A 57,671-nucleotide genomic window follows, 5' to 3' on the forward strand; every position below is an offset into this window, starting at 1 on the left:
AAACCAGGCTTCTGTAGACAGTCAAACTAATATCCTGCTGAAAATAAGCAAATATTATTGGTATGAAGGTACATCTCCGGGGCTTGACAGCTGTTATATATATGCAATTAAAACCCGCGACCTAAGTGTCGCACAAAATAATGTCGAAGGGAAAAACGAAGCGAATTTTATGCTTGATAAAGTATTACTGAGCAAAAATAAGGTTTCCGAGGCTGTTAGGTTGTCAAATTTTGTATACGGTGAGGAGAGGATTCGGCTGTTAATGCTTTTGGGAGAACATTTTCTCTTTATGCCCGACATGAAAAAGGAGAACACCGAAAGAGCATTTACTTTTATTTCAAGCGCCAACAAGCTTTGTGATTCGATTCATTCCAAGGCGTGGAAGTATCCCTGTTTGCTATTAACGGGGAAATATTTTTTTGCAATCGGCAATCGAAATGCCGGTAAGCAATCCATTATGCGGATCATTAACGACTGCGCGCGAACAAAGGACGTTGCGTTGGAAGCTCATTACTGGTCTGAACTTGGAATATACATGCCTTCTTCGGATAGCACCTATCTTGAAATAATACACTGTCACGAAATGGCTGTAGCATTGTTTTCTCAGATTGGTAATAAAGAGGAGGCAGCCTATTCCCTTAGAGACGTAGCTGAAATGAATGTTTTTCATAATCGTATCGATAAAGCTGAACAGCAGATGCTTCAGGTGATTTCTATCCTTAATTCAATAAAATCAAAGATTTCGTTCGCCACCTACAACCAAATGTACATTGTTTACAGTTATAAAGGCGACTATGGAAAAGCGCTTCACTATTTATTACTGGGCAGTGCCTTGTTAAAGCCAGGGCAATGGCGTGAAAAAAGACTTTGTTATAAAAACCTGGCCTGGTTTTATCAATATTTAAAGATGCCTCAGAAAAGCCTATATTTTTTCAACAAAGCTTTAGCCATTGATGAGGTAGAATTAGATAGGAAATGGTCATATTCTATTGCTTGCGATATGATACATGAACAGATAGCAATTGGCCAGCAAAAAAAAGCCTATGCTTGGCTAAAAAATTTTATAAAAAAATACCCGCCACTAAGCTACAGCGATAGGGTGTATGAATCAACCTCATTTGGTGAATTGTATAACACTTTAAAAATGTATCCACAAGCAGAAAAAGCTTACCTGCAAATGATATATTATAGCCGCTTTGTTGAAATGAATGGAACAACAACACCAATGTGGGACCATAAACAGCCAGGGAAAATGCCCTACTATAATATTGGAAAGTTTTATGTGGAGAGACTCCAATATTCAAAAGCTAAAAGCTATCTACTGCATGCTTTAACTATGAATAATGATAATGATCCTGCTGTAATTATGGATACTGAATTTCAGTTATATAAAGCAAATGTTGGCCTAAAGGATTTTGAATCCGCACTTCACAATTTTGAAGCGTATACCAAACTTAATGATTCAACCGCTAATGTGACCAAGACAAAGCAGCTTCAAGAATTGCAGATCAAATATCAAACTACACAAAATGAACAATCTATAAAGCTGTTACAAAGTAAAAGTAAATATCAGCAAGCAGAATTAGCAAGTTCAAAATTTCAAAAAAAAGTATTCATCGCGGGTGCAGGCACAGCTTTACTAATAGCAGGAATCGCTTTTTGGGGTTACCAGGGTAAAAAAAGGAATAACTTAAAACTGGAAGCAAAGCAGATCGAAATCAATCTCCAAAATGGTGTTCTGCAAAAGCTGCTAACAGATAAGGACCAACTGATTGGGGATAAAGACTCCTTGTTATCGGAAAAAGAATTATTGCTGCGCGAGATCCATCACCGGGTAAAAAACAACCTCCAGACGACCATGAGCCTGCTGAACATGCAGTCCAATTATATCGACAATGAAGCCGCGCTTGACGCAATTCGCAGCAGCCAACACAGGATGCAGGCAATGTCACTTATCCATCAGCAATTGTATCAGTCCGACACGGTCGCGTATATAAACATGGATATATATATCAGGGAACTGATCAATTATCTAAAGCAGAGTTTTAATGGTGCCGGAAACATCTCCTTCAATTTACGGGTAGAAGAGCTGACCTTAGATGCAGTTGAAGCCGTTCCATTAGGTTTAATTGTGAACGAAGCAGTAACCAATGCGATTAAATATGCTTTTCCCGGTGGCCGGACAGGAAATGTCGATGTTATACTGACGGCAATGATTGATTATACATATATTCTTAAAGTCAACGATGACGGGATCGGGATACCGGAATCTTCAGGGCAGAAAGCTACAAGTACGTTGGGGATGAATTTAATGAAGGGTTTGTGCGAACAACTGGAAGGGGAATTTACGATAGACAGAAGAAATGGGACGAGCCTGATCTTTAATTTTAGAGTTAAAAGAAATATTCAGGAGGAAATTGTAGCCTGATGTGGATTTTTTATTTTTATCCTTCAAAATTTGTTCTACAGCCTATAGAAACTCCGATAAGTGTTCCAAGAATTTTCCTTCTGGCTACCTTAAAAGAAGCGTAGTTGGAATCACAAACTCACATATTCGTCATGTTGATAAGCTAATAAACCCAATTAAGAAATCGCAGATAAATAACATGGTGGTTTAAATAATTGAAAAATTCGCTCCTAAATTTCAATTCGTCGTAATTTTTCAATGAATTGGTTCGAAAAACAGCCTGTCTGGGGAGTTAAAACTTCGATACTACCAAAGAGTACTGAAGAAAATTTAAAAATATTTTTAAAGCCTGTTGATTGTTCAACAGGCTTTAATTTTGGAGGGTAGCCTGTTAAGAGAATTTTGTTATCTTCGACTTAAACAGCTTTCAGATGAATTTTGTTTCGAACCTATTCCGACGTAGGGTACCAATAGAACCCATTGAACAAGAAGAGCCATTTGCACAGAAATCATCAGACATGACTGCCAAAGAAAAGCGGTCGACGTTTATTGGCCTGGGTTTGTATCTTTCAAAAAAGATAATAGAAATGCACAAAGGAAAAGTGTGGGTGAATAGTGCGTTAGGCAAAGGTTCAACTTTCGGATTTAGTTTGCCCCTATAGCTAATAAACGGGAAAGAGCAGATATGTTTTTTACCCAAAATTGAACATTTCTACTCTTTTTTGATGCCGAAAGTACAGCATAGTAACAATTAAAATACCGTTCAAGTTAATCAAATTCGTTTTTAGGTGGATATTGGGGGACCGTTGATTAGCTCACTCCGAAAAATCCAATCAATTGTTCTGAAACACTTTGACCATGTTTTTGATCATCAGCTAAGTCGCAATATGTTTATATATTGTATAATATGATGAAAATATGCATCATTTGAAATGGTTAGTTACAGTTACATCCAATTCTTGCACACATTAAACCATAGTTATTGTTTTTTGCCATTAAACAAACTAATTCTCAAACAAATGCAAGAACCGGAAACTGTATTCTCTGATTCTTGCGAACATCTCTGAAAAGTCACAGTTGAATTTAATAATGACTTTATAAGACCTGTTGCTTCTTTGTCTTCAATTTCTGGCTCGTCATCTTTTTTTTAGATAATTCACCAATGACTCTTTCTTGCACCTCATCTACTATCTTCCAATCCTTCGAAATATAAATATCGGTAGTTCGATGTCCTTCATCAATGTGATTCAAGGCTAATGCTACATCATCCTTACTCATCCTGCATACATTGCGTGCTGTGTTAGCAAAAGTATGCCTGGCCCAATAAAGCGTAATGCTATCAATATCTGTTATTTTCCGTAGTTCCACCATCCCTTTACTTAAAGCTGTATTTAAACCATTATAATTGGAAAATCTATTTGGCAGTTGCTCAAGATATTTATACAATAAATCCTCAACTTCCTTAATGATTTTTATGCTGATGAATGCTTTATCTTTTCTTCGGCCTTTTGTTTTTGATCTATTATATTCTATGCGACCTTTATAAATATTCTTTGATGTCAGGTTATATATATCCACTGCATTCATCCCGCACAAATAAAATGACAGCATAAATATATCTCTCGCTAATTCCACCCGGCTTCCTGCCTTTATTTTACAATTTTGAATAGTCTCGACCTCTGCAATTGTGATGTTGCGTTTTCTCGTTAAAGGGGCTGACCCAATTTTATATTTTTTAAATGGATAATGTTTTATTTTTAAAACTCCTAAATCTTCGTCGTTGTAGAGTTTACATGCAGCATTAAACAATGTTCTCAAATCGCGCATGTGATTATGAAGTCCAGAATCAGATAAACCCTTTTCGGTAGTTGTAATAGTTTTGCCTAAATGATTTATTCGCTTTAATGTACGTTCTCCCCGCAAGAACTTTTCATATTGATAAAGCATACCGGATGTTATCTCATTAATAGAAACTGAATCACGTTTAAAATAATCAATCAGACTATTTCTAATTACTCGATGGGTATTAGCAGTACCATTTCGATTTTCCCTTCTTAACTGCGCAATATGGCTTTCACAAAAGTCTATAAAATCAATTTCCTTGTCTTTATCTCGTAAATGATCTCTTAACGCCTCACAAGTGAAGAAATCTAGTTTAGCGCCTAGCTGACTAATTGTTTCACGATAATTATCGAGAGTGTTGTCGATAATCCGTAGTAGAAATTTGTCCTTGATCTTAAGCTCAGCAGTTAACTGTTTACTAACTACAAAATGATTAGTGTCAATAAATTTTCTTTCATTTTTGTGATAGACAATGATTTTAACATTGATAGTTCCATCAGCTTTTTTGTGGTGTTCATACACCTTAGCACTTACAGTTGCCATAATTGATTTTTTAGCACGCAAATTCGCCTGTTACAGTTTAGTTACAGTTTTGCGTAGAGTTCAACAATAAATTATGTAAATCCTGACAGAAGCGCCAGTGCCGCAGATTGACCTAAATCCACTTGTGTAAGACAAAAAAACCCGCTCTACGTACGTAAAAGCGGGTTTTTAACTCTGAAAAGAAGGTATTTTATACTTCTCTTTTCTTGTGCGCCCACCTGGGCTCGAACCAGGGACCAAAAGATTATGAGTCTTCTACTCTAACCAACTGAGCTATAGGCGCGGTTATTTATATTTATTTAACGGGTGCAATTTTACATATTTGCAGTCAAATTACAAAGTCATTTTATGCAAAATATTAAAAATATCATCTTCGACTACGGTAACGTCATCTTCAACATCGATTTCCTGAAGGCTCAACAGGCGTGGAACCAGTTGGGTATCAATAATGCAGCTGATTTTTTTGGTCATAAACAGCAAGACCAAATTTTTGATAAATTTGATAGAGGAGAGGTCTCTGCGGAGGAGTTTAGAGACTATATTCGGCTAAAATCGGGTAATCCAAAGCTTACAGATGAGCAAATAAATGCGGCGTGGAACAGTATGTTACTCGGAATTGAGCCAGGAAACCATGAATTGTTGCTGAATTTAAAAGGCAGGTACCGTACTTTCCTCCTTAGTAATATTAATGCCATCCATTACGATCATATTATGAACTACCTGAAAACTGATTTTGATTTTGATGGTAATGATCACCTATTCGAGAAAACTTATTACTCTCACCTAACAGGTAAGCGTAAGCCCGAGTCAAGGATATTTGAATTGGTGCTTAATGAAAACAACCTTGAACCTGCTGAAACTTTGTTTATAGATGATAGCCCTCAGCATTTAGCTGGTGCCGAAAAATTGGGGATACAAACCTTTTTGATGACCAAACCTGATACTATACAACAGTTTTTTAAAAGAGCGCAGTTATAAATTAAATTGGAGTCCATCTAAAATATTTTATCTTGTTTTTTTCCTGGGCCCTATTCAAATGGAATTATTATTTAATTAATAATTCCATTTGAATATTACTCCGTTCGTATGGCGAATTACGGCTTGCAACTTTATTAAAACCCAGTTTGTGGTACAGGCTAATTGCTGGTTTTAGTATAGTATTGCTTTCAAGGTAGATTTTTTTTGCACCCAATAATCTGGCTTTTTCAATGATACCTTTACCCAATAAGAAACCAATATTTTTCCCCTGTGCTAAAGGCGATACCGCCATTTTTCCCATTTCGTATTCATAGTCCGGATCATTCATTTTAATTAAGGCGCATACGCCTACAGGTACATCATTGTACAAAGCAACCAATATACAGCCACCTTTATCTAATATATAGCCTTGTGGGTCATCTAATGCCCTGTAGTCGGCTTCCTCCATCTTGAACCACCTGGAGATCCATTCTTCATTTAAATCCTTAAATACCTGCTTATATTGCGGATCATAAGCGATGATCTTTACATTTAGACTTTCCCGTTCTTTCTTTTGCTCACGAACCCTGGTAAGCAACGATTGCTGATCTAACAAAAACTCCCACTCTTCTATTGCCTTCCAAAGATCGTTACGGGTTTGTGTTGTGAGTTGTTCAATTGCCCGGTTGATATCGATATATTGATCTTTAATTTTTTCACTAATGGTATTCCCTTTGGCAGACAGGCTAACCATATTCAATCTTCCATCTTTTTTATCCTTTTGTTCGGTAACCAACCCCTGCTTAACCATTTCTCTGATGATTTTGCTTACAGAAGGATGCGAATGCCCAATCTCCTTTGAAATTTTTGTAATGGTTTTTGCTTCTCCCGCCGATAAAACATAAAAAACAGGAAACCACTTAGGTTGCATATCGATATCATACATTTTATAAATACTTGCGGCATCCTCGGTAATTTTCTCGGTAAGCATTCTTAAACGGCTTCCAATGGCCATCTTGCCGGTTTTGTTAAAAAATTCCATATATAAATTCAATTACGTAACTGATTACGCAAATATATCAGAAATTAGATTTATCCAAAGGCAATCGGTATAAAATGACAAAAAAACAATGATTTTAAGAGGGCGCAAGTTGCATATAAACATCTTTTATAGAACAATTAAGGGGTTAGAGAACCATATACATTGATGATCAACATATAGTATAATGTCAAAAATCGCCCACGCAATATCAGCATTGATTTACAATATATTAACTTATTTTAAAGAGATATTAAAAATCCTATGCCCAGGCTTTCCTCAAAAACCTCAACCAGTTACCATGCATCATGTTCTCGATATCCAGATCGGTATAACCTCGCTTTTTTAACAGATCAGGTACCTTTTGCAGATCGGCGATGGTTTCCAGGTCGTACGGACACTGTTCGCGACCGAAAGCGCCGTCAAGATCGGTGCCCATGCCTACGTGCAGGGCGTTACCGGCTATCTGGCATATATGGTCGATATGATCAATCATAACCTCAAGGTTACAGTTCATTCCTTTTGGTGTAGATACTCCCCTCACCCATCCCGGCACCATCATCCAGGCATCAAGGGCCGCACCTATTACCGCTCCGCGATCAATCAGGGCCTTTATCATTTCATCGCTGTACTGGCGGTTATGGTTTACCAATGCACGACAATTGTTATGACTCGCCCATACGTGGCCATTAAAATGATCCAAGGCCTCCCAAAAACTATCATCGCATAAATGAGTAGCATCCAAAATAATATTCAAGCGCTCCATCTCTTTTAAAAGCTCGTACCCTTTCGGCCCCATATAGCCAGTAGCATCAGTGCCTTGCGCATACCTGCCGGGGCCATAATGAGCCGGCCCAACAGCACGCAAACCATAATTATAGGCGCGCTCCAGGTGTTGAACAGTAATAATAGAATCTGCCCCCTCTAAGCTCAGGATATAACCGATAGCTTTATTTTCTGTGGATTGGCCATCATTCCAATACGATAAATGTTTTTCTAACGATGCAAGATCATTCACCTGCACCATTTCGCCGGCATCTTCCATGGCTTTATACCACGCCACCTGTCCCTGTGTTTGTGCCCAGGCTTGCTCTGGCGAGTGCCAACCCGGCAGTGGATTACCAGGTGCAACGTAACGCCCTATTTGTGTGGCTACTACCAAACCAATATTCCCCTTACGCAACTCGGGCAAGGTAATCACGGCTTTGGCTCTATCGGGTTTATCGGTCAGTCCTTCTTCACGCCGGTTAAGTTCGGCAAGTGGCCGGGTAAGGTCGCGGTTCCACTCCAGCGCATTCATGCTGAGATCTAAATGAGCATCAACTACAAACATATTTTTTTATCAGATGGTAATCTTACGGTCGCGGGCTGAGTTTAGCCACTCACCCGTAAGTATTTTATTTTCAATTGTATAAACACGTTCATATAAAGCCACTGTTGGGCAAACATGATGCGGAATACCATAAAGCACATCCCCTATTTTATAGTGATGATCTTTACCGGCTTCAACTACCAAATGCTCTTCACTTTGGCCGGTTGGTATCAATTCCGGGGCGTTTAAAAAGTATATGCGTTTTCTTAATTCGTTCTCGGCAGATACGGATTTATGCCCTACATCCAAACAAAGCTTAGTTTCATCCGGCAGGGAAACTACTCTTGTAGCAATTAGCACTGCTGGCAAAAATGGCTGTTCGGGTATCCCTATTTCGTATCCCCTATCCCAATATACAAAAGTTCCGGGGCTGCATTCTACAAAATCCCTTTTGGAATGAATGGTAAATGTAGGCGAACCACCGACAACAATAATAGGTTCCGGATAGCCCTTGGTTTTAATATCCCGCTGTAGTTTTAAAACCGGTTCAAACGCCGCATCGCAACGTTTTTTTCTTTCATTGATATCAACATCATGAATATGACCGTCATAAGCATGCAAACCAACCGGATTTACTCCTGGTAAAACACTGCAATCTATATATAATTGCAAGGCTTCTAACCCAGCGGCAATCCCTGTACGGTTCATCCCAACATTCAAATCCAGGTAAACATTGATAGTGAGGTTATATTGTTTAGCCACCTCAGAAATTTCGTTGGCAGCTATAACACTATCAACCAGGCAGGAAAATTGAGTTTGCGGATAAGTGTTGATCAATTTAATGAACCTATAAAGTTTAGGTCCCACCGGCTGGTAAGCAAGCAATACATCCGGTGCACCGCATATTGCTAATAATTCGGCCTCAGCAATGGTGGCACATTTAAACTTTTTGATTCCGGCCTTTAGCAATAATTGGATAACCTCTTTGTTTTTAAAGGTTTTTACATGCGGGCGCAAACGCTTAACATCGTCTATCATTGTTTTAAGCAGATCGATATTGGCCTGTACCCGGGCCGGATATACTACAAGGGCCGGTGTATCCAGCTTGTCTATATCTTCTATTTTGAACCAATCTTGTTGATCAGCCATGGCTACACTAATTCAAACAGGGCCTCTATTTCAACCGGAATATTATCAGGTAACGACCCCATACCTACAGCGCTGCGTACACCAATTCCGTTTTCTTCGCCCCAAATTTTGGCAAAAAGTTCACTTGCTCCATTGATGATGAAGGGGTGTTTTTCAAAATCGGATGTACAGTTAACCATACCTAATACTTTTATCACCCTTTTAACCTTATCAAAACTTCCGATATTAGCTTTTATAGTAGCCAGCATAGCCAAGCCAACCTGGCGCGCAGCCAACTTACCATCTTCCATATTAATGGTATCACCAATTCTGCCAATAATAAGAGTGCCGTCATCCTGTACCGTTCCGTGACCAGATAGGTAAAGGTATTTACCATCAACTAAACAAGGTTTGTAAACACCAAGTGGTTTTGGCGCCGGCGGCAGGTTTAAACCCAATGCCGCAAAGTTTTCTTCGGGAGTGTTCATAGCGTAAAACTATTGTTTTTTTAATAAATACGGTATCATAAAAAGCAAAAAAGCCGGGGATCTCACTCCCGGCCTCTCCTTAAATCATAAAACCAATCTCTATTTAAATCTGTATGTAACTCCAATATTGATGGCGTAATCGGCAAATGCCGCATCGCCCTGTGTATATGTTCCTGTTAGTTGTGTTGAAATTTTATCCGGAACACTTTGAGTACGATCACGTTTTAAAGCAACCGGTACAAAAGCATAAATTGAAAGCGATTTTAAGCGATAAGTAACACCTGGCTCTGCAGATATAATGTAACCTGGCCTTCTGAAGCCATTGCTACCACCTACAAGATCCTTTACTGGCAAACATTCGTAACGTACACCGGCAGAAAAATCAAATTTACCTACACCATAGCTCGCACCACCTCTCAACATTACCTGGTCTGGTACGCTCATGATATCACTGCCATTGGCAACAGCTTTAGCACTTGGAGTACCGCCACGTGCCGATGAAACACCATTTTGTTCTCTCGGGCTAATAAGGTAATAGAAACCACCATATACTCCAAACTTATGGGTGAAGTTATAATAGGCATTAATTTCGGTAGTTATACCAGTACCACCATCTCCCAATTGTATAGACTGATCAACCGGACCAAGCGTTTTGGTATCGTTTGCACCAGTGTGGTAAAAATAATCCTGGTAGTTATAATTACCGGTTGGCAGTTTTAAGCCCAGGCCTACCTGTATGTTTCCCTTGCGGGCCTTTGCAGGATTCAATAACCAGGCATAAGCTGTTAAACGGATATCGCCTAAGCCAAAAGAATGTGTGCTTAAACGCTCTTTATTACCATGCTCATATAAAGATGACCGGCTGTTATCAACAATAGGTACATCAACCGCAAATGACCAACGGTTGTCAAAAATGCGGGTAAGCGTTAAATCCTGAGTATAGGAATGGTTAATCACATTTGTACCTAAAGCAATACGTTGCTTTTGTTCCTGGGTACCAACAAAGTGTTTGTATGATTTGAAATACCTGCTGTTGCTATTGAACAACCAGCTTCCATTGCCTGTATTAGAACTATCCGGGTGTTCATCCATGGTACATAAGCCACCTGTGCTTCTGATTGCCACACAACCTTGGGCCTGTACATTGATGTAATTAAAAAGGATAAGAAAAGCGATACCACAGATAGATTTTAGAATAAATTTCATAGTTTTTTTTAGGTGTTTATAAATGATAGAATGATAAAACCGGTCTTTTTGACCCAGTTTCGACCTGACTTGATACAGGATTTTATGTTAATTAATGATGTTTAAATTAGATGTATTTTTAAAAGGCCATGCAATGAAGCCCGAAGGTGCTTTTTTAACTGCCAACCATAAGGATAATAATACACCGTAGCTGCCGCCACGTTCTATCCATTCAAATATTTCATATTTAGGATAAAAAAGTTCGCTCGCTATTTTCCAGGCAATTAATACCAAAAGTATATTAGCAAAAGGACGAATGAGTACCGAGAAGGCAGCCACAATTTCAAATAGGCCTACTATATATGCTGTTTTACCGGGATCATTAAACCCTAAAGAATGATATTGATTGATAAGCCCGGCTTTTTGGATAAGATTTAGCCACCCATGACCAAGCAGTAGCAGGAAAGCGAATACCCTTAAGCAATTAATTACTGCTTTTAAGGTAGATGCATCCAAATTTACATGATCATCCATACGGGTAAACCATTTCTTCAAAGGCATTTTAAAGCCTCCCTGTAATAGCAGCAACACAAACGGAGCACCAAAATTACCTGCACGTTCAATTAATTCGGCAAATGGCTCGCCCGATAAAGGGCGCATTGATGCTGTTATAAATCCCCATATTACCAGCCACCCCGCTACAACACGCAAGGGATAAACCAAAAGAGATAAGCCTAACAGTATATCAATTACCCCTACATATGGCATCAGCGTATATGACATGTCATGACCAATGCCTACTACCGCAAAGTAATTACACCATATTTGTTTGGTTATGATACCAAATGCACCATGCCCAATAAAACACATGGCACAGGCAAAGCGTAGTGTATAATATATTTTTTGATCGGTGGTTAAACGTTGCATTTTTTAGCTTACTTGATAGTACTTATTAAAGTCCGGCTCCGTCTGCTTTGCCCCTGTTAACTGCATATTGCCCTACCTTGTTACCGGTTACCAAGCCAACTTCACAATCACTGCGGAAGTGGATACCACCGTACAACCTTGACATAGCAGCATCATTCGCCAGATCAGTAAACTTACTTCCCCTGTCAGGTAATAAATAAGTAAGCACGGTTGCAGCTGCACCGCTAAAGTTTGAGTGGCCTGACGTATAAGCTGGAAAATTGGGTACGCCTGTCAGGGTTTTTACCAAAGGATCAACTTGTGATGGGCGTTGATTAAAGTAAAAATATTTGGTATCCCAGCAAACAATTGCAGCATCCATTTCGGCCATATTTAATAATGCAAAATTACGGGCCCAGCGTACTTCGCTATAATTTTGTTTTACAAACTCATCTGCCGCTATAGCATCCCAATGGCCCGCCGGCGTGTAAGTTCCAATACCATCGGCCCAAAAAGCAACCTGCTCTTCATGTTGGCGGCTATGGTTTTTGCTCATTGATAATACCTCATCAACTTCTTTCTTATACTCAACTGAATTGGATAAATAAGGCGCAGCGGGGCGAAGAGCAACCACTGTTAAAGTATCAAACAAAAACGGAAGAACTTTTGAAAACAAAGGTAACATTGGCGGCCGTTTAGGCGTTTCTAAACTTTCCCAGAATTTCCCTTTTTCAAATGCTGTTGTTTGAAGTTTTGCCCATACTGTAGCATCACCGATAGCCTTACCGGCGCGATCACCACGGGCACGGGCTGCAAATAAGGCAGCAACTTGCTTACCCAATGATTCTCCTGCTGTAATTTCGCCACGGGTGTTGGCGCCCGCCATTATACGATATAATTTTTCTTCCTGAGCTTTCTCGTTAATGAAGGCTAACTCTGTTGGGAATAAAAGCTTCATCATCTCAACTGTAGTACCCGCAACAACAGCATCTTCACTTGGATACGATGGCAAATCAGAAACAGGCACCAGGGCACGTACAGTTGCATCGTTTTTGTATGGTGCAGTACGTTTATAAGTGTTTTTAAAATGCCAGGCCGCTACTAAGGCATCATATTGAGCAGCACTCACATAGGCATAAGCACGTGCGGCATATGGAGGATTCGAGAATGGAAACTCCGGATAATTAAACGGATTGGCCGAGCTTGGTGCTGGGTAAGTACCATCAATATTTTGATACGGCGCAACGTTATGCTTAGCCACCAGTTGGCGCATAATCTCATTCCACCTTAATACAGCACCCGCACTCCAATATTTTATAGAGGCTTTCTGATCATCTGTTAAATTCCTTTGCATCGCCTTAATCTCGTTGATATCGGCAAGGTAAGCGGGTGATGTCACTGCATCAGGCGCAGATATGGTAAGAACGCTAAAGTCCTTAACTAATACCGGTTTCCAGGTATCTGCATCAAGGTCGAGCTTTGCAGGTGTTAATGCAGGGTACAATGCTGTACGGTCAACTATATCTTTTTTACACGATGAGCTAAAAATGGCTACACCTAAAAAAACTGTTGGAATTATATGAAGTAAAGATCTTTTCATCAGATTATTATTAAGTATTATGAAATTATTTAGCTTTCCTGGTGTTGAATACGTAATAAACACCACCAAACATGGTTCTTGCCTGGCCCACATTTCTGCCTTTTAATACGTAGTTGCCACCAGCAGTCAACTCCAATCCGGCTATCTTCTGAAAACTATATTTAAATATAACACCGGCAAGTGTGGAGTTCATCTTATTACTTGGAAAAGGCATGTCATTTTTCCTGATGTCAAAACCACCTAACGTTGTAACCTTTGTAAGTACAGCCTCCGCGTTAAATTGCAAGCTCCTAAAACCAGCGCTTACTAAAAAATTAGAAACATCAGGCATTTTCACTTCATTGGTATAATGCATCTCGGTAGTATAATAAGAGTTCCTATCGATATTGATATTGCCCCTGCGAATGTATTGTGCCGCGCCGGCTACAAAGAACTGATTAACCTGGTAATTGAGTAAACCGCGTAAAGCAATATTCTTGCTATGCAAACCAATAGATAAAGGCAAAAAATCGGCCTCATAATTAGTTGCCGGTATTGATCCGGATAATATAGCGTGAAAACTAAGTAATCCTTTGCCTATCTCCTGTTTAACAGCCAGCCATTTTACATAGGCGCTTACATCCTGTAAATTGCGCTCACCTCGCAGTGTGCCGGCACTTGCATTTGTGGTTACATAAGGAAGTGCAATTGATACGTTGATTTTGTTTGTAAGACCATAAACAAAGCCCAGCATATATGAATTTGAACTTACGGCACCCAGGTTTGGGGCATCACGTTTAAAAGTACCTTCCCAATAGTGGTCCCACTGACTGTGCGTATAAACGCCAGCGGCACAAACATAGTTTTTAGGTATCATTAGGGCATCAGCATCTGTCTGCGCCTGCGCATAATCTGAAAAAGTAAGGCAACATGCCACAACAATACAGCATCTGTAAAAATACAGCAATGAATGTTTCATTCGATTTAAGTAAGTAAGGAAAAAAAGTAAATTAATAAACAGGCCGAAAGAAAATTATTAATAGCATTCAATAAGGCTATCAAATATTTGCTCAGCATTAAAATTGAGAAGCATATAGTAATAATTAAGTAATGGGTCAACACCTCTTATTGCAAATGATGGCGCAACAATCAGTATTGGTCAATAATTAAATCAAACTGCGCTTTTGATAAAGAACAATTCAACATCATAAACTATAGGCTATAATTAGCAGGTAAAGTTAGGCGGTTTGCCGGGAGACTCGATGTAGGGAGAATTAAGGTGGTAGATTATAGGGCTGCTATTAGTCTTCAGCAGTATGGAAAATGATGAAAACTGGTAATTAATTACCGTAAAACTATAGTCGTTACCTAAATTTACTTTTTTCAGGGAAGAATCATGCCCTTTTTTACTCAATGGCACGTCATTTATTTCTTTGGCTATGACCAGGTTGGCAGATACGAGCCTGGTTTTAACGCTATTAGCAATACAGATGAATGACATTGTATCGGGCGCCATTTTATACCTTAAATAGTTATAATAAACACCTTTTAATTGCAGCTGCCCATTTATGCGAATGTAGTCTTTCCATTTGTGTATCCCTGGCAAATGTACCGGGATCTTGATCTCGACAAGCTTGGTAGCGTCTATCTTATTTTCGTAGATCTCTTTTACTATCTGCACTTCAGACTGATGAATGAAATATTGAAATACTAAATTGTACCCGCCCAAATTGAACAGATGTACATTTAATAATAGTATCGCAATAATCCTTTTCACCTCTCAGAATGTGTTATTATGTTTTATAATTAATGGTAAATATATTGTTACAACGCTATTAAAGCAAATAAAAAGTAAAATTATAGAAACTCACGTTATACACATGGGTTGAAAAGTATATTTGCACATACAATAAATATATATGCTACAGCAGTCATTTAAATAATATGAGTCTATTAACACAACCATGGCCCTGGTATATCGCTGGCCCCCTTATAGGCCTTGTGGTTCCAGCCCTTTTGCTTATGGGTAATAAAGCATTCGGCATATCATCTTCGCTCAGGCATATTTGCGCAGCCTGCCTCCCATCCAACATCTCCTTTTTTAAATACGATTGGAAAAAAGAAAGTTGGAACTTGTTTTTTGCAGCAGGTATTATTTTAGGTGGATTAATTGCCGCTCAATACTTATCCGGCAACCAGGTGGTTGATATTAACCCAAAAACTATAGCACTTCTTAAACAACAAGGTGTGCAGGATTTTAGCGGTTTATTACCCGGGGATATTTTTAGCTTTAGGCAGCTGCTCACTTTACGTGGTTTTATTTTTATAGTTGTAGGTGGCTTTATGGTAGGCTTTGGTACCAGATATGCAAGTGGGTGTACTTCAGGCCATGCTATTATGGGGATATCAAACCTGCAATGGCCATCTATGATAGCAACATGCTGCTTTATGATAGGCGGCTTTGTAATGACCTGGTTTATTTTACCTTACCTTATACAGCTTTAACATGAAAAATATAAAATACCTGTTCATTGGTTTACTTTTTGGGATAGTGCTTGTAAAATCGCAGGTAATCTCCTGGTTCAGGATCCAGGAAATGTTTAGGCTGCAGTCCTTTCATATGTACGGTATCATTGGCAGCGCCATTGTTGTTGGCATGTTATCTATTTTAATCATCAAACGGTTCGGTATTAAAACCCTATCCGGTGAAGAGGTTGTCATTCAACCAAAAAACTTCAACTGGGGTAATGTGTATGGCGGTTTAATATTTGGCTTGGGTTGGGCCATTACAGGTGCCTGCCCGGGTCCCTTATTTGCGCAAATTGGAAGTGGCTTTTTAGTTACTGCTGTAACCCTGCTTAGCGCCATTGCAGGTACATGGGTATATGGCTTGCTTAGGGATAAATTGCCTCATTAAATTTGCCAAGCAAGAAAAGTAATTCGTTAATTATGGTTTAAAGCAATACATCAGGTTTGTTTATTGAATCTCCCCTTTTTTATACCAAAAACTATCGCGCATGATAAAAAGCAAACATTTCTCTAAATCAAACATCATATTTACTGTACTTATGGCGTTGGCTTTAGTTACTTTAGTAAATCCCACGGCTAAAAGCTTTTTTATACGTGGATTAATGTCCATTGGCTTTTTTCAGCCAGATCCTGAAGGCTATTTACGTCACCATAAAGTTATCGCCACTTTACCCGATTATCGCTACAGAGATACAAGCGGCCATATAATAGCTTTATCCGCTTTAAAACATAAAGTAGTATTTGTAAATTACTGGGCAACCTGGTGCCCTCCCTGCCTGGCCGAAATGCCATCCATTAACAAATTGCATGAAAAATTTAAAAACAATCCTAAAATAGTTTTCATCATGGTTGATGTAGATAATGATCCCGCCAAAGCCACAGCCTTCCTGCGTAAACACAACTACAACTTGCCTGTATATACAACACTAAATCAACTGCCCGATACTTTGTTAGATGGCACCATACCTACCACGCTGGTATTTGATAGGAATGGAGTTTTAAAATATAACCATTCCGGAGCAAGTGATTACAGCAGTGATAGCTTTACAACTTTTTTGAACAAAGAAGCGATAAAAAATTTTTAGCTAAACATTAAGAGTGCATCTTGATTGGAAAATCTTTTATCTATTTTTTTTATTGTTATTTTCACACTTATTAATAATTTTTCTTTTCTTTACGGTATAAACCTGTTTTCAATGAAAAGAAATTTGCTCTCCTCACTTGGCATTGCCGCGCTGTGTTTAATTTCGACAGCCGGATACAGCCAAACCGGCACCCTCAGTATCAGTAATGATTCAAAAACAACCATTAGCAAGCACATTTACGGGCAATTTGCCGAGCATTTGGGCCATGGTATTTATGGTGGTTTTTGGGTTGATAAAACCCTGCCTGTTAAAAAGCAGAACCGTATCCGTCTGGATGTGGTTGAGGCCTTAAAAAAGATTAAAATCCCTAACCTGCGCTGGCCTGGTGGCTGCTTTGCAGATGAGTATCACTGGCGCGACGGCGTTGGCCCTTCAGCCCTTCGTCCGCGTATGGTAAACACCAACTGGGGCGGCGTCACCGAAGATAACAGCTTCGGTACACATGAATTTCTGGAACTTTGCGATCTATTAAAATGCGAGCCCTATGTTGCCGGCAATGTTGGCAGTGGCACTGTTGAAGAGATGTCGAAATGGATAGAATATTTAAACTCCAACAGTACCAGTACCGTTGTACAAATGCGGGCCAAAAATGGCCACCCTGCACCTTATAAAGTAACACTTTGGGGTGTTGGTAATGAAAGCTGGGGTTGCGGTGGTAATATGACACCTGAATATTATGCAGATCTGTTTAAACGCTACGCCGCATTTGCCAAGGATTATCCGGGTGCAAAGCTTAAGAAAATAGCTAGCGGACCAAACTCTGATGATTATAACTGGACAGAAGTTTGTATGAAGAACATACCCAATTGGATGATGTCTGGCTTATCTATGCATTATTATACTATCCCAACAGGTAACTGGGGTAAAAAAGGATCGGCAACCCAATTTAGCGAAAAGGAATACTTTGGCACCATGGTTAACTGCCTTAAAATGGAAGAACTGGTTACCAAACACTCGGCAATTATGGATAAGTATGACCCTGAAAAGAAAGTGGCTTTGGTAGTTGACGAATGGGGAGTTTGGACCGACCCTGAACCGGGCACCAACCCTGGCTTTTTATATCAGCAAAACAGCCTTCGTGACGCGCTGATTGCCGGCACAACACTTAATATATTTAATAACCACAGCGATCGTGTTAGAATGGCTGCTTTAGCACAAACCGTTAACGTGCTGCAATCCCTTATTTTAACTGATAAGGAAAAAATGGTACTAACCCCAACCTACCATATTTTTGATATGTACAAGGTTCACCAGGATGCCAAATACCTTCCGATTAAATTGAACGTACCTAATTATGAGGTGGATGGTAAAAAGATAGAGGCAGTAAATGCTTCAGCTTCTCAGGATGCTGCCGGCAAAGTGCATATCTCGTTGGTTAACCTGGATATCCATAACGCGATAACTATTACTACGGACTTGAAAGATGTGAAATGGAATACAGTTAGTGGCCAGGTATTAACTTCGGCTAATATCACTGATATCAACACATTTAGCGAGCCAAATAAACTGCACCTGGCAGGCTTTACTGGCGCTAAAAAAGATGGTGACAAACTGGTTGTAACATTACCTGCAAAATCAGTAGTAACGCTGGAGTTGAATTAATACTTAAAGGGCTACTTAGCATATATTAAACTGACAATCAGTTTAATATATGCTAAGCCAAAGCCCGAAGCAACGATTATTTAAAAAATCACTTTGAGCCTTCTATTTCCTGCATATTTACTGTCATACCATTTATCGGCTTATCCGAATAAATAATTGCCTCCCCCGGATTAAGCCTGTTCATATATTCACTGGATGGGTTTTTAATCTTTAACTGAACTACATGTTTTCCTTTAGCGAGATCGTATTTCCAACATAATTCGTTTCTTCGGATAGTGAAATTTACAGGCAGATCCGGCGATTCAATTAATTGTCCATCTATATAAAGCCCGGTATGAAAAACAAAGTTACTACGATCATTGTACCCCGTTGTTTCACCTTTAAGCACAAACCCTGTCCCCTCAAATTCAAAACTTAGCATATCCTTGCTTTCCGACCATTTAACGGCAATCTTTCCAACAGGATAAATTCCAGCAAAACTTTTCTCAAATTTCACCGGCTTTGGATGTTGTAATTTCACGCTAATTATGTCTCCGTTAATATTGCCTCCGTTTTTTTGGATATTTTTCAACGCCTGGTTAAAGCCTATCCTATAAACATCGTTAAGGCTCATGGTGGTGTATTTAAATTTAATATCTTCAATATCCTTTAACCCCATTTTCCAGTAAGCCGGGATTTTATCATATCCAAGTATAGTACCTAAAATGCCTCCTGCAGAGGATGGGTTGCAATCAGCATCCTGCCCGCAGCGGGTTGCAATTTCAAGGGTTTTGGTAAAATCTTTTCCGCCATATAACAAACCCATTACAACATAAGCAGAATTTACTTTCGAATCTATATCAAACGGAGCAAACACACCATCCGGACAGCCAATATCATTGGCATATTTCTTTTGTACTTCCAACCAGGTTTGTTTCCAGTCGGTCGGATATAATTTGTGCCATTTTACCACATCACTAATGCATTGATAAAATTCACTTTGCCTGGGTATGGTTATTAATGCCTGGTTTACTATATAATCAATATCGGATGATGTAAAAGCCAGGGTATACATTGCCCCAATAAATACCCCGCCATACCAACCATCGCCGTAATTCATAATATGGCCCACCTTATCACTTATTGTCGAGGCGGTATTTGGCATTCCCGGGCTCATCAAACCAGCAAAATCTGCTTCTATCTGATAGTCAATACAATCGGCATGCGGATTATTTTTCCATTCGCCGCTCATCGGGGCCTTAATGCCATGCAAAATATTGTAACGCCCACTCTGATTAGCATGCCAAAGATCATAGCCCGCATGCGCAAAAGCGTTTGCAAATGAATCAACCGGTGCGTCCAGCCCATGTTTTTCAAACACATCAACAAACGTTAAATCCATATAAAGATCATCATATAAGCCAGGGTTATTAACCATATTTTGCTTTAAATACCCAGCATTCCACTTTAATGGCTGATAATCTCCGATAAATGTTCCATTATACCTAAACTCATATGGTCCGCCGAAAGTAACCCCAATGGTTTGCCCGGCCCATCCACCCATTATTTTATTTTTTAGCTTTTCCTTGGTTATCGAAATTGTCGGTGATTGCCCTCTTACAGTAGTAGCCATAAGAAATACAAGCAAAAGGCCAGGCAGATATCTTTTCATTACGTTACAGGTTTTAATAGAATTTGGTTTTGATTGCGATTGAGCAAAGAGAGAACAAAAAACAAGGCGATTATATTTATTTGATAACCAATAAATACATTGACACAGGCTTGCTCCCCAGTGATAAAACTATTGAATTTTTTCACTAATCGTGGCAACTACAATTAGAAATGCAAGAAATAAAAACAGATAGGGCTATTTTACTTTAATGCCGAAAATATCGCTCAAAGCTTTTTTACCCGCATGATACCCACACATGCCATGTACACCACCGCCGGGAGGGGTTGATGATGAGCAAATATAAAGCCCTTTAGCAGATGTTTTATAAGGAGAGGCACGCAGCACAGGCCTGGTGAATAGCTGGCCTATATCTATTACACCGCCGTTAATATCACCACCAATATAGTTGGGATTATATTGCTCCAATTGCGCGGTGTTGAATGTATGCTTTGCTAAAATGGTATCCCTGAAACCAGGCGCAAACCGTTCCACCTGCCGTTCAATAATGCTGGTCATATCTTTATCCGATCCGTTTGGTACATGACAATAAGCCCAGGCTGTATGTTTTCCCTCGGGAGCGCGGGATTTATCAAATATGCTTTGTTGAGCCAACAGTACGTAAGGTTTATCGGGATGCCCTCCCTGCCATATCAACTGTTCGCCCTCGGCCATTTCGTTGAATGTGTTACCAATGTGTACTGTTCCGGCTTGTTTTACGCTTTCTGCTTTAAATGGAATTGGGGCATCCAGCGCCCAATCAACCTTAAATACACCGGCGCCATAACGATAGCGTTCAAGTTGCCATTTATAGAGAGATGAAAATTTGTGACCAGCTATTTTCAGCAGCTGTCTTGGTGTAATATCAAACAGAATTGCATGTGCAGACGGCAATTGATTTAATGACTGAACGTAGAAATTAGTTTCGATCTTTCCGCCAATGCTAATAAAATATGACGCCAGGGCATTGGCAATTTGCTGAGAGCCCCCTTTGGGTATAGGCCAGCCCTTTAAATGCCCCTGGGCCATTAATACAAGTGCAATTGCCGACGTAGCTATGTTACTGAGCGGCTGAATAGCATGGGCTGCCATTCCACCGAATAAACCTTTGCCCTCTTTGGTTTTAAATACTTTTGATAACAAGGTTGCCGGGGTAAGCGCGGGCAAACCAAACTGGGCCATTAATAAAGGATGTTTTGGAAAATGAAGCGGCCCCAGTACATCGGCGGCAATTAAAGGCCAATTTTTAACCACCGGACTCATAAGATTCAGATACGCTTGTTCATCACTCCCAAGCAGCTTTGCCGTTTCGCTAACCGATTTTAACAAAACAGCAGCCGTTCCATCATCAAAGGGATGAGCGGCTGCCATTTTGGGGAAAATATATTCAAGCCCATGCTGCGCAAGCGGCAATGTTTCAAAAAACGGCGATCCTATTGCCAGTGGATGAATGGCTGAGCAAATATCATGTTTAAAACCAGGCAAGGTAAGCTCTGCAGTACGAAGGCCCCCTCCTATTTCATTTTTACCTTCAAGTAATAATACCGATAATCCGTTTTGCTGCAATAAAATCGCAGCGGCCAAACCATTGGGCCCTGACCCTACTATTATCGCATCGTAATCGCGCTTTTCAAGCTTCATCTATAATGTACAGAGGTTTTTGTGCCTCTAAGGTATCCAAATTAACAGTTCTGTTTTGATATAGTTTAATTTAAAACCTCCCCGGCGTGGGTGGCTTCAGGCACCTCGATCAGTTTGCCCGATCTTACATCGTACACGTAACCGTAAATCGGGATATTACCCGCAACCAAAGGATGATTCCGGATGCGTTCGACATCTTCGACAACGCTGGCTTCCAGATTTTTAAAAGTAAGGAACGCCACATGATTTGCCTCATCAGAGCCGCCGCTTTCATCTGTATTGCGCCAACCATTCTCATCAATAGTTGCTGTAGTTAAACTTGTAGATAACAGATTACGGATGATATCATCGGTAAATAAGCCCATACCACAGTCGGTATGGTGAATTACAAACCACTCTTTAGTACCCAATAATTTATGCGAAATAACCAGTGAGCGAATAGCATCGTCACTTGCACGGCCGCCGGCATTGCGGATAACATGCGCATCGCCTTCGGCAAGACCCGCGTATTTTGCCGGATCAAGCCTGGCATCCATACAGGTTAAAATAGCAAACTGACGCTTAGGTGGTATGGTAAGCTCACCTTTATCGCCAAAGTGTTTTACATATTCACTATTAGCCAAAAGCACCTGTTGATGTACTTTGGTTTTCACTTTCTGAAGTTCATCTATCGTGATTGACATAGTTTTAGTTTTTTAATAAATATCAGGCAGATCTTCTGCTGTTAGCTATTAATGAGGATTCATAAACCGAAGAAATAATTTCTTCGCCAGAAAATGTTCCCAAAAAATCCTGATCGATATGATTATAAATAACCTGTTTATTGTTATCAACAATATAAGTAGCCAGTAAGGGTACATTAACATCGATGCCCGAGAACCTGTTCCAAACGGGATCATTGTCTGAATAGATCCTGAATATTTGGGCAATGTTTTTTTCTTCGTCGTGATAAAAATTCAGGGTTAAGCTGTTTTCCCAGGCTTTTTTCCCCAGTTCATCATTACGTTCATCGCTGATGATCAACAAATTGCCACCGTTGGCCTTTATTTCCTGTTGAATATTATTCAGTTTTTTTAACAGCTCAAAACCCTGCTGCCCCCAGTGGCGCGAATAAAAAGCAATTACCAATGGCTTATTTAACAGCTGTCTTAATGAAATAGGTCCGTGAGTTTGCGCGCCGTTAAAAAACGACTGCCAACGACTGTAATCATTAAGAAATTTAAGATCGGGGATGTAGTTACCTGCTTTTACCGGTTTTAAAGACTGATATGGTTTAAACGGAATATCATTATCAGGAACAATTTCCGAAAGATCAAAAAATGGGTACTTATTATTAGTAGTTAACATTTGTAATGAAATAATGGGTATATAAATTATTTTTTGTTGGGGTTTCGTGATCAATATATCACGTTCAACAACGGCATAACCCATAAATTACCTGGCTGTAATGTAATACACAATCTATCGGTGTATTAATTTGAGTAAACAGATAAGTATTCATAAAATAATATATTAAATAACGAGGTCAGTAAACTTTTTAAATGGTGAGGGGTTTTGCAGGAGGAGAATTCAGCAACAACACATACGGCACATGGCTTTAAGATCATGATATCTTAAAAAACTATTTGTATGGTATTTTTGCACTTTATCCGGCATGACTTTGAGTTAATGAGACAAATATACTACAATGTCTATAAATTTAGTATACATTTATATAAATATTTTATTATTTTTTAGTTCCCTATCTTACAAATAAAAAAACGATGCTAAAGAAAGCTCATAATTATTATCCAATATATCTTATCCTATTCATTTTCAATACATTTAGTTGCAGGCAGATTATTAAGCAGTATGAACAAACAAAAGCCGATACTATAAAAAAGAAAATGGTTAAAGAATGGAATAAGACGATTCCGGGTAACTTCAGTGATCAGACCAAAGCTGTTTTTGATAGTACAGAGATCATTAAATTCCTTAAAAAATATCCCGCGTTTGGGCCTTATGCCCATGACATACATGTGTTTTACAGCAAGCGCAAGTTTGCCTATGCCTGGTACGCGAACGGACAGCTGATTGAGCAAGCCGGAAACTTATCAGACAGGCTGACAAACCTGCAAAGTGAAGGTATCTATAAAGCTACCCCCTATCCAAAATCGTTAGATTCGTTGGTATTTGAGGCTCGCCCCAAAGATCAAAGTGCGAAACCCAATATTTCTTCAGAACTAATGCTAACCGCCCAATACTTTGTTTTTTCAAAACTGGTGTTCCAGGGAATGAGCGATGCCACAAGTAAGGCTGTAAACTGGTACCTGCCCCGCAAAAAAGTATCCTATGATAATTATCTTGATACCTTGTTAAAACAACCGGATAAAGGTGGCAATGCCCTATCCGAACCCGTTTACAGGCAATATGACTTATTGAAATCCTTTCTTGGCAAATACAGTGCTTTAGATGCCAAAGAAAAATGGCCTGCTATACCTTCGGCTAAGGGTTTAAAACCCGGTGACACCTCGTCAGTTATCCCTCAAATTAAAGCCCGCCTTTATAAACTGGAGGATTTTAAAGGCGATACGCTAAGTAATGTATTTGATGATGAAATACAAGAAGCCATTAAGCGGTTCCAATCTCGGCATGGCTTAACTGATGATGGCTTGCCCGGCCCCGGAACTATCGCCGAAATGAATGTTTCTCTGAAAACCCGTATCCGCCAGATTATTGTTAATATGGAACGTTGCCGCTGGCTGCCGGTGAGTTTAAATACCGATTACCTGGCCGTAAACATTCCCGAATTTAAATTACATGTATATCATGCTGATAGTTTCCTTTGGAGCTGTAAAGTAGTAGTTGGCCAAAAAGTTCATCAAACCGTTATTTTTTATGGCCAAATGCAATATGTTGTATTCAGCCCGTACTGGAACCTTCCCGAGAGCATTATCCGCAACGAGGTATTACCGGCTATGCGTAAAAACCCTAATTATATAAATGAACATAATATGATCATTACCGGGCAGCTAAATGGCCTGCCTGTGATTAAACAAAAACCCGGACCGGCAAATTCATTGGGCCTGGTAAAATTCCTGTTCCCCAACAGTTATAGTATTTATTTGCATGATACCCCCTCCAAATCATTATTTGGTGAATCATACCGTGCTTTTAGCCATGGTTGTATCCGGGTAGGTGAGCCTGCAAAACTCGCATCTTTTTTATTGAAAAACGACACTACCTGGACCACTGAAAATATCAGTAAGGCCATGAACTCTGGTATAGAAAAGCAAATAACCCTAAAACAAAAAGTACCGGTATTTATAGCTTATTTTACGGCATTTACCGACAGGAGCAATAAACTTAATTTCCGTAAGGATATTTATAACAGGGATGAGCAACTGGCCTCTATGATTATTTCGGGGAGTGGGAAGTATTAAGAAAAAGTCATCCCGGTACTAATAAGAAAAGCCATGCCGAAACAAATCGACATGGCTTTTCTCATTTTCTCGGCAGTTTTTATTTCAACACCGATACCGCTTTATTGGCGTCACCAACGCCCCAAACAGTACCTGGTTTATCACCCATAGTAATCTCCAATTCACCGCCCTTCATTAAATCTGTATGCGCGAAATAAGTTTTGGTATAGTTTTTACCATTTAACTTCATGGCGTTGATGTATATGTTTTTAGGACCATTGTTTTTGATTACAATATGGAACGTTTTATTACCTTTTAATTTAAGTGTTGCCTCATTGATAACAGGGCTCCCGAAAACATATAGTCCGTTTGCCGGGTTAACCGGGTAAAAACCAAGAGCCGACAAAACATACCAGGCCGACATCTGCCCAACATCTTCATTGCCTATAATACCATCCGTTTTATCGGTATAAAAATCATCCAGTATATAACGCACCTTTTCGGCTGTTTTCCATGGCTGACCGGAGTAGGCATAATAATAGGTCATAGGATGGCCAGGCTCATTACCGTGTGCATATTGGCCTATTAAACCGGACACATCGGGTGATTTAAATTTACCCATATCGCCCTGAGCTATAAACAACGAATCGAGTTTGATATTAAACTTAGCTTCGCCACCTAACATATTAATCATCCCCTCCACATCCTGGGGCACCAAAAAAGTATATTCCCAGCCATTGCCTTCGGTAAAGTCGCCGGTTTCATGGATAGAAATGAAGGGGCTATAAGGCGTACGCCATGCTGTTTCTGATAAACGGCCCCGCATAAAGCCAGCTTTAGGATCGTAATAATTTTTATAGTACTGACCGCGTTTGCTGAAGTACTCATAATCGGCGGTTTTACCTAATTTTTTTGCCACCTGTGCAAGGCACCAATCATCAATAGCGTACTCCAATCCCATCGAAACAGATTCGGCAGTACTATCAGCCGGGATATAACCTAATTTCTTAACAAACTTAATACCGCGTGCATCCTGCATCGCCGTAGTCTTCATAGCTTCATAAGCCAAATTTGCATCAAAACCTTTATAGCCTTTCAGTAAAGCATCGGCAACAACCGGTACAGCACTGTATCCAACCATACAATTAGTTTCGTTGGCCATTAAATGCCAAACAGGTAAACTACCCTGCTGCTGGTAAATAGCCAGCATAGAGTTAATCATATCGTTGGTATGCTCCGGGTGGATGATGGTTGATAATGGGTTGTTTGACCGGTAAGTATCCCAAAGTGAAAACGTAGTCACGTTATTAAAACCTACATTTTTGTGTACTTTTTTATCCGTTCCCCAATACTCGCCATTCACATCATTAAAAACAGATGGAGCTACCATAGAATGATAAAAGGCCGTATAGAATTTTTTTAACTGTGAAAGTGAATCCGCTTTTATAGTGATCTTTTTAAGTTGGGTGTTCCATGCCTCATCTGCCTGGGCTACAACTTTATTAAAATCCCATCCCGGTATTTCCGCTTTGATATTCAGCATCGCGTTTTCTGAACTTACGGGAGAGATACCAACTTTAGCGTAAACTACTTCGCCTTTTGTGGTGGCAAAACTGATAACGCCTTTTACCTTTGCTCCTTTTACCTCTGTACCCGCCCTGGCGGTGCTATCATAAACGGCAAAGGTTTTTATTGGTTTCGAGAAAACAGCGGTAAAGTAAATACGCTGGTCATTTGCCCAGCCTTTTGAAAAGCGGTAACCAACAACGGTGTTTTTATCCAACTGTTTAATATAGGTTTCTTTTGCCTTATCCCAACCTATACCTTCCTGCAGGTCAATAACAATATGCGCGTCTTTTGATGCCGGGAATGTGTATTTGTGCATCCCCACTCTTGTGCTGGCTGTAAGTTCAACACCAATATCATACCGCTTAAGTTTCACTTTATAATAGCCTGGCTTTACTACCTCATCCTTGTGGCTAAACAGCGATACATAACCGCTTTGCATGCTTTTAAGCCCGCCTTTATAAGTTTTTATAGGGCCGGTGATTGGCATAAAGGAAATATCGCCCAGGTCACCAATACCGGTACCGCTGAGGTGGGTATGCTGAAACCCGATGATGGTAGAATCGGAAATATGATAGCCAGAGCACCAGTCCCAACCTTCGGATAAATTGGTTGGGCCCAACTGTACCGCGCCAAAAGGCACATTTGCGCCAACAAAAACATGCCCGTGAAAGCCTGTACCTATGTAAGGGTCAACATATTTTGTAAGACTGGCATTTTTTGTAGCCACGGTCTTTTTATGCGATTGGCTAAATGAATTTAAAGCTAAAAGTGCCAGCATTCCGGCTAAACAGATCTGTTTTTTCATTTTAATTATAGATGATAGTACTGAGATTTATAATATTTTTCAAACCTAAATCACAGCACATAATAGTTTATTAATAAACGCTTAATTCGGCTACAGTAATACCATTGCCTGCAATTACTCTTGTAGCCTCAAATTTAAAATATCTTGCGCTAACGGGTTTACTTAAAACCACAGGCTGCTCAATTGGATTCGACTTGATATTAGAGAACTCGCCTGATGCTGCTTTAATCCACTCCTTACCATCGTTACTGGTGTAAAACACATAGCTATCAACAATTCCGTCGACTTGTTTATCCTGCCTTGGTAAATAGCCAAAGGCTTTAATATCATGAGCCTTACCCATATCAACCGTTATTTGTTGTGGATAAGTGGCAGCATCCTTTTGCAATGTGCTATACAATGTGCCGGGATGTTCATCTATAGCATTTTCGGGCCGGTTACCATTATCATTGGCAGCTGCAGCATCCAAAACTTTCCAATCAGCTTTGGCATAGCCCAACGATATAAATGTTACATCACTTTTTTGTGATTTACCTTCAAAACTCCTTGCCTTAACTACTCCATCATCAATTACCGTAAATGGTTTTGTATATAATGGCGAACTTTGTGTTGGGTCCTGCCCGTTTAAAGTATAACGAATTGCACTTACGGGCGCTTCGGTAGTAATACTTACCTCACCTTTTTTATTCCGAACTATTTTTGGAACTGTCAGGTGCACCGGCTCCTTAAATAATCCAATATCACTTAAAGCAATAGATACGGGGGATTTGGTCACTCTTACCCTGATTTTATTTGAAGTTATATTCTGCGTTAAGCGGATCAGCCTGTTTCCACCAATACTTGTTGCGGTGCCTATTTGCTGCCATTTGCCATTTATATAAGCATCCACCTCCAAAGCCTCAATACGTTGGCCCAGTTTAATATTTTCGCGCAGCCTGATCACATTAAAGGTTTTAGGCGTGTGCATATCAATAACCACATTGGCTGCTGTTACCTTATCATCAGTAGCCCAATAACTGTAACGGTCATTATCAACTAAAAACTGCGGGCCATATTTAGCTTTGTCGCCACCACGCACATTGCTTGCCGTAATGGTTGCCCCCTTTGCCAGGTTAACAGCAAAAGTTTGTTTCAATAGTTTACCAAATTCGGTAAGTGATTTAACGTCTATCTCGTTTACTATTCCCCGCGGATCAGGAGACAAACCCAAATCAAGCGCCGCCCCACGACCTACACTTTTATAATAAAGATCAAGCAAGGTATATGGTGATTTTACGCCATCATCCTGGGTTTTGTGGTAAAACCAGCCTGGCCTTAATGATACATCACACTCTGCGGGCATCCAGTAATCGCCGTTACGGGTTCCTTCTGTTCCTTCGTAATCTTTAACAAAGCCATTGCCCGGTTTCTTACCTTCTTCGGGGGCATGGGGAGTATAAGTTGCCCAGCAGGTTTCGCCGGCATGCCCTTCCTCGTTACCAACCCAACGTACATCGGGGCCAACATCTCCAAATATTACCGCATTGGGCTGTAGTTTACGGGTAATTGCCCAGGTTGTATCCCAACCATAATAAGTGGAGCGATCAATCTTTCTTACTTCCCGTTTGCCACCGTAATAGCCATCGCCACCATTAGCACCATCATGCCATGAAATAAAAAGCGGACCATAATTGGTATACAGTTCTTTCAGTTGTTCGCGATAGATCTTTATATATTCGGCCGTGCCATAGTTAGGGTTGTTTCTATCCCATGGAGAGCAATAAACACCTAACTGCATGCCTAATTTATCGCAGGCCTCACGGTATTCTTTCATCATATCGCCCTTACCGTTTTTGTATGGGCTTTTTGAAATATTATGCTCAGTTGTTTTTGTTGGCCAAATGCAAAAACCATCGTGGTGCTTAGCTACAACCACCACACCTTTAAAACCACCTGCTTTGGCAGCCGCTACTATCTGTAACGCGCTAAATTGCGAAGGGTTAATAAGCTTTGGATCTTCATCTCCATAACCCCACTCCTTATTGGTATACACATCAACACCATAGTGAATAATGCAATACATTTCCATCTGCTGCCAGTTTAACTGCCCCTTTGTAGGCAAAACACCATAAGGTTTAGGTGCGGTTTGGCTAAAACCTTTTAGGTGGATAATAAGTAACAATAAAGCAATGCCTGTAAACTTCTTCATAATAGGTATTTAATTTTTAAACCAATCGGCCGGTACATCCTGCGGAGCAGAACCATTAAAACTGTATTTTAATTTCAAGGTAAAACCACCTCCACCTTCAATAAAATCAAGTTTGAAGGGGTGCGCTCCCATCTTTAAAGCAATTTGCCCACTGCGTTCCTGGGCAGAGTGGTTACCATCGTTATTTACAACCACATTGGGGCCTATGTTTAATACACCACCATCATCGCAAGTTAAATAAAAACTATAAATGCCATCAGCCGGTACATCAATGTATCCCTTATAAGTAATGCCAAATGAGGGCGCCTTTACTGTAGCGGGTACTTCAATTTTATCGGAAATAAAAACACTATCAGCTTTGGCATCCTTCATTAAGGCCGTTTCTTTAAAATAGGCTTTATAGTAAGTGCAAGCCAATCCCGCTTTGGATGGGGCTATTTTTACCGCACCAAGCATATGTTGTTGGGTATAGTTAAGGCTATAAACATCCCCACGGGTACCTGTTGGTGTAAAGGCTGCAACTTTTACCAACTCTGATTTTTTTATAATTAACGGATACGGCAAAAGGGGCGATTTAACATCGGGCAAAGTACCATCGGTGGTGTAATGAAGCGTCAGACTTTTTAATGGTGAGGTGATGCTTAATTTACCTTCATCCGTAAACGCGTATTCATTTAAAAGGTTAGGCAGATCGGGTAAACGATAATTGATCTTTAAGGCGTCCATCCTGCTATATTGCTGTACCAGGCGCTCTAAATAAGAATCATATTTGTCTTGTTTATTCGTCCACAGCAATTCTGCCAGTGCGGTCATCCTTGGCATATACATATAGTCGGCGCGGCGCTCTGACGGGATTTGTTCTGTCCAGATGTTTGCCTGCGCTCCTATTATCGACTTCGCTTCTTCGGCATTTAAAACCTGCGGGATAGGATTAAAATGATAAACCTTATAAATAGAATACTGATCGGCCTGGTTATCAAAGTATAAAGGTTCGCCAGGTGTCATGATCACCGTATTTCCATTTTTAACCGCTTTTACCGGTGCTTGTGGCACCCAGGTACGCCAATACATTACAATTGCCGTTGGACTGATACCACCTTCAATTATCTCATCCCATCCTATTAATTTACGGCCTTTTGAGTTGAAAAACTTCTCCATCCGGTTAATGAAATAGCTTTGCAGCGCGGGCAGATCTTTGATACCCTCGCGCTCCATCAGGGCTTTACAGGCATCAGATTTGCCCCAGTCAGTACGGTCAACTTCATCGCCACCTATGTGGATGTATTTGGATGGAAAGATGTCCATAATTTCGCTGAATACGTTTTGGGCAAATTCAAATGTAGTTTCATTACATGGGCAAATAGGCTTGGTAAACAATGTACCCCATTTATTTTCGCCGTTGCAGGTTAAAAACGGGTATGAGTTAATTGCCGCCATCATGTGCCCGGGCATATCAATTTCGGGGATGATATCAATGTGCTTTGCAGTTGCATAAGCCACTATCCCTTTCATCTCCTGCTGGGTATAGAAACCACCATACAGGGTTTTACCATCGCGCTGGATAATGTGCTCTTTATCAATAATAAAATCCGGATTATCTTTAGCGCGTTTCATACATGACGAATCCTGGTTGTTGAATGTTCGCCACGACCCTTCTTCGGTTAGTTTGGGATATTTTTTTATTTCGATGCGCCAGCCCTGGTCGTCAGTTAAATGCAGGTGCAGCTTGTTCATTTTATAAAGCGCCATCCTGTCAATAAACTTTTTGAGATAGCTTACCGAGAAGAAGTGACGGGAAACATCTAAATGCATGCCCCGCCATTCATACGCCGGTTGGTCTTGTATAGCTGCTACCGGTAAAGATAACTGCTTACATACCATACCTGTTTCAACAGAAACCGGCAGTAATTGCCGTATAGTTTCCACTGCATGGAAAACTCCTGCGCCATCCTTCGCTCTGATTACTACTTCATTTTGGCTTATATTTAAGGTATATGCTTCTGGCGCGGTAATGCTGGCATCGTAAATCAATTTTATGGCATGAGGCTTATTAACTTTGCTCAACAATAACGGCTTACCTAAACCCCTTTGCAGTATATTGTTGAGCTCTAAAGCTTCGCTGCCAAATTCTTTTGCTGTTACAATAGGTGTTTTTGATGTTATTATAAAAGAGCCACTCCCCATAACCAGTTGATTTGGATAAGGAATTAAAGGAAACTTAGTGGCATCCTGCGCATTCGAGGTAAAAGAGGCGCATACTAACAATATCACCAGCTTAAAAGGAGTAAGTTTTTTAGCAAAAGCTATCATTGATGGTTTGTTTTATTAATAAAGTTCTGAAAATAAATCTAATCGATCAGCCTACCAAAATAAAGCAAACGACTATGTTTTTTACGGGTGCGACAATCGATAGTAATTATTTTATAAACATATCAAAACTTTTTAATTTTATTGTAAAAGTTAATAAAATGTTACGAAATCACTGTATGCAAAGTATGGGCATTAATGCCTGGTTAAAATTCAATCTCGCCGGAAGATCCTTCTGATCTGGTTAAAATCAAACTCGTGGCCATGAAGTTAAATAGTTACCCAAACTTTTTTTTCACAATCAATTTTAATTGTTGTTGATTGTCGCTAATTAAAACAAATTCTATCAATCTAAACCAGTAAAAAGTAGTTAACAAATGGAAACAATCCGGCACTACAGTTCATATTATTTAGCGTCAATTCGTAACATTCGCGGCATTGCTGTGTTTAATAATTAAATACATTAATCATGATAACAAGTGGCGTAACATTCGGTATAAACAAAGAAGACGGAACTCATATCACCATTGCAATAGATCCGGCGGATATCAATAAGGTTGAAGGTAATAACGCAGGCACCTATAAACTATATAAAGAAATTGACAGCTCGAAAACTTTTGATAAAGGATATTTGGGCGCCATATTTTTAGATGATGCAGATCCCGGTTATCACTATTCCGGCGGTACAGAACTAACGGATTTTGAATTAAAGCAATTGGCCAAACTCATCAGGGAGTATCATGCAACAGGTAAAGAGTTTGATGACCATCATCGCGATATCAGCTCGAAATAAATTGGTTAAATTATAGCCGCATTAAATTTTTCGAGGTATTTGGCTATATAATCCTGTTTTGTTTTTGATTTGTATTGCATTATAAAGCGGGGATGTTCAAGGGCGATGATCTGCTTAAAGAATTTCTTTTCTTCATTTAGCTTTTGCAAAAAAGCCTCGTTCTTTCCTGTGCCGAAGCAAAAGCAAATATCAGTTTCAAAACCCAGGTCTATCTGTTTTTGAATATTTTCAACGATGAAAGGATACACCGCTTTGGTTAACGCCGGTGTATCGTAATAATTATAATTCACTTCCTTACCTGCAGTACCGGTTATTGTAAAACCAAGCGGACAAACCGAATGGATATAAAACTGCTGATAAAATGCGGCAATACCACCAAAAGCGTTGATCACATCATACACATACTCTGATGATGGCTCATGAGTTATAGGACCATTATATGGAATATGGCATTGATTGATCATCCGTTTAGGATCGGTAAAGGCAACACCCGTCATTCCTGAACCAAACCTGCCAGGGTTTATGCCGAGGATTAAATGCCTTGGATGGTTATCGTTATAATATTTATTGTAAAACTGAGACGAAACATCAAATGCAAAATCATTATCCCTAAAGGGATTCATGATACTGATTCCGGGCGGAAGAGTGCCCGTATATTCAAGCTGTTTATTAAAATTGATTATCCTATCTGCAAATGTGCTCATATCAAATGCTAACCTATTAAAAATTAGTAAAAAGCAAAAGCTTTCTTTAAGTTCTCATATAATTACCTTTGCATTATGGGAATCATCAACTTCACTACTTTTCTGCTAACATCTTTCCTTTTTATAATATCTCCCGGCATCGACACTATTTTTGTGCTCAATAAAGCTATTGCCCAGGGAAAAAAGTCTGGTATTTACTCAACATTGGGTATTACTACAGGTGTACTTGTACATACCACCCTGGCCGCTTTTGGATTGTCGCTAATCCTTTCGCAATCGGCAATGGCATTTAGTTTTGTTAAATATGCAGGTGCGGCTTATTTAGTTTGCCTGGGGATTGGCAAATTATTGCTTGGGGCTACCTATGCTTTGATGAGTTTAGTATGGTTTATGATACTCACTTTTTTTGCCGGTTCGCTTTCAATCCGGTTAAAGCAACGCCCTTTATTTGGCGTTTGGCTTAATAAATTCTCGGCTTTAGTTTTTGTGCTGATGGGCGTTAAAATTGCGTTAACAAAAAGGTAAAAAAAATCCCGGCGCCCCCACAGCAACCGGGATCATTAAATCACCCTGCACAAAATCGTTATTTCATATACTCCTGATCAAGAAACAAATACCTGGCCCTGTCATTTTCAGTTTTCTGTTCACTTTTTACGTTGATATCCATAAACTTAACCGGGCTTTTACCAGTATTGGCATCCCATTTAGGCAAACCAGATCCGTTTGGATTACCGTTTTTAATAAAGTTGGCAAAGTAGTTTTCCATGGTTTCTGATACCTTGTAGTCATCAGGTGTCCAGGCGTACACTTTGTTACTCGCCAGGTTACCCATCGCGTATTCAATTTCTGATGCATGCGCAGCGCCAATTTGCGCCGGTGCTTTTGGAGCAGGTTTAGCAGCATCCCCTTTCACAACTCCCCCGGCAAGGCCCGGAGTGGCATTACCCATTTGCGCAGTCATGGCCGGGCGGATGCGCGAAAAACAATAACGATAAACCGGTTTGCCACCTGTTTGAATTTGCAGATCGGCCCATTTCCAGGTGCTGTATACTATAAACCTATCACTTGATAATGCTGTGGCCGATTTAATAACTTCCTCATCTGTTGAGGCAGGATATAATTTCATTGCCTCATCAGCCTTATCACCATATGTAGTTGTAAGTGTCTTTTTATAATTTTCCAATGTTGGTGCATCGGCACGCATTAAAAACTGGTATGGTACTTCGGCCGAGTTCCATCCAACCAGGATAGGTATTTTAGCTTGTTCGCCTGCTTCAAAAATAGCAGGTAATGATTTTGACAATAAATAACCATCAATAGTAGGCGTCATTGGCGTTGAGCCTGGTTTAAAAACAGCGTCGAGCAGATCTGCCGCGGATATTGCCCTTAATTCAGTCAATGAACCGGCTTTTACATGCGCAGCAAACGTTACTCCATTTTTCTCGGCATCGGCCAGTGGTATGGAGTTTAATGTTGGCTTTATGCCCGCGCCGCTTTCGCCGATTGCGCCCATGATAAGGTCTTTTGATAACGGCGATGCCATTTGTACCGATACAGATATAGAACCTGCCGACTCACCGGCTATAGTTACATGTTTAGGGTCGCCACCAAATTTGGCCACGTTTTTTTGAACCCACAGTAAAGCCGCGTTTTGATCAAGGTAGCCATAGTTGCCCGATGAATGATTAGGCGACTCTTTGGTTAATTCGGGGTGCGAAAAAAAGCCGAAAACGCCTAATCTGTAATTCACAGTAAGCACAACGATACCTTTTTTAGCCATACTTTCACCATCATAACGAGGTTCAGATCCATCGCCGGCAGCAAGGCCTCCCCCATAAAAATAAACAAGTACCGGCAATTTTTCTTTCATGGTTTTAGCAGGCGTCCAAACGTTAAGGTACAAGCAATCTTCGCTCATACCCGAAGAACGGAACCCCATATCGCCAAAGATTGGCCGTTGCATTGGGTTGTTTCCAAAATGATCGGCTTTGCGCACACCATCCCAGTTTTTTGCAGGCTGTGGTTCTTTCCAGCGCAAATCGCCAACGGGTGGTTGGGCAAACGGAATTCCTTTAAAAACAGTGATAGGCGAACCTGTATCTTTTATTCCCTCCAGGGTACCATTCTCAACGGTTACCTGGTTTGTTTGTGCAATTACCTCTACAGTGGCAATTTGTACCAGCAGTAGTACTGCTAAAAATGGTTTCATCATATGGGTATAATTAAGTTTTTTGGTTTAATACGAAGATAAGATATCTTATTGTATCATTTTGTTACAATAGTAATTAATTTTATCCGGGGTAACATTTTTTTTTGTTATTTGCTGTAAGTTTTATTTATAATGTATGAGTAACGAATTCAGAAACCAGGAAGCTAATGCCCACGGCGATGGTTATTTACCCGGTTTGGCTATTGATGCTGTTATTTTTGGTTTTCATGATAATCAGTTAAAGGTATTGCTGCTCACCTACAAAAACACAGGTCTGTTTGCCTTACCGGGTGGTTTTGTACACGATACTGAGGATGTAAACGAAGCGGCCCGCCGGGTTTTGTTTGACCGTACAGGCTTAACCAATATCTTTTTGGATCAGTTTTATGTTTTTGGCGATAAAAGCCGACACGATACGGCTCCGCTAAAGGCTATCATGGCGGTTAGAGGGGTTACACCGCCGGATGACCATTGGCTGTTGAAACGCTTTATATCTGTTGGCTATTATGCCCTGGTTGATTTTACCAAGGCTATCCCCACTCCCGATAGCATATCAGATAGCTGCGATTGGTTTGGTTTGGATAATTTACCCGAGCTGATGCAGGATCATAAACTCATCATTAAAAAAGCGCTGGAAACTTTACAGGCAAACCTCGATCAAAAACTTATCGGCTTTAATTTATTAACTGATGACTTTACCATGGGCGATTTGCAAAGTCTGTATGAAACTATTTTAAACAAGAAACTTATCCGTGCGGCGTTTCAGCGTAAAATACTGAGCCTGGGGATATTAGAGCGAACTGCAAAAAAATGGACCGGTGGAGCCCATAAAGCCCCCTATTTATATAGATTCATATCTGAAAAATATTTTCTGTCATAATTTAACCCCATAATTGTCGTATTCTGCCCTGTTTAATTATCTTTAATCGCCGTAAATTTACTTCTGTAAATCACAAAAAATTATAAACTAAAAACCTTAAAAATGGCCACACTTAATCCGTATTTAAATTTCCCCGGCAATACCGAGGAAGCTTTTAATTTTTACAAATCAATTTTTGGTGGTGAATTTCTGACCGTAATGCGCTTTAAAGATTCTCCCGAGGCAGGGCATATAGCCGAAGAAGATAAAGAAAAACTGATGCATATAGCGCTCCCAATTGGTAAAGGCAATATACTAATGGCTACAGATAGTGTTGGCGAAATGGGCATGGGCTATAAGCAAGGCAACAATTTTCACCTATCTTTAACTGCAGAAAGCGAAGAAGAAGCAAACACATTATTCAATGCTTTATCTGCAGGTGGCAATATAATGGTTCCACTTTCTCCTGCTTCATGGGGCGATCTTTTCGGATGGTTTTCTGATAAATTTGGTATTTCATGGATGGTAAGCTATTCACCTAACCGCCCGCAGTAAATATTGATAATATGAGCGCGAAAACAATTAAGATCACCTATTGGATATTAACCGTTTTACTTGCTTTATCAATGGCCGGGGATGGTTACGGCGGCGTTACAAAACAACAGGCAGGTGTTGACGTATTGCAACACCTGGGTTACCCGGTTTATTTCATGGTTATTGTTGGGGTTGCCAAGCTATTGGGTGTAATTGCCATATTACAAAATAAATTCAAAGCAATAAAAGAATGGGCATATGCCGGTTTCGCTTTTAATTTCCTTGGAGCAATTGCATCCAGAGCTTTTGTTGGTGATGGCCCGGCCGATCTTATACCGCCAATTGTAATAGTTGTATTTTTATTTGCAACCTACTATTTCTGGAAAAAGTTCAACCAAATTGAAGTAAATCCTAAAACTAAAAATCAATAATAATTTAACTTTAAAACATGAAGATCGCAGTAATTATTGTACGTACCCTTGTTGCCTTAATGTTCCTGTTTGCTTCGGTAAGCTGGTTTTTAATGGTCTATTTTCATGCATTCCAGATGCCACCTGTAACCGGCAACATGAAAGTGTTTAATGACGGACTTGAGGCTTCGGGCTACTTAATGATGCTTATAAAAATAACAGAGTTGGTTTGTGCATTATTTTTGTTATTCGGCAGGTACGTTGCGCTGGCTTTAGTAGTTCTGTTCCCGGTAATGCTAAATATTGTGTTAGTCAACGCATTTTTGGCACCTTCGGGCCTTACCAGTGTAATCCCGTTGCTACTTGGGGTTTTATTCCTGGCCTATACCCAGCGGGATAAATACGCGCCCTTGTTCGTTTCAAAATAAGCACCTTACTCACGGAATAAAAAACAAACTATTATGACGGTAGAAGTTTTTAAAACCAATGTAAACAAGCGCAAATACGCTAAAATTTTATTAGATCACATTCATAAAACATTCTCGGGCTATAATGCCAATTTTGATCTTGATGATTGCGATAATATTTTGCGTGTACAGTGTAAAAAGGGCACTATCAGATCGAAGGCATTAATCCTTTTTTTAAAAGATTTTGGGTATCACGGTGAGGTACTGGTAGATTAAGCTCTATCATGCAAAACAAAAACCAACTTGACTAATTGTTATAATAAAGGAGAACTATTATGTTAAAAGACAGTAAAGCATTTAGCGGATTTTCTGTAAACGACACTGCAAAAGCCAAAGAGTTTTATGGTCAAATCCTCGGACTCGAAGTAAAGGACGAAGCAATGGAAGGTTTAATAAGTTTGCAACTTACCGGTGGAAACTATATCATCATATACCCAAAGCCCAACCACGTGCCTGCCACTTTTACCATACTCAATTTCCCTGTAAATGATGTGGAAAAAACAGTTGATGAACTTACCGCACGTGGTGTAAAATTCATTGTTTATAACGAGGAACATTTTAAAACCAATGAAAAAGGAATATTTACGGCTGGCGGCCCTACCATTGCCTGGTTTAAAGATCCGGCAGGTAATATTTTATCCGTTATCGAACAAAAAAATTAATTGAATATCTTATTCTTATTAAATAGCAAAAGTTCCTTAAGCCAGCTTAAGGAACTTTTACTATTATCATCAAATATTGCCTCAATACCCCATTGAGTATTAGTGGGAAACTTTTTAAAAACCTCACCCAATGCAGCAAGGCGTTCATATTCCCGTCTATACATCTGTAGAAAACACAACGGCGGCTAAAGCTTAACTTCAAAATGCCTTTAAATAGCAATCAGGCAAAAACTTGCCCAATTTATAAGTTTTAACCCCAAACGGGAATATATTCCACAATAGGGAAAATAAACCAATATAATACGTTACTTATAACCCATAATTAGTCAATTTTAAACACTGCGGCAACTGGCATATTTGCTTAATAGTAAATAAAATAATCGTATATAAATATAGTAAGCATTTTATATGTATTTTCGGTACAGTAATTGTTTACATGGATTAAATCACTACATCAGGTTAAACATTTTATGAATATTTACAAAAAACAAAACTCTGTGCATTGTTTTAACGTACACCTATTAGCTTTGCAAATCATTAAATTAAATATTCATTTGCAAAAACCCTAAAGCCTGATCTACTTATTAAATTGATAACAATTACATGCTTATAACTGCTTTTTAATTCAGATCCACCCCAATCAATAACATGAAGAGAACCTTACTAATTGTCGATGACGATTTAAGCATACTAAAATTACTCAATTTTATTCTTTCTAAAGATTATGATGTTGTTGTTAAAAACAATGGCATCGATGCCTTTGGTTGGTTGGAGGATGGCAATATGCCCGACTTGATACTTTCTGATCTTCAAATGCCTTATTTTGATGGCCAGTCATTTGCAAAAAATGTTAAGATAAGTGGTTTTTATCGCGACATTCCTGTTCTGTTATTATCTGCAGCTCATGATCTGGATGAGCAGGTAAGCAATATGCCATTTAAAATCGATGGATATATGCACAAACCATTTAAACCTAACGAGCTAAAATCAGCCATTAATCAACTCTTACAAGTTTATGAATCACCAAACGTCTGATTGGAACGAAAACTCTGGTTCGCACATTAAGATCGCTTACGCTGGGTTGGCTTTAAAAGACCTTATATTAACCGGCCTTAGTAATTTCAATATCCATCTTAACGATTCTATTGCCGAACTTGACCGTTATCTGGGCGAGCAGTCTATTTTAACAGTTCCGGATATTATCCTGATGGAAGTAGATGCTCATGGAAAATGCTTTGCTTTGGTTGAAGAAATTAAAAAAAGCTTTTTACTCAATGGCTCTATCATTGTTTTACTATCTGTTCAAAACGATAATACCCTTAAGAAAAAGGCGATGCAGCTGAAGGTGCATGATTTTTATAGCCTTCCTTTTTCTATTGATGACCTGCGCGAAAGATTAAATTTCCTGGTAACCTTTAAGTTGATAAAACCAAGGTTACTTGAACTTTCAAAAGAGGTTGATACTACTTATAAAATGCCGTTTGGAAAACGCATTATTGACCTTACCATATCAGGTTCGATGTTGTTTTTCCTATCTCCACTTTACCTGCTTATAGCGATAGCTATAAAGCTTGATTCAAAAGGGCCTGTGCTTTATAAAAGTAAGCGCGTTGGCACAGGCTACAAAGTATTTGATTTTTACAAATTCCGATCGATGAGGACTGATGCGGATCAGCTATTGGCTCAATTATCAACAGAGAATAATCAATACGCAACAGAAGGAGGCGGCGGCAATAAAGCTGCGTTTGTTAAAATTAAAAACGATCCGCGTATAACAAAGCTTGGCAACTTTTTACGCAACTCCAGCTTAGATGAACTTCCACAGCTCTTTAATATATTAGTTGGCGATATGTCTGTAGTTGGCAATAGACCATTACCTGTTTATGAAGCCGAAATGTTAACGTCGAACGAATGGTCGATGCGTTTCCTGGGCCCTGCCGGCTTAACAGGTTTGTGGCAAATCAGCAAACGTGGCAAAGAGGATATGTCTGAAAGAGAGCGGAAAAAACTGGATAACTTTTATGCTCAGAAGTACTCTATTTGGTTAGATTTACGGATTATTGTTGGAACGGTGCCAGCCCTCTTTCAAAAAGAAAAAGTATAAACAATGACTAAACATTTAAGAATTTTTTGTTTCTTATTAACTATCACCCTGTTTTCTAACCAATTACATGCACAGGAAACTTTTATAAACAATGTTAATTTCGCCTATCTTGATAAACTGGTAGCCGTTGCAAAAAAGAATTATCCCGAGGTTAAAGTAAGGCAAAGCCAGGTAAATGCTGCTCACAGCAATTACAATGCAACAAAATTTGCCTGGCTGGATGGATTAACTGCATCTTATATTTATAGTCCGCAAAATTTAGTTAACCAGGCGCAGCCCACCATATTTAAAGGCTACCAGCTGGCTATAACATTGAGTATTGGTCAATTATTTAAAAACCCTGCAGTTACTAATGCAGCGCATGAAACTTATAAAATTGCGCAATACCAGCAGGCTGAGTACATGCTCAACCTTGAAGCCCAGGTAAGAAAACTTTATTTTGCTTACCTTTCTGCCATGACCGAATTGAGGTTACGCTCGGGCGCGGTAACCGACGCCAGTAGCGCGGTTAAGCAATTAAAATATTCCTTTCAAAAAGGAGAAACAACTTTTCAGATCTATAATGAGCAATTAAATAGTTATTATAATCAAAATTCGTTTATGGTACAAGCTGAATTAGCAACGTGGACAACCAAAACTAATCTTGAAGAACTATTAGGTGTTAAATTAGAGGATATTAAATAAAAATGGAGATAACCAATTTTTTTAAGCTTTTAAAGAAATACAGATTAATACTAATTTTTTTACCGCTTGCAACCATAGTTGTATCATTTTACTTTGTTAAAAAACTACCGGATAACTATGTATCCCATGCGCAAATAGCAACCGGTATTATCGATGCATCGCGCCACCTGCTTGATAAGGATGCCAATACTAATGTTCAGGAACAACAGGTATTAAGTGAGTTTAGTAACCTCATGGCCATTATGAAGTTAAAGAAAATGGTTAACCAGGTTTCTTATTCGCTTATCATACATGACCTCAAGAATCCAAATGCGCCTTTTCGAAAACCCAGCAAGCAACTTGCAGAAATGCATGAATATGAGCGGGAACATGCACTAAAGGTTTTCCAGTATAAGTTTGATCACCTTGAAGCTTTATTGCTTTATAACAAACAGGAAAGCATTTTAAACGAACTGCTGCGCTCCATGAAATATGATGACGTTTCTCTGCGCAAGGAACTGTTAATATTCAGGGATGATGAAAGTGACTTTATATCCGTAAGTTTTGATTCAGAAAATCCACAATTATCCGCAACGGTGGTAAACGTATTGTGTACGCAATTTATTAGTTACTACACGCAAACAGTAAAGAAAAACGAATCAAACGCGGTCGCTTTTCTATCAGAACTACTGGATCAAAAAAGGAATGCCCTAAATAATAAAACAACTCAGCTTCAAAAATACAAGATAGATAATGGCATATTAAACCTTGATGAGCAGTCAAAAGCTATTTTTAGCCAGATACTTGTTTATAATGATAAAAAACAAGAAGCCGAAAAGAATATTGCTTCGTTTGAGGGTGCCCTTAAAACTATCAATGGCAAATTTGAGCCTTCAGACAGAAAATACTTAGAGTCAACCATAAGCAAATATAACCAGGCCATTACCTCAACCCAGGATGAACTTCATAACATTCAAAACAGGTATATACGCAGCAACTACGATCCTAAATATAAACCGGCATTAGATTCTGTTCAAAAAGCATTAGCGTCAGAAATCAATCAATCGTCAGATAAATACATAAGCAGCCCCCTTGTAGCTAAAGACGATCTTGTTAAGCAAAAATTAACGCTGGAAGTATCGCGCGATCTGGCTAAATACAGCATTCAATCTATCAATAGTGAGTTATCAGATCTAAACACAAAATTTGCCCGCCTGGTACCCTTTGATGCGAAGGTTAAAACTTATGATTTTGATATCGACATCGCCAGCAAAGAATACCTGGAAGTTTTAAATAAGTACAACGAAACTAACCTTAAATCAAACTTTTCCATTAAACTGATACAGGTAGAAATAGCTGCTCCAGAAGCACCGGAGCCATCAAAAAAAATGCTCCTTATTGGCTTAAGCGCCGTAGCAGTACTTTTTGTTTGCCTGTTTGTTTTGTTTTTATTGTTCTACCTTGATGATACCATTAAGGAACCTGCCGAACTGGTTAATAAAACACAATTACCATTGCTGGGCTATCTTAACAGAGTACATGGATCAAATCTTGATCTTAGAAAACTTTGGGACGTGGAGAACCGCGATAAAATGCGACAGTATAAAGAACTTTTACGATCAATAAGGTTTGAAATTGACCAGGAGCTTCGCGGAGAAAAGGTGATAGCGGTAACCAGCATGGGGGCTCACGACGGTAAAACTGTGTTTGCTACCAGCCTGGCTTACTCCTACTCCATGATCAATAAAAAAGTGTTGCTGATTGATGGAAACTTTGATAATCCCGCCCTTACACAGGCCACGCAACCTGCCTTGTTCCTGGAAGAGTATTTCAAAAACACGCCCTTTAATAACGTTGAAATAAGCAGCAGCACATCAAACGTTTTAGGTAACCATGCCGGCGATGTAACCCTACTTGAAATTGGCGACGAAGTTTTTATTAAAAGCCGCTTTGATAATCTTAGATCAAAATACGATATAATAATTATTGATACAGCGCCGTTGAGCTCATTAAACAAATCAAAAGAGTGGTTGTTGTTTGCCAATAAAACAATAGCTGTTTTTGAGGCCAACAGGAGTTTAACAAATGCGCAAAAAGCTCACCTGGCATTTTTAAAAAATCTTGGCGGTAAGTTTGGCGGCTGGGTGTTAAATAAAGCAACTTTTGATCTCAAAAAGAAATAGTTACTATTACAACCATTTCTAAATTATTGTTGATACACCTTTAGCTTTAATATTTATGAGAATAGACCCTATTGAAGCAAAACCAGATCCTTTTGAAAATTTAACACCACTGCAAAACAGATCGCGTAAGGCAGCTATCGCAATAGCTTTTATAGGTGTTTTTGTTTGGGTAATAAAAATTTTGGTTTTATAATTTCCTTGTCTACCACAAATGCAGAATGATAAAACAAATAACACCGAGGCAAAAGTAACATTTGGGCAAAGGCTACTTATGCAAAAGTTTTCTAACCCGTTTGTGCTTGTTTTTTTAGCACTAGCAGTAGTGTTTATCAGCCTGATAGTTTATAAGCTCGGCATTATTGGCTTCGGCGCTATTGTAGTAATTACCTTCGGCTTACCAATTTTATTTGGTATTGTGGCCTACCCCCAATTTGGGATAACCGTATTAATAATCACGTCATTTTTTATCAATTACGTTTCGGAATTTTTACCTGATGCGGTACCGATAGGAACCTTACTTGATGCAATAACCTACCTGCTTATTTTAGGTTTTTTTATCAAACAAAAAAGCGAAAATAACTGGACTTACTTTAAAAACCCAATCAGTACCTTAATTATAATATGGCTGGCGTACAACCTGCTGGAGGTAGCCAATCCATCTGCCTCATCCGTACTTGCATGGATTTATACGGTGCGCACGGTTGGCTTTATTATGCTCATGTATTTTGTGTTTGTTTACCATATCCGTTCGGTTAACTTCATTAAATACGTTTTTAAACTTTGGATTTTACTTGATGTTATTGCCGCTATTTCGGCCTTTCAGCAGGAAAACTTTGGCTTTTTACCTTTTGAAAAAAAATGGCTTTACTCCGATCCTCTTAGGGTGGGTTTACTGTTTATAAACGGACACATGCGTAAATTTGGCATTTTTTCAGATCCGGTTACCTTCTCCTATAACATGGTTATAGGTGCCTTGTTGTGTATAGCGCTTACCATGGGTAATATAGCCACCCGTAAAAAAATAATTTTAGGTTGCACGGCAGCATTTTTTCTGTATGTTATGCTTTACTCGGGCACAAGGGCGGCTTATGTTTTGCTGCCTGCCTCACTTGCTATATTAGCTGTGCTTAATTTTAACCGAAAGGTATTGATGTCAACTATTATAGCCGGCTTAATGCTCACTTTTTTAATTGTAGTACCAACATCAAATCCATCAATTAAAAGGTTCCAAACCGCCTTTAGCCCATCGGATGATCCATCGTATAATGTAAGGGCTGAAAATCAGAAGCGGATAAAGCCTTTTATTTTATCTCACCCATTGGGCGGAGGCCTTGGCTCTGTAGGTATTTGGGGCAGGCGTTTCTCGCCAAATTCCATGCTGGCTAAATTTCCGCCGGATAGTGGTTTCGTGCGTGTGGCTGTTGAAATGGGCTGGGTAGGATTAATCCTTTTTTGCACACTGTTTTTTGTGGTATTACGCAGTGGGATCAACTATTTCTTCCTCATTAAAGATCCCCGGCTTAAAAACTATTGCATGGCCATGGTACTGGTAATTTTTGCCTTTAACATAGGTAATTTTCCGCAACAGGCTATTGTACAATACCCTTCAAATATTATATTTTACCTGGCAATTGCCATAATAGTAGCTTGCAAACGCCTGGATACAGTGCAACAAAAACGCCTGGAAGAGAGCAACAATATGAGTAAAGTATTATTACCACAATAGCATTAAACCAGATGTCAGTAATAGCCCAAATAAAATCAAGCCCGAGGTTAAAAAGTTTAGTTCATTGGATGCTGATACCTACCGGCGAATCAAGGCCAAGGCTATGGGTACGTTGGTTTATTACTCCTTTTTATCACCATCGCGGTAAAGGCGCCGTTGTAAGGTATTATGCCCGTTTAGATATATTCCCTTTCAATAAATTTTCATTAGGAAGTAAAAGCATTATTGAAGATTTCGCCACTATTAATAATGGCGTTGGAGATGTGACAATAGGCGATAATTGTGGCATTGGCATAGGCAATGTAATCATTGGCCCGGTAAATATGGGCAACTATGTAATGCTTGCTCAAAACATTGTAATATCGGGCCTTAACCACGGCTATGAGGATGTAACTCTCCCACCAAGGGTACAAAAAGTGGTAACCAAACAGATAACCATTTGCGACAATGTTTGGGTGGGTGCCAATAGCGTAATCACTGCAGGCGTAACTATAGGTAAGCATGCTATTATAGGTGCGGGCAGCGTGGTTACAAAGAATATTCCCGAATATTCCGTGGCTGTGGGTAACCCGGCAAAAGTCATTAAAAAGTACAATTTCACAACAAACAACTGGGAAAAAACGTAATAAACAATTAATGGGGGTTTTTAAAAAACTTATAAACAAGCACACTCTTTCTTTAGCAAGTAATGCCATAATGCCTGTTTTGGGCATGGCTATATTAGCACTAATGGCGCGCCATCTCACCAAAACCGACTTTGGCGATTACATTTTCTTCTTGGTTATATTCACCCTGGCAGATACCTTCAGAACAGGATTCCTGCAAACATCCCTTATAAAATACTATGCTGGTACCAGTCCCGAAAGGGCGGCAAATGTTGCTGGTTCGGCCTGGTACATCGGTTTAACTATCGTATTTACTTTTGGTTTGGGTAATTTGCTGGTATACCTTTTCTTTTGCTACTTTGGCACCAGCCCCAATATGTTCACTATATTAATGTGGTTCGGTATCACTTACCTGTGCTCGCTACCAACCGCAATAGCAACCTGGATATTACAGGCCGAGGAACGTTTTGATAAACTTTTCCTGTTACAACTTATTAACCAGGGTGGCTTCTTTATATTTATTTTACTGCTGATAGTGTTTCATCGTGCCAATTTTCAAAATGCTATTTATTGCTATTGTTTAAATAACATCATCAGCAGCTTAATCACCGTTTTTAATGGCTGGTCAAAAATAAAAACCATAAGCAGTAAAAGTTGGGCATCTGTAAAGGAGCTTGCCCATTTTGGTAAATTTAGTGTGGGCACATCCATCAGCTCCTATCTGTTGCGCAGTTCTGATACCATTATTATTAAAATGATGTTTCCTGATAGCTTGCTGGGCGTTTATTATATTCCGCAGCGGTTGATGGAGATCTTTGAGATTCCGTTAAGAGCATTTATTGCAACTGCATTACCTGTTATGTCGGCAGCAGTGCACCGGGAAGATAAAAAGCATGTATCCTACATCATGAAAAAGTATGCAGGGATGCTTACCATCGCCCTGATACCTGTAGCTGTAGTTGCTTTTTTACTGGCCGATTTGATTATAGGTTTATTATTTGGCAGTGCCTACCAGCACTCAGATGCAGGTAATATCTTCCGCATATTTATGTGCTTTGTAATGCTGCTACCTATTGACAGATTTTTTGGAATAACACTGGATATTATTGGAAAGCCCCATTTAAATATGATAAAAGTTTTCATCATGCTGGCTGTAAATGTAAGTGCCGATTTTGCAGGCATATTTATATTTCACAGTTTGTATGGCGTAGCAATAGCATCCATTTTCACATTTTTTGCCGGGGCTATTTTTGGTTACTGGGCACTTAAAAAACATTTAGAGTTTTCAATTAAAGATATATTCTATTTAGGATACCTTGAGTTGATAGAATTATTAGGCGTTTTTTATAATAAGATCAGAAAAAAGGAAACCGGTCAAATTTAATATGGAACTCAGGAACCGTAATATCATCATATTTTCGCAGATGCAGTTTGATGGCCGACTTGAATCAACAAACTACACTATGGCCAGGCACCTGGCTGAGCATAACAATGTGTACTATGTAGACAGACCCTTTACCTGGAAAGATTATATTAAATTTAAAGATACCCCAGAATTTAAGATCAGGAAGCCTCATTTCTTTTCTTCGGTGAATAGTATTATTCAAACAGAGATACCCAATCTTAAAATTGTTATATCTCCACCGGTACCATCAATTAATATGCTGCCCGAAGGAAAACTTTACCGTATTGCAGCAAGGATTAATGAATTGATAGTTGGGCGGCGACTAAAAAAAGTGATCAAAAATTTAAATATCACCGATTACATTTACATTAACTCTTACAATTACACCTACCCTACTTTTCACAACCTGATAAAGCCGGTGCTAACAGTTTATCACTGTGTTGACCCATTGGTAGAGATCTACCAAACCAAACATGGCTTAATATCAGAGGATATCGTGGTTAAAAGTGTCGACCTGGTAATTTGCACCAGTAAAGCGTTAAGGGATAACAAACTTAAATTAAACCCAAATTCGCATTTTATACCCAATGCGGCAAACATTAGCCATAGCCAAAAAGCACTTGACCCTAAATTGCCTGTTGCTGATATTTTATCAGGCATTAATAAACCTGTAATAGGTTACTTTGGCAATATTGAGCGCCGCATCGATTATAATTTACTTACAGAGCTACTGGCACAAAACCAGGATAAAAATTTCGCGTTCATCGGCCCGGTTGATGTTGATTACGTTGACATGCCCGCGTTTAAAGAAAACAATGCCTTTGTAAAAGGCGCTGTACCCTATGAGCAAATGCCGGCCGTTTTAAAAGGCTTTGATGTTGCTATTATTCCCTTTAAAAAAGATGAAGTGAGCAATTCCATATTTCCGTTAAAACTATTTGAATACCTGGGTTCGGGCAAACCGGTAGTGTCATCTAATTTTAACAGCGACTTACAGGAATTTACCGGCGATAGTGTTGCGTATTGCAAAACATCAATAGAGTTTACACTTGCCATAAACAATGCGTTAAAGGATACACCTGAATTGCAACAAAAAAGGCTGGCCGTTGCAGCAGAAAATACCTGGGAGCATAGAATTATTGAAATAGAAAAGCTTTTGGCATTAAATTTAGAAACTAACAATAACGCATTAAATTCATAATAATGCAACATTACCCTAAAAAAGACAGTAAAAGTCTTTATAACATATTATAAGCATGGAGATTATTAGGTTTATTGCTTCTTTAATAATGAGTATAGCTTTTATATATCTCGGTATATATTGTATTTATCTGTTTATATTCTCTGTATTGGGGAAATTAGTTCCCATTAAATACCCACCCGCTGCTACCTCGTTAAGTAAATTTGTTATTTATATATGCGCTTATAAAGAAGATGAAATTTTATTAAACTCGGCGGTGGGTGCATTGACACTTGATTACCCGGCTGATAAATTTCACATCTGCATTATAGCCGATTCGCTTCAACCCGAAACACTTGAAAAACTAAGAAAACTGCCCCTGCAGGTAGTGGAAGTTTTTTTTGAGAATAGTACAAAATCAAAAGCACTGAATAAAGCCATTGAAAATACCGCGGATGGCTTTGATGCGGCCATTGTATACGATATTGATAACGTTGCCGCTCCCGATTACCTTTACCAGATCAACAATTATCTACAGGCTGGTGAAAAGGTGGTTCAAGGGCACAGAATAGCAAAAAACACTAATACAAACGTTGCCATACTTGATGCGATAAGCGAAGAAATCAATAACCATATTTTCAGGAAATCCCAACGGGTATTAAACCTTTCGGCAGCCATTATTGGTTCGGGGATGGCGCTTGAATATAATTTATTTAAGGTTACCATGAGTCAAATTGACGCGGTTGGTGGCTTTGATAAGGAAATGGGGCTAATACTTACGCGTCAAAAAATAAGCGTGGCCTATGCCGAAAAAGCTTTTGTATACGATGAAAAGGTAAGCAACCCCGAGGTATTTAAAAAACAACGCAAAAGATGGCTATCTGCACAATTCAATTTATTGCGTGTATATGGCTTGAGCGGCCTTCGTGAATTATTCATGAACGGCAACTTTGATTATTTTAATGAAATATATCAAATGTCGATATTACCACGGGTATTGATGTTGGGAATAATGCCATTTATGTTATTCATATCAATATTAACGCCAGGCATCGGCCCATCATGGCATTTATGGCTTGTAGCTACACTATGTTGTTATATTGCTATTGTTGTTGCTATACCCGGTGATTATTTTAACAGCAAATTATTCAATGCTGCACTTAAATTGCCACTCATATTTTTCACGATGTTATTGCTGTTGTTTAAATTAAAAGGTGCAAATAAAAAATTTATTCATACACCGCACGACCATACAGCAGTATAAATCGTAAGTATGAAAATATAAACGGTCGATATATATAGTTTAATTATGTAAATCCCTTGTTGTTCAGATTAAATATTAGAAAGATACCCCAATATGGATGCTCACGAAAAAACCGATAGTTTAAGCTTATTAAACAATACCGTGGCTGATTATCCTAAAGATAAAGCGCTGCATCACCTGCTTGCCGAACAGGCATTTAAGAATCCTGATAAAATAGCTATAGTATTTGAAGATCGTTCGCTAAGCTTCAAAAATGTAAATGAAGCTGCTAACAAACTGGCTAAACATTTACTAACATACAATATCAAAACCGGCGACATTATTGGGTTAGCACTCGACAGATCGCCTGAGATGGTAATTTCTTTGCTGGCGATCTTAAAAACAGGTGCCGCTTATGTACCTCTTGATCCTGAATACCCGAAAGACCGCGTTGAGTTTATGATGGAAGATTCGGCGGCAAAAATATTGTTGACGTCTGAAAAGTTTAAAAATCATTTTATCACGGTTGCAAAGGAAGTGTTGATAGAAGATGCTTTTGATAAATTTGATAACTACTCTGCAGATGAGCCCGAAACAGTAGTTAGTGGAGATGATCTTGCTTATGTCTTGTTTACCTCAGGTTCCACAGGGAAACCTAAAGGCGTACAAATAAAACACCATAACCTGGTCAACTTTTTGCTGAGTATGGCCAAGGAGCCAGGCCTCACTCCTGCTGATAACCTATTGGCGGTAACTACTATATCTTTTGATATAGCTGGCCTTGAATTATTTTTACCTTTATTGGTTGGATCAAAACTTATAGTTACCGATGCCATAACTGCAAAGGATGGCCGCGCATTGCTCGATTTGTGCAATAGCCAAAAAATTACCGTTATGCAGGCCACTCCTTATACATGGCGCGTAATGCTGGAAGCTGGCTGGGAACAAAAACTACCTCTTAAAATACTTTGTGGCGGTGAAGCTTTGCCAAAAGACCTCATCAATAAACTGATTGCACGTAGTTTAGAATTGTGGAATATGTATGGCCCTACCGAAACTACAGTATGGTCCACAGTAAAACTGATCGTGAACGATACCGACATCACCATTGGCAAGCCAATTGATAACACACAGGTATACATACTGGATGAGAAGCTTAATAACTTTACCGATGGAACCGTTGGCGAAATTTATATAGGTGGTGATGGTGTTGCTAAAGGTTACTTAAACAGGCCCGAACTAACTGATGAAAGATTTGTTGATGATATATTCTCGGGGATTGCGGGCAGCAAAATGTATCGTACCGGTGATTTAGGAAAAATCCGTGAAGACGGTGAGATAATTTGCCTTGGCCGGATTGACCACCAGGTGAAAGTGAGGGGTTACCGCATCGAACTTGAGGAGATAGAGCAAAATCTCATAAAAGAAGAAAATATAAAACAGGCTGTTGTTATAGCCCGCGAAGATACCCCCGGAAACCCACGTCTGGTTGCCTATGTTATTGTAAACGAACTGATAAACAGCACTGATTTAAAACAACAGTTTGATTCCTGGCAGCAGGGTTTACTTGCAGCATTACCAGAGTATATGGTGCCCGATGATTTTGTGATAATGGAAGTTATACCGATAACGCCCAATGGCAAAATAGACAGGAAGGCATTACCCAAACCTGATTACGGCAATATACAACGCACAGGCGAATTTGTTGCGCCGCGAACTGCCAACGAAAAACTGGTTGCAGAAATATGGCAGCAATTGATGGGAATTGAGAACATCAGTATGACTGATAACTTTTTTGAATTGGGTGGCAGATCATTAGTTGCTGTACAGATCATGGCACGTATTGAAAAAGAAACCGGTAAACGCCTGCCCCTGGCTACCTTGTTTGAATACGCTACTATTGAAAAACTGGCTGCAAGACTCGAGATCGACCCGTCATCAATAACCTGGGAATCTCTGGTGCCTATTAAGCCAAGCGGCAGCAAAATGCCCTTATACATTGTACATGGTGCAGGCTTAAACGTTTTGCTTTTTAACGCGCTGGCCATGAACATGGATGCAGAACAACCCGTGTATGGCTTACAGGCAAGAGGGCTTAACGGTGTTGACGAACCATTGGATGTAATGGAAGAAATTGCCACTAATTATATAACAGAAATAGTAGCCAAAAACCCGGATGGGCCATACGCCCTTGCGGGATACTCCCTGGGAGGAATTATTGCTTTTGAAATGGCAAAACAATTAATGGCTGCCGGTAAAGAGGTGAAAATGCTGGCCATGTTTGATACTTTTGCAGAGCAATCAACCGTTAACGACCCTGCATTAAAGAGAACCATTAATAATACTACTTTCCTGCTTAAGCAAATCGGCCATAGCCTGGTGTTACTTACGGAAGACCCCAAACGGACCATTGAGTATAAAAGCCTTGTTATTAAACGCAGGATCATCAAATTTTTCTGGAAGCTATTTCCTGGTAAAGATGAAAAGAAAGAAGGCTTTTTTGCTTATGATAATGAGATAGACGAAGCCAGCGAAAAGGCTTTGCGCAATTATATTTTAACACCGCTAAATATTGCGATTGAATTATTCAGAGCAAAAAAACGCACTTTTTACATGGTTGATTTTGATTTCCTGGGTTGGCGCCCCTTTGCACTAAAAGGCGTTAACGTACATGAAATACCTGGCGAACACAATACCATATTTGCACCACCAAATGATAAAGAATTTGCTGTTGTATTACAGGAGTGTTTGGATAAGGTAACAAAAAGCTAAGGTATATATGAAGTGGTAACATTAATTGGATAAATGGTGCCAAAATTGGATAACTAAGGTTAGGTATGCCAAACACTGCAGTTCTTGAAAAAAATAAGACAAAAGTATTCTTCCCCAATTTAAATGGAGTAAGGGCTTTGGCTGCGCTCATGGTTGTAGTATCACATATCGAGCTTCATAAAACCATTTTTAATTTAAATAGAATTCCCGGGGTCGACCTTTTGAATTTTGGCAAAACAGGTGTTACCATTTTTTTTGCGCTCAGCGGGTTTCTGATAACTTATTTATTGCTCGAAGAAAAACGAAATTTTACCACCGTCAATTTCAAAGGCTTTTATATGCGAAGGCTTTTGAGGATATGGCCTTTATATTTCCTGGTGGTTTTTATTGGGTTTTCGTTTTTCCCCGGTGGCTCAACTTCTGCTTTCTGGCTTTCGGTTTTGTTTTTACCCAATTTAGCTTTTTGCCTGCAAATGCTCCCCTCTATTTTTGACCCCATTTGGTCTATAGGTACTGAAGAACAATTTTATATATTTCATCCTCATTTCTTCAGGCTCAAAAAGCTCCAGCATATTTTTTACGCCCTGTTAATATTCATATTGTTCATTTGGGGGCTGCAATTGACGGTTGATTATTTGCTGCAACATCACCCAATGTATTCATCATTACATCAATTAATGTATTATTCACGGTTTGATAATATGATGATTGGGGCTGCCGTAGCAGTTTTATATTACAATACAAAACATCCGGAATTTGATTTTAAGTTTCAAAACACCTTCAATAGCATATTTAAAAAATGGTTTCAGGTAACATTGCTGATTGTTTTTGCGGCGTACCTTGTACTGTATTTATGTTACGATATCCCTCATGGTGATGTGTTGATAGCGCTATTGGCTTCTTTGCTAATTGTTAACCTTTGCGAAACAAAAACAAGTATTTACTCACTTCAGCATAAATACGTTAACTATATAGGGCAAATTTCCTACGGTATATATCTTTTACACAAATTTGTGTTGTTTTTGGTATTATACCTTGTTCAAAAATATTTTACACAGGGAAGCATGATCATTGAAAATGTAATTATTTATGGAGCAACCATAACTGGCGTTATTGCTTTGGCTTCCGCATCTTATTATGGTTATGAAAAACCATTTTTAAGGATAAAAAAAAGATTCCAGAAAATCACACAATGACAATCTTATCCAATTCATTTATCAAAATAAATGGTCAACTTTTAGTACCCATAATCCGTAAAACCGTAGCTATCACTATATCCGCGTAGATGAAAAAAATCTCTATTGTTACCGTAAATTTTAATCAGCCAACTATTACCGAAGAACTGCTTTCATCAATAGAAAAAACAAACACCTACACCAATATTGAAATAATTATTGTTGATAATGCCAGCAAAATAAACCCGGTACCGGATTGGGCCATAAAATATCCGGGCATTAAGTTAATCCGGTCGGATATTAACCTTGGTTTTGCCGGGGGGAATAATCTTGGTATAAAACAAGCCTCGGGCGATTACCTGTTCCTGGTAAACAATGATACCGAATTTACTGCGGGTTTAATTGAAAAGCTGGTTGATATATTGGATACTCATGAGGACGTGGGTATGATATCACCCATGATAAAATACTATAACGATAAACAACTGATACAATACGCGGGCTACACCCCTATGAATTATTATACCTGCCGCAATAGCTGTATTGGTTTGCGCCAAAAAGATGAAGGGCAATTCAATCATATCATTGGCCCTACCGCTTATTGCCATGGCGCGGCTATGATGATCAGGAATGAAGCCATAAACAAGGCAGGTTTAATGGCCGAAAACTTCTTCCTATATTATGAAGAGGTAGACTGGTGCGAAAACATTCTGCGCGCGGGCTATAAAGCCTGGGTGAATACAGATGCGTTGATCTATCATAAAGAATCGGTATCGGTAGGCAAAAAAAGCAAGCTGAAGGAGTATTTCATGAACCGTAACCGCATACTTTTTACCCGCCGCAATGCGCCTTTGTTTAAAAAATTGTTTTTTTATGCCTATTTCCTGTTAATGGTTGTGCCCCGTAACCTGATAACCTATACTAAACACAAAAACTACAACTTTATCCCCATGCTATTTAAAGCAGTCTGGTGGAATTTTACCCACTCAAAAACCAGCAATAACTTAGGTTACCCCATTAATACCATATCATGAAGATCATTTTAATAATAAGCCTGATTATTGTTTTTTACACTTTTGCGGGTTATGGCATACTACTGTATTTTATTATCAAACTTAAAAGGCTGGTAAAAGGACCTAAAAAAGTTGTGCCAGAAAACCTTGGACTATTACCTACCTGTACACTGGTAATAGCCGCTTATAATGAGGAGTATTTTATTAAGGATAAAATAGCTAACAGCCTTTTGTTGAATTATCCGGCAGGAAAACTAAAAATAATTTTCATAACCGACGGATCATCAGACAATACGCCAGCTATTATTGCCAACCATCCTCAAATACAGCTACTTCACCAACCACAGCGCGCCGGTAAAATAGCAGCCGTGCATCGTGCTATGGATTTTGTAAACACCGATGCCGTAGTTTTTACCGATGCCAATACATTTTTAAATAAAGATGCATTAATAAAGATCTGCAGGCATTACATCGATCCGACAGTAGGAGCTGTTGCCGGCGAAAAGCGCGTACACTTTGACGAAAACGCCGATGCCAGTGCCGCCGGTGAAGGTTTTTACTGGAAATACGAATCAGCTCTTAAAAAATGGGATTCGGAACTTTATTCCGTTGTAGGTGCCGCGGGCGAATTGTTTAGCGTTAGGCGTTCGCTTTACCAGGCGGTTGAGTCTGATACAGTGCTGGATGACTTTATGATATCAATGCTCATTGCCGAAAAGGGTTACCGTATTGTATATGAGCCGGAAGCTTACGCTACCGAAACCGCATCTGAGAATGTATCCGAAGAATTAAAAAGAAAAATACGGATTGCGGCAGGTGGCATACAATCTATATTACGGTTAAAAAGCCTGTTCAACCCCTTCCCTTACCCAATATTATCATTTCAATATATTAGTCACCGCGTATTAAGGTGGACGGTTACCCCCTTCCTGCTCATATTGTCATTTGCCTTAAACCTGGCATTGGCTTTTGAGCCCGATAGCCAGGGATGGAAACTGCTTTTATTTGCACAGGTATTATTTTACCTGCTGGCCTTTTTAGGTTACGTAATGGAGAAGAAACAATTACGCATCAAAATACTTTTTATACCCTATTATTTCTGCGTAATGAATTATGCGGTTTTGGCCGGAATATTGAGGTATTTTACAACAACTCAAAGCGCGGTTTGGGAAAAGGCACAACGAAAACAATAATGAACTGTATGGTAAACTAATTTTTGTTTACAGCGTTTATAACAACTTAATTAATATTATTGCGTATAAATAAATATACAATAAATTTGTTAGTATAAAATGGTGTTTACAACTAATTGAAATGTAAAAAATGCCTATCTTCCACTGCTTTTTAAAGTAACCTGCAACATTATTTTAAATCCCCCTGTTATAATAACGGTCAGGCAGTGAAGATAGCTAACCTTGTCATGTTTAATGAATATTAATACCGGTAACGTAATTGAAAGAGGTATAGATAATACCATATTAATACACCAATTATTTGAGCAACAGCAAAAAAAAACACCCGATGTTTTAGCTGTTACCCATGGTAATTTGCAATTAACTTACAGCCAGTTAAATCAGCAAGCCGATAATCTGGCGGCAGCTATTTTAGTAAAATCACCTCATTCAACAATAATTGGTGTAAGTACGTTTCGTTGCATTGAAACAATAATAAGTGTACTGGCAATACTGAAAGCCGGCAAAGCCTATTTGCCCTTAGATGCCGATTACCCCAAAGACCGGCTGGAACAGATCATAGCCGATTCAGGCATCGATACCTGCTTAATTACCGAAACACAAAAGCATTTATTTGAAAATCTGCCGGTTGGTATTCTGCTTACAGATAAAGTTTATCCCCAGGCGGCAAAAGTATCAACCCCAAGCAAGCCCGACGCCGCTTATGTGTTGTACACTTCCGGCTCAACCGGTAAGCCAAAAGGTGTGGTGATGAGTCACACAGCTTTGGTGAATTTGCTTTTATGGCAGCAGGAAAATTCCATATCAAAAACAGGTATAAATACTTTACAATTTGCGCCTTTAACCTTTGATGTATCATTTCAGGAAATATTTGCCACGCTAAGCACAGGTGGCACATTGGTACTTATTGCCGACGAACTGCGCATTGATCCGGTTAAGTTGTTGTTGTTTATGGACGAGCAATCAATAAACCGCATCTTCCTTCCTTTTGTAGTGCTTCAATATTTAACCGAAGCGGCTATAGCAAATTCACAGATACCAGGGCGCTTACAGGAAGTGATGACCGCAGGAGAGCAATTAAAGATAACTCCGCAGATTGCCGCTTTTTTTAAAGCTTTACCAAATGCTGTTTTATATAACCAATATGGCCCAACAGAAACACACGTAGTTACCCAATTAAAACTCGACGGAGATCCATTGACATGGCCTGCATTACCTTCAATCGGGATTCAGATCAATAATACAGAGATTATCATTTTAGATGAGAACTTACAGCAATTACCCGTTGGCGAAACCGGTGAACTTTGTGTTGCCGGTTTAAGCCTTGCTAATGGATACCTCAACAAACCAGACCTCACGGCCGAAAAGTTTATAAACTGGAAGGAAAACGAAAGTAAAAGCACCCGCCTTTATCGCACCGGAGACCTGGCCCGGTTTATGCCCGATGGTAATATTGAATATTTGGGCCGTAAAGATACCCAGGTAAAGATTCGCGGAAACCGTGTAGAACTGGGTGAGATTGAAGTACTGCTCAATCAACTCGATAACAT

General features: G+C 39.3%; 49 protein-coding genes and 1 tRNA gene (2 of these 50 running past the window's edge). 30 read left to right on the top strand and 20 right to left on the bottom strand.

The genetic code is table 11. The features are described 5' to 3' along the window. Positions 1-2,428, top strand: partial view of a histidine kinase dimerization/phosphoacceptor domain -containing protein gene (locus tag AC1D0K_RS03460; RefSeq protein WP_477441799.1) — the 3' portion only. It extends 140 nt beyond the left edge of the window; only the last 2,428 of its 2,568 coding nucleotides appear in the window; its start codon lies off the left edge, out of view; it ends in the stop codon at positions 2,426-2,428. Between the two features lie 410 nt (positions 2,429-2,838). Beyond that, positions 2,839-3,069, top strand: a complete 231-nt coding sequence (locus tag AC1D0K_RS03465; protein ID WP_477396926.1) for an ATP-binding protein — start codon at positions 2,839-2,841, stop codon at positions 3,067-3,069. A gap of 433 nt (positions 3,070-3,502) precedes the next feature. Here AC1D0K_RS03465 and AC1D0K_RS03470 read toward each other — a convergent pair whose 3' ends face one another. Both AC1D0K_RS03470 and AC1D0K_RS03475 read right to left on the bottom strand, forming a co-directional pair. Then, positions 3,503-4,792: a site-specific integrase gene (locus AC1D0K_RS03470; protein WP_477396928.1), complete on the bottom strand. Its 1,290-nt coding sequence runs from the start codon at positions 4,790-4,792 to the stop codon at positions 3,503-3,505. Positions 4,793-5,001: 209 nt separating this feature from the next. Then, positions 5,002-5,075, bottom strand: a tRNA-Ile gene (locus AC1D0K_RS03475). 65 nt (positions 5,076-5,140) lie between these two features. On the opposite strand from AC1D0K_RS03475, the gene AC1D0K_RS03480 reads away from it, so the two are divergent. Then, positions 5,141-5,770: an HAD family hydrolase gene (locus tag AC1D0K_RS03480; protein WP_477396930.1), complete on the top strand. Its 630-nt coding sequence runs from the start codon at positions 5,141-5,143 to the stop codon at positions 5,768-5,770. A 67-nt stretch (positions 5,771-5,837) separates the two neighbouring features. On the opposite strand, the gene AC1D0K_RS03485 is transcribed toward AC1D0K_RS03480, so the two are convergent. The 9 genes from AC1D0K_RS03485 to AC1D0K_RS03525 form a co-directional block, all read right to left on the bottom strand. Continuing rightward, positions 5,838-6,791: a bifunctional helix-turn-helix transcriptional regulator/GNAT family N-acetyltransferase gene (locus AC1D0K_RS03485; protein WP_477441801.1), complete on the bottom strand. Its 954-nt coding sequence runs from the start codon at positions 6,789-6,791 to the stop codon at positions 5,838-5,840. A gap of 259 nt (positions 6,792-7,050) precedes the next feature. Then, on the bottom strand, positions 7,051-8,121 hold the full coding sequence (locus tag AC1D0K_RS03490; protein WP_477396935.1) for a dipeptidase: 1,071 nt from the start codon (positions 8,119-8,121) through the stop codon (positions 7,051-7,053). Positions 8,122-8,130: 9 nt separating this feature from the next. After that, positions 8,131-9,249: a D-TA family PLP-dependent enzyme gene (locus tag AC1D0K_RS03495; RefSeq protein ID WP_477396937.1), complete on the bottom strand. Its 1,119-nt coding sequence runs from the start codon at positions 9,247-9,249 to the stop codon at positions 8,131-8,133. Between the two features lie 2 nt (positions 9,250-9,251). After that, positions 9,252-9,716, bottom strand: coding sequence for a RidA family protein (locus tag AC1D0K_RS03500; protein ID WP_295716929.1), 465 nt, complete (start codon positions 9,714-9,716; stop codon positions 9,252-9,254). 99 nt (positions 9,717-9,815) lie between these two features. Then, positions 9,816-10,922 carry a hypothetical protein gene (locus AC1D0K_RS03505; RefSeq protein ID WP_477396939.1) on the bottom strand — a complete coding sequence of 369 codons (1,107 nt, stop codon included), beginning with the start codon at positions 10,920-10,922 and terminating at the stop codon, positions 9,816-9,818. A gap of 87 nt (positions 10,923-11,009) precedes the next feature. After that, positions 11,010-11,828 (bottom strand): hypothetical protein, encoded by an 819-nt coding sequence (locus AC1D0K_RS03510; RefSeq protein ID WP_477396941.1) that lies wholly within the window; start codon positions 11,826-11,828, stop codon positions 11,010-11,012. 25 nt (positions 11,829-11,853) lie between these two features. Beyond that, positions 11,854-13,407 (bottom strand): vanadium-dependent haloperoxidase, encoded by a 1,554-nt coding sequence (locus AC1D0K_RS03515; protein WP_295716936.1) that lies wholly within the window; start codon positions 13,405-13,407, stop codon positions 11,854-11,856. A 25-nt stretch (positions 13,408-13,432) separates the two neighbouring features. Beyond that, positions 13,433-14,365 (bottom strand): hypothetical protein, encoded by a 933-nt coding sequence (locus AC1D0K_RS03520; protein ID WP_477396943.1) that lies wholly within the window; start codon positions 14,363-14,365, stop codon positions 13,433-13,435. A gap of 246 nt (positions 14,366-14,611) precedes the next feature. Then, complete coding sequence (locus AC1D0K_RS03525) at positions 14,612-15,163, bottom strand: hypothetical protein (protein ID WP_295716940.1); 552 nt, start codon at positions 15,161-15,163, stop codon at positions 14,612-14,614. Positions 15,164-15,330: 167 nt separating this feature from the next. Between AC1D0K_RS03525 and AC1D0K_RS03530 the strand changes: the two genes are divergently transcribed. The 4 genes from AC1D0K_RS03530 (at position 15,331) to AC1D0K_RS03545 (ending at position 18,662) form a co-directional block, all read left to right on the top strand. Further along, positions 15,331-15,891, top strand: a complete 561-nt coding sequence (locus AC1D0K_RS03530) for a YeeE/YedE family protein (protein ID WP_477396945.1) — start codon at positions 15,331-15,333, stop codon at positions 15,889-15,891. A gap of 1 nt (position 15,892) precedes the next feature. Further along, positions 15,893-16,303 carry a DUF6691 family protein gene (locus tag AC1D0K_RS03535; RefSeq protein ID WP_477442330.1) on the top strand — a complete coding sequence of 137 codons (411 nt, stop codon included), beginning with the start codon at positions 15,893-15,895 and terminating at the stop codon, positions 16,301-16,303. 100 nt (positions 16,304-16,403) lie between these two features. Then, positions 16,404-17,000 (top strand): TlpA family protein disulfide reductase, encoded by a 597-nt coding sequence (locus tag AC1D0K_RS03540; protein WP_477396949.1) that lies wholly within the window; start codon positions 16,404-16,406, stop codon positions 16,998-17,000. Between the two features lie 111 nt (positions 17,001-17,111). Beyond that, positions 17,112-18,662, top strand: a complete 1,551-nt coding sequence (locus AC1D0K_RS03545) for an alpha-N-arabinofuranosidase (protein ID WP_477396951.1) — start codon at positions 17,112-17,114, stop codon at positions 18,660-18,662. 88 nt (positions 18,663-18,750) lie between these two features. Here AC1D0K_RS03545 and AC1D0K_RS03550 read toward each other — a convergent pair whose 3' ends face one another. The 4 genes from AC1D0K_RS03550 to AC1D0K_RS03565 form a co-directional block, all read right to left on the bottom strand. Continuing rightward, positions 18,751-20,313, bottom strand: a complete 1,563-nt coding sequence (locus tag AC1D0K_RS03550) for an ADP-ribosylglycohydrolase family protein (protein WP_477396953.1) — start codon at positions 20,311-20,313, stop codon at positions 18,751-18,753. Between the two features lie 195 nt (positions 20,314-20,508). Further along, the gene (locus AC1D0K_RS03555) at positions 20,509-21,951 is read right to left on the bottom strand and encodes a phytoene desaturase family protein (protein ID WP_477396955.1); all 1,443 of its coding nucleotides are present in this window, start codon (positions 21,949-21,951) and stop codon (positions 20,509-20,511) included. Between the two features lie 65 nt (positions 21,952-22,016). Further along, complete coding sequence (locus AC1D0K_RS03560) at positions 22,017-22,634, bottom strand: beta-class carbonic anhydrase (RefSeq protein WP_477396957.1); 618 nt, start codon at positions 22,632-22,634, stop codon at positions 22,017-22,019. A gap of 22 nt (positions 22,635-22,656) precedes the next feature. Beyond that, positions 22,657-23,298 (bottom strand): redoxin domain-containing protein, encoded by a 642-nt coding sequence (locus AC1D0K_RS03565; protein WP_477396959.1) that lies wholly within the window; start codon positions 23,296-23,298, stop codon positions 22,657-22,659. A 416-nt stretch (positions 23,299-23,714) separates the two neighbouring features. Here AC1D0K_RS03565 and AC1D0K_RS03570 point away from each other — a divergent pair, with 416 nt between their 5' ends. Beyond that, positions 23,715-25,373: a L,D-transpeptidase family protein gene (locus AC1D0K_RS03570; protein ID WP_477442332.1), complete on the top strand. Its 1,659-nt coding sequence runs from the start codon at positions 23,715-23,717 to the stop codon at positions 25,371-25,373. 79 nt (positions 25,374-25,452) lie between these two features. Here the strand turns inward: AC1D0K_RS03570 and AC1D0K_RS03575 are convergent, their stop codons facing one another. From AC1D0K_RS03575 to AC1D0K_RS03585, 3 genes are all read right to left on the bottom strand, one after another. Next, positions 25,453-27,726, bottom strand: a complete 2,274-nt coding sequence (locus AC1D0K_RS03575) for a GH92 family glycosyl hydrolase (RefSeq protein WP_477399677.1) — start codon at positions 27,724-27,726, stop codon at positions 25,453-25,455. A gap of 70 nt (positions 27,727-27,796) precedes the next feature. Further along, positions 27,797-29,914, bottom strand: a complete 2,118-nt coding sequence (locus AC1D0K_RS03580; RefSeq protein WP_477442334.1) for an alpha-L-fucosidase — start codon at positions 29,912-29,914, stop codon at positions 27,797-27,799. 9 nt (positions 29,915-29,923) lie between these two features. Then, a complete protein-coding gene (locus AC1D0K_RS03585) occupies positions 29,924-32,224 on the bottom strand; it encodes a family 20 glycosylhydrolase (protein WP_477398956.1) in 2,301 nt (766 codons plus the stop codon). A 466-nt stretch (positions 32,225-32,690) separates the two neighbouring features. Here AC1D0K_RS03585 and AC1D0K_RS03590 point away from each other — a divergent pair, with 466 nt between their 5' ends. Next, a complete protein-coding gene (locus AC1D0K_RS03590) occupies positions 32,691-33,014 on the top strand; it encodes a hypothetical protein (protein ID WP_295716967.1) in 324 nt (107 codons plus the stop codon). A gap of 5 nt (positions 33,015-33,019) precedes the next feature. On the opposite strand, the gene AC1D0K_RS03595 is transcribed toward AC1D0K_RS03590, so the two are convergent. Next, positions 33,020-33,718, bottom strand: coding sequence for a uracil-DNA glycosylase family protein (locus AC1D0K_RS03595; RefSeq protein ID WP_477442336.1), 699 nt, complete (start codon positions 33,716-33,718; stop codon positions 33,020-33,022). A gap of 75 nt (positions 33,719-33,793) precedes the next feature. On the opposite strand from AC1D0K_RS03595, the gene AC1D0K_RS03600 reads away from it, so the two are divergent. Beyond that, positions 33,794-34,243, top strand: coding sequence for a LysE family translocator (locus AC1D0K_RS03600; protein WP_477398961.1), 450 nt, complete (start codon positions 33,794-33,796; stop codon positions 34,241-34,243). 58 nt (positions 34,244-34,301) lie between these two features. Here the strand turns inward: AC1D0K_RS03600 and AC1D0K_RS03605 are convergent, their stop codons facing one another. Beyond that, complete coding sequence (locus AC1D0K_RS03605; protein WP_477398963.1) at positions 34,302-35,930, bottom strand: carboxylesterase/lipase family protein; 1,629 nt, start codon at positions 35,928-35,930, stop codon at positions 34,302-34,304. Between the two features lie 133 nt (positions 35,931-36,063). On the opposite strand from AC1D0K_RS03605, the gene AC1D0K_RS03610 reads away from it, so the two are divergent. The 20 genes from AC1D0K_RS03610 to AC1D0K_RS03705 all read left to right on the top strand — a co-directional run. Continuing rightward, positions 36,064-36,807 carry an NUDIX hydrolase gene (locus tag AC1D0K_RS03610; protein WP_477398965.1) on the top strand — a complete coding sequence of 248 codons (744 nt, stop codon included), beginning with the start codon at positions 36,064-36,066 and terminating at the stop codon, positions 36,805-36,807. Between the two features lie 102 nt (positions 36,808-36,909). Then, positions 36,910-37,341, top strand: coding sequence for a VOC family protein (locus AC1D0K_RS03615; RefSeq protein WP_295716974.1), 432 nt, complete (start codon positions 36,910-36,912; stop codon positions 37,339-37,341). Between the two features lie 11 nt (positions 37,342-37,352). Beyond that, positions 37,353-37,751, top strand: a complete 399-nt coding sequence (locus AC1D0K_RS03620; protein WP_295716978.1) for a DoxX family protein — start codon at positions 37,353-37,355, stop codon at positions 37,749-37,751. A 17-nt stretch (positions 37,752-37,768) separates the two neighbouring features. Then, positions 37,769-38,158, top strand: a complete 390-nt coding sequence (locus tag AC1D0K_RS03625; protein ID WP_295716980.1) for a DoxX family protein — start codon at positions 37,769-37,771, stop codon at positions 38,156-38,158. 33 nt (positions 38,159-38,191) lie between these two features. Then, positions 38,192-38,413, top strand: a complete 222-nt coding sequence (locus AC1D0K_RS03630; RefSeq protein ID WP_477398970.1) for a hypothetical protein — start codon at positions 38,192-38,194, stop codon at positions 38,411-38,413. A 59-nt stretch (positions 38,414-38,472) separates the two neighbouring features. Next, the gene (locus AC1D0K_RS03635; protein WP_477398972.1) at positions 38,473-38,859 is read left to right on the top strand and encodes a VOC family protein; all 387 of its coding nucleotides are present in this window, start codon (positions 38,473-38,475) and stop codon (positions 38,857-38,859) included. 648 nt (positions 38,860-39,507) lie between these two features. Beyond that, positions 39,508-39,894: a response regulator gene (locus AC1D0K_RS03640; protein ID WP_295716986.1), complete on the top strand. Its 387-nt coding sequence runs from the start codon at positions 39,508-39,510 to the stop codon at positions 39,892-39,894. Then, the gene (locus tag AC1D0K_RS03645; protein WP_295716987.1) at positions 39,875-40,963 is read left to right on the top strand and encodes a sugar transferase; all 1,089 of its coding nucleotides are present in this window, start codon (positions 39,875-39,877) and stop codon (positions 40,961-40,963) included. Before AC1D0K_RS03640 ends, AC1D0K_RS03645 begins: the two co-directional genes overlap by 20 nt. Before the next feature lie 3 nt (positions 40,964-40,966). Further along, positions 40,967-41,647: a TolC family protein gene (locus AC1D0K_RS03650; protein ID WP_477399428.1), complete on the top strand. Its 681-nt coding sequence runs from the start codon at positions 40,967-40,969 to the stop codon at positions 41,645-41,647. 2 nt (positions 41,648-41,649) lie between these two features. After that, entirely contained in the window at positions 41,650-43,809 is a 2,160-nt protein-coding gene (locus AC1D0K_RS03655; RefSeq protein WP_477399430.1) for an exopolysaccharide transport family protein, read from the top strand. A gap of 271 nt (positions 43,810-44,080) precedes the next feature. Then, positions 44,081-45,535: an O-antigen ligase family protein gene (locus AC1D0K_RS03660; protein WP_477399432.1), complete on the top strand. Its 1,455-nt coding sequence runs from the start codon at positions 44,081-44,083 to the stop codon at positions 45,533-45,535. A gap of 11 nt (positions 45,536-45,546) precedes the next feature. Then, positions 45,547-46,161 carry an acyltransferase gene (locus AC1D0K_RS03665; protein ID WP_477442342.1) on the top strand — a complete coding sequence of 205 codons (615 nt, stop codon included), beginning with the start codon at positions 45,547-45,549 and terminating at the stop codon, positions 46,159-46,161. Positions 46,162-46,171: 10 nt separating this feature from the next. Then, positions 46,172-47,524, top strand: coding sequence for an oligosaccharide flippase family protein (locus AC1D0K_RS03670; RefSeq protein WP_477392993.1), 1,353 nt, complete (start codon positions 46,172-46,174; stop codon positions 47,522-47,524). 1 nt (position 47,525) lies between these two features. Further along, positions 47,526-48,746, top strand: coding sequence for a glycosyltransferase family protein (locus tag AC1D0K_RS03675; protein ID WP_477392991.1), 1,221 nt, complete (start codon positions 47,526-47,528; stop codon positions 48,744-48,746). A gap of 88 nt (positions 48,747-48,834) precedes the next feature. Then, complete coding sequence (locus tag AC1D0K_RS03680) at positions 48,835-49,989, top strand: glycosyltransferase family 2 protein (RefSeq protein WP_477442344.1); 1,155 nt, start codon at positions 48,835-48,837, stop codon at positions 49,987-49,989. Between the two features lie 93 nt (positions 49,990-50,082). Beyond that, entirely contained in the window at positions 50,083-52,740 is a 2,658-nt protein-coding gene (locus AC1D0K_RS03685) for a non-ribosomal peptide synthetase (protein WP_477442346.1), read from the top strand. A gap of 65 nt (positions 52,741-52,805) precedes the next feature. Further along, positions 52,806-53,936 carry an acyltransferase family protein gene (locus AC1D0K_RS03690; protein ID WP_477392987.1) on the top strand — a complete coding sequence of 377 codons (1,131 nt, stop codon included), beginning with the start codon at positions 52,806-52,808 and terminating at the stop codon, positions 53,934-53,936. A gap of 89 nt (positions 53,937-54,025) precedes the next feature. Next, positions 54,026-54,949, top strand: a complete 924-nt coding sequence (locus AC1D0K_RS03695; protein ID WP_477392985.1) for a glycosyltransferase family 2 protein — start codon at positions 54,026-54,028, stop codon at positions 54,947-54,949. Next, the gene (locus tag AC1D0K_RS03700) at positions 54,946-56,121 is read left to right on the top strand and encodes a glycosyltransferase family 2 protein (RefSeq protein ID WP_477392983.1); all 1,176 of its coding nucleotides are present in this window, start codon (positions 54,946-54,948) and stop codon (positions 56,119-56,121) included. Before AC1D0K_RS03695 ends, AC1D0K_RS03700 begins: the two co-directional genes overlap by 4 nt. Positions 56,122-56,355: 234 nt before the next feature. Continuing rightward, positions 56,356-57,671: the 5' portion of an amino acid adenylation domain-containing protein gene (locus AC1D0K_RS03705; protein ID WP_477462998.1), read on the top strand. Its footprint extends 5,329 nt past the window's final position; 1,316 of the gene's 6,645 nt are visible here — the first part of the coding sequence; its start codon is at positions 56,356-56,358; the stop codon falls past the right edge of the window.

The sequence above is a fragment of the Mucilaginibacter sp. P1_A3 genome (genome assembly GCF_056406855.1).

Excerpts from the sequence above, each read along its gene's own strand:
- AC1D0K_RS03660 (WP_477399432.1), top strand. The coding sequence starts at position 44,081 with ATGCAAAAGTTTTCTAACCCGTTTGTGCTTGTTTTTTTAGCACTAGCA.
- AC1D0K_RS03550 (WP_477396953.1), bottom strand. The coding sequence starts at position 20,313 with ATGAAAAGATATCTGCCTGGCCTTTTGCTTGTATTTCTTATGGCTACT.
- AC1D0K_RS03700 (WP_477392983.1), top strand. The coding sequence starts at position 54,946 with ATGAAGATCATTTTAATAATAAGCCTGATTATTGTTTTTTACACTTTT.
- AC1D0K_RS03535 (WP_477442330.1), top strand. The coding sequence starts at position 15,893 with ATGAAAAATATAAAATACCTGTTCATTGGTTTACTTTTTGGGATAGTG.
- AC1D0K_RS03615 (WP_295716974.1), top strand. The coding sequence starts at position 36,910 with ATGGCCACACTTAATCCGTATTTAAATTTCCCCGGCAATACCGAGGAA.
- AC1D0K_RS03665 (WP_477442342.1), top strand. The coding sequence starts at position 45,547 with ATGTCAGTAATAGCCCAAATAAAATCAAGCCCGAGGTTAAAAAGTTTA.
- AC1D0K_RS03530 (WP_477396945.1), top strand. The coding sequence starts at position 15,331 with ATGAGTCTATTAACACAACCATGGCCCTGGTATATCGCTGGCCCCCTT.
- AC1D0K_RS03540 (WP_477396949.1), top strand. The coding sequence starts at position 16,404 with ATGATAAAAAGCAAACATTTCTCTAAATCAAACATCATATTTACTGTA.
- AC1D0K_RS03510 (WP_477396941.1), bottom strand. The coding sequence starts at position 11,828 with ATGCAACGTTTAACCACCGATCAAAAAATATATTATACACTACGCTTT.
- AC1D0K_RS03695 (WP_477392985.1), top strand. The coding sequence starts at position 54,026 with ATGAAAAAAATCTCTATTGTTACCGTAAATTTTAATCAGCCAACTATT.
- AC1D0K_RS03650 (WP_477399428.1), top strand. The coding sequence starts at position 40,967 with ATGACTAAACATTTAAGAATTTTTTGTTTCTTATTAACTATCACCCTG.
- AC1D0K_RS03595 (WP_477442336.1), bottom strand. The coding sequence starts at position 33,718 with ATGAGCACATTTGCAGATAGGATAATCAATTTTAATAAACAGCTTGAA.
- AC1D0K_RS03685 (WP_477442346.1), top strand. The coding sequence starts at position 50,083 with ATGGATGCTCACGAAAAAACCGATAGTTTAAGCTTATTAAACAATACC.
- AC1D0K_RS03495 (WP_477396937.1), bottom strand. The coding sequence starts at position 9,249 with ATGGCTGATCAACAAGATTGGTTCAAAATAGAAGATATAGACAAGCTG.
- AC1D0K_RS03470 (WP_477396928.1), bottom strand. The coding sequence starts at position 4,792 with ATGGCAACTGTAAGTGCTAAGGTGTATGAACACCACAAAAAAGCTGAT.
- AC1D0K_RS03675 (WP_477392991.1), top strand. The coding sequence starts at position 47,526 with ATGGAACTCAGGAACCGTAATATCATCATATTTTCGCAGATGCAGTTT.
- AC1D0K_RS03490 (WP_477396935.1), bottom strand. The coding sequence starts at position 8,121 with ATGTTTGTAGTTGATGCTCATTTAGATCTCAGCATGAATGCGCTGGAG.
- AC1D0K_RS03480 (WP_477396930.1), top strand. The coding sequence starts at position 5,141 with ATGCAAAATATTAAAAATATCATCTTCGACTACGGTAACGTCATCTTC.
- AC1D0K_RS03545 (WP_477396951.1), top strand. The coding sequence starts at position 17,112 with ATGAAAAGAAATTTGCTCTCCTCACTTGGCATTGCCGCGCTGTGTTTA.
- AC1D0K_RS03500 (WP_295716929.1), bottom strand. The coding sequence starts at position 9,716 with ATGAACACTCCCGAAGAAAACTTTGCGGCATTGGGTTTAAACCTGCCG.
- AC1D0K_RS03520 (WP_477396943.1), bottom strand. The coding sequence starts at position 14,365 with ATGAAACATTCATTGCTGTATTTTTACAGATGCTGTATTGTTGTGGCA.
- AC1D0K_RS03575 (WP_477399677.1), bottom strand. The coding sequence starts at position 27,726 with ATGAAAAAACAGATCTGTTTAGCCGGAATGCTGGCACTTTTAGCTTTA.
- AC1D0K_RS03680 (WP_477442344.1), top strand. The coding sequence starts at position 48,835 with ATGAGTATAGCTTTTATATATCTCGGTATATATTGTATTTATCTGTTT.
- AC1D0K_RS03505 (WP_477396939.1), bottom strand. The coding sequence starts at position 10,922 with ATGAAATTTATTCTAAAATCTATCTGTGGTATCGCTTTTCTTATCCTT.
- AC1D0K_RS03690 (WP_477392987.1), top strand. The coding sequence starts at position 52,806 with ATGCCAAACACTGCAGTTCTTGAAAAAAATAAGACAAAAGTATTCTTC.
- AC1D0K_RS03570 (WP_477442332.1), top strand. The coding sequence starts at position 23,715 with ATGCTAAAGAAAGCTCATAATTATTATCCAATATATCTTATCCTATTC.
- AC1D0K_RS03465 (WP_477396926.1), top strand. The coding sequence starts at position 2,839 with ATGAATTTTGTTTCGAACCTATTCCGACGTAGGGTACCAATAGAACCC.
- AC1D0K_RS03635 (WP_477398972.1), top strand. The coding sequence starts at position 38,473 with ATGTTAAAAGACAGTAAAGCATTTAGCGGATTTTCTGTAAACGACACT.
- AC1D0K_RS03585 (WP_477398956.1), bottom strand. The coding sequence starts at position 32,224 with ATGATAGCTTTTGCTAAAAAACTTACTCCTTTTAAGCTGGTGATATTG.
- AC1D0K_RS03515 (WP_295716936.1), bottom strand. The coding sequence starts at position 13,407 with ATGAAAAGATCTTTACTTCATATAATTCCAACAGTTTTTTTAGGTGTA.
- AC1D0K_RS03630 (WP_477398970.1), top strand. The coding sequence starts at position 38,192 with ATGACGGTAGAAGTTTTTAAAACCAATGTAAACAAGCGCAAATACGCT.
- AC1D0K_RS03670 (WP_477392993.1), top strand. The coding sequence starts at position 46,172 with ATGGGGGTTTTTAAAAAACTTATAAACAAGCACACTCTTTCTTTAGCA.
- AC1D0K_RS03485 (WP_477441801.1), bottom strand. The coding sequence starts at position 6,791 with ATGGAATTTTTTAACAAAACCGGCAAGATGGCCATTGGAAGCCGTTTA.
- AC1D0K_RS03610 (WP_477398965.1), top strand. The coding sequence starts at position 36,064 with ATGAGTAACGAATTCAGAAACCAGGAAGCTAATGCCCACGGCGATGGT.
- AC1D0K_RS03620 (WP_295716978.1), top strand. The coding sequence starts at position 37,353 with ATGAGCGCGAAAACAATTAAGATCACCTATTGGATATTAACCGTTTTA.
- AC1D0K_RS03645 (WP_295716987.1), top strand. The coding sequence starts at position 39,875 with ATGAATCACCAAACGTCTGATTGGAACGAAAACTCTGGTTCGCACATT.
- AC1D0K_RS03555 (WP_477396955.1), bottom strand. The coding sequence starts at position 21,951 with ATGAAGCTTGAAAAGCGCGATTACGATGCGATAATAGTAGGGTCAGGG.
- AC1D0K_RS03625 (WP_295716980.1), top strand. The coding sequence starts at position 37,769 with ATGAAGATCGCAGTAATTATTGTACGTACCCTTGTTGCCTTAATGTTC.
- AC1D0K_RS03560 (WP_477396957.1), bottom strand. The coding sequence starts at position 22,634 with ATGTCAATCACGATAGATGAACTTCAGAAAGTGAAAACCAAAGTACAT.
- AC1D0K_RS03605 (WP_477398963.1), bottom strand. The coding sequence starts at position 35,930 with ATGATGAAACCATTTTTAGCAGTACTACTGCTGGTACAAATTGCCACT.
- AC1D0K_RS03600 (WP_477398961.1), top strand. The coding sequence starts at position 33,794 with ATGGGAATCATCAACTTCACTACTTTTCTGCTAACATCTTTCCTTTTT.
- AC1D0K_RS03580 (WP_477442334.1), bottom strand. The coding sequence starts at position 29,914 with ATGAAGAAGTTTACAGGCATTGCTTTATTGTTACTTATTATCCACCTA.
- AC1D0K_RS03565 (WP_477396959.1), bottom strand. The coding sequence starts at position 23,298 with ATGTTAACTACTAATAATAAGTACCCATTTTTTGATCTTTCGGAAATT.
- AC1D0K_RS03590 (WP_295716967.1), top strand. The coding sequence starts at position 32,691 with ATGATAACAAGTGGCGTAACATTCGGTATAAACAAAGAAGACGGAACT.
- AC1D0K_RS03640 (WP_295716986.1), top strand. The coding sequence starts at position 39,508 with ATGAAGAGAACCTTACTAATTGTCGATGACGATTTAAGCATACTAAAA.
- AC1D0K_RS03655 (WP_477399430.1), top strand. The coding sequence starts at position 41,650 with ATGGAGATAACCAATTTTTTTAAGCTTTTAAAGAAATACAGATTAATA.